Annotated in this window: 34 protein-coding genes, 1 tRNA gene and 1 pseudogene; 23 read left to right on the top strand and 13 right to left on the bottom strand. The window is 55.2% G+C overall.

Translation table 11 applies throughout. The annotated features are described in order from the left end of the window. Window positions 1–146: 146 nt before the first annotated feature. From cirA to yieE, 3 genes are all read right to left on the bottom strand, one after another. Window positions 147–2108, bottom strand: coding sequence for a catecholate siderophore receptor CirA (gene cirA / locus KW828_RS20580; protein WP_218338109.1), 1962 nt, complete (start codon window positions 2106–2108; stop codon window positions 147–149). Between the two features lie 281 nt (window positions 2109–2389). Further along, the gene (locus KW828_RS20575; RefSeq protein WP_218338108.1) at window positions 2390–3859 is read right to left on the bottom strand and encodes an amino acid permease; all 1470 of its coding nucleotides are present in this window, start codon (window positions 3857–3859) and stop codon (window positions 2390–2392) included. 159 nt (window positions 3860–4018) lie between these two features. Then, on the bottom strand, window positions 4019–4885 hold the full coding sequence (gene yieE / locus KW828_RS20570; RefSeq protein ID WP_218338107.1) for a DNA-binding transcriptional regulator YeiE: 867 nt from the start codon (window positions 4883–4885) through the stop codon (window positions 4019–4021). Between the two features lie 119 nt (window positions 4886–5004). Between yieE and KW828_RS20565 the strand changes: the two genes are divergently transcribed. From KW828_RS20565 to KW828_RS20540, 6 genes are all read left to right on the top strand, one after another. After that, entirely contained in the window at window positions 5005–6069 is a 1065-nt protein-coding gene (locus KW828_RS20565; protein WP_218338106.1) for a YeiH family protein, read from the top strand. A gap of 59 nt (window positions 6070–6128) precedes the next feature. After that, window positions 6129–6986, top strand: coding sequence for a deoxyribonuclease IV (gene nfo / locus KW828_RS20560; protein ID WP_218338105.1), 858 nt, complete (start codon window positions 6129–6131; stop codon window positions 6984–6986). 244 nt (window positions 6987–7230) lie between these two features. Continuing rightward, window positions 7231–8064 (top strand): PRD domain-containing protein, encoded by an 834-nt coding sequence (locus KW828_RS20555; RefSeq protein ID WP_218338104.1) that lies wholly within the window; start codon window positions 7231–7233, stop codon window positions 8062–8064. Between the two features lie 25 nt (window positions 8065–8089). Then, the gene (locus KW828_RS20550; RefSeq protein WP_218338103.1) at window positions 8090–9634 is read left to right on the top strand and encodes a PTS transporter subunit EIIC; all 1545 of its coding nucleotides are present in this window, start codon (window positions 8090–8092) and stop codon (window positions 9632–9634) included. Continuing rightward, window positions 9621–10820 carry a MalY/PatB family protein gene (locus KW828_RS20545; RefSeq protein WP_218338102.1) on the top strand — a complete coding sequence of 400 codons (1200 nt, stop codon included), beginning with the start codon at window positions 9621–9623 and terminating at the stop codon, window positions 10818–10820. The genes KW828_RS20550 and KW828_RS20545 overlap by 14 nt, the downstream gene beginning before the upstream one ends. Continuing rightward, a complete protein-coding gene (locus KW828_RS20540) occupies window positions 10813–11403 on the top strand; it encodes an SIS domain-containing protein (RefSeq protein WP_218338101.1) in 591 nt (196 codons plus the stop codon). The genes KW828_RS20545 and KW828_RS20540 overlap by 8 nt, the downstream gene beginning before the upstream one ends. 54 nt (window positions 11404–11457) lie before the next feature. On the opposite strand, the gene fruA is transcribed toward KW828_RS20540, so the two are convergent. The 4 genes from fruA to KW828_RS22005 all read right to left on the bottom strand — a co-directional run bounded on the left by fruA (window position 11458) and on the right by KW828_RS22005 (window position 15469). Next, entirely contained in the window at window positions 11458–13146 is a 1689-nt protein-coding gene (gene fruA / locus KW828_RS20535) for a PTS fructose transporter subunit IIBC (protein WP_218338100.1), read from the bottom strand. Between the two features lie 15 nt (window positions 13147–13161). Then, window positions 13162–14100 (bottom strand): 1-phosphofructokinase, encoded by a 939-nt coding sequence (fruK, locus tag KW828_RS20530; RefSeq protein ID WP_218338099.1) that lies wholly within the window; start codon window positions 14098–14100, stop codon window positions 13162–13164. Continuing rightward, window positions 14100–15230, bottom strand: coding sequence for a fused PTS fructose transporter subunit IIA/HPr protein (fruB, locus tag KW828_RS20525; protein ID WP_218338098.1), 1131 nt, complete (start codon window positions 15228–15230; stop codon window positions 14100–14102). The genes fruK and fruB overlap by 1 nt, the downstream gene beginning before the upstream one ends. A gap of 113 nt (window positions 15231–15343) precedes the next feature. After that, a complete protein-coding gene (locus KW828_RS22005) occupies window positions 15344–15469 on the bottom strand; it encodes a hypothetical protein (protein WP_256350316.1) in 126 nt (41 codons plus the stop codon). Between the two features lie 128 nt (window positions 15470–15597). Here KW828_RS22005 and setB point away from each other — a divergent pair, with 128 nt between their 5' ends. Next, window positions 15598–16779, top strand: a complete 1182-nt coding sequence (setB, locus tag KW828_RS20520; protein ID WP_218338097.1) for a sugar efflux transporter SetB — start codon at window positions 15598–15600, stop codon at window positions 16777–16779. Here setB and KW828_RS20515 read toward each other — a convergent pair. Next, a pseudogene (locus KW828_RS20515) lies at window positions 16776–17032 on the bottom strand (YkgJ family cysteine cluster protein). The gene setB and the pseudogene KW828_RS20515 overlap by 4 nt on opposite strands. A gap of 167 nt (window positions 17033–17199) precedes the next feature. Here KW828_RS20515 and yeiP point away from each other — a divergent pair. Next, window positions 17200–17772: an elongation factor P-like protein YeiP gene (yeiP, locus tag KW828_RS20510; RefSeq protein WP_218338096.1), complete on the top strand. Its 573-nt coding sequence runs from the start codon at window positions 17200–17202 to the stop codon at window positions 17770–17772. 96 nt (window positions 17773–17868) lie between these two features. Here the strand turns inward: yeiP and uxuA are convergent, their stop codons facing one another. Beyond that, window positions 17869–19059, bottom strand: coding sequence for a mannonate dehydratase (gene uxuA / locus KW828_RS20505; RefSeq protein WP_218338095.1), 1191 nt, complete (start codon window positions 19057–19059; stop codon window positions 17869–17871). 206 nt (window positions 19060–19265) lie between these two features. On the opposite strand from uxuA, the gene KW828_RS20500 reads away from it, so the two are divergent. The 9 genes from KW828_RS20500 to yejF all read left to right on the top strand — a co-directional run bounded on the left by KW828_RS20500 (window position 19266) and on the right by yejF (window position 30904). After that, window positions 19266–20732: a mannitol dehydrogenase family protein gene (locus KW828_RS20500; RefSeq protein WP_218338094.1), complete on the top strand. Its 1467-nt coding sequence runs from the start codon at window positions 19266–19268 to the stop codon at window positions 20730–20732. A gap of 130 nt (window positions 20733–20862) precedes the next feature. Further along, on the top strand, window positions 20863–21849 hold the full coding sequence (locus KW828_RS20495) for a GTP-binding protein (protein WP_218338093.1): 987 nt from the start codon (window positions 20863–20865) through the stop codon (window positions 21847–21849). Between the two features lie 34 nt (window positions 21850–21883). Then, window positions 21884–22600, top strand: a complete 717-nt coding sequence (locus KW828_RS20490) for a phosphatase PAP2 family protein (protein ID WP_218338092.1) — start codon at window positions 21884–21886, stop codon at window positions 22598–22600. A gap of 417 nt (window positions 22601–23017) precedes the next feature. Next, a complete protein-coding gene (gene mepS, locus KW828_RS20485) occupies window positions 23018–23584 on the top strand; it encodes a bifunctional murein DD-endopeptidase/murein LD-carboxypeptidase (RefSeq protein ID WP_218338091.1) in 567 nt (188 codons plus the stop codon). Between the two features lie 158 nt (window positions 23585–23742). Further along, window positions 23743–25305, top strand: a complete 1563-nt coding sequence (locus KW828_RS20480; RefSeq protein ID WP_218338090.1) for a cyclic di-GMP phosphodiesterase — start codon at window positions 23743–23745, stop codon at window positions 25303–25305. A gap of 79 nt (window positions 25306–25384) precedes the next feature. After that, window positions 25385–27184 (top strand): extracellular solute-binding protein, encoded by a 1800-nt coding sequence (locus tag KW828_RS20475; protein ID WP_218338110.1) that lies wholly within the window; start codon window positions 25385–25387, stop codon window positions 27182–27184. A 9-nt stretch (window positions 27185–27193) separates the two neighbouring features. Next, window positions 27194–28288 carry a microcin C ABC transporter permease YejB gene (locus KW828_RS20470; RefSeq protein ID WP_218338089.1) on the top strand — a complete coding sequence of 365 codons (1095 nt, stop codon included), beginning with the start codon at window positions 27194–27196 and terminating at the stop codon, window positions 28286–28288. After that, window positions 28288–29313 (top strand): microcin C ABC transporter permease, encoded by a 1026-nt coding sequence (locus tag KW828_RS20465; protein ID WP_218338088.1) that lies wholly within the window; start codon window positions 28288–28290, stop codon window positions 29311–29313. Before KW828_RS20470 ends, KW828_RS20465 begins: the two co-directional genes overlap by 1 nt. 1 nt (window position 29314) lies before the next feature. Continuing rightward, the gene (yejF, locus tag KW828_RS20460) at window positions 29315–30904 is read left to right on the top strand and encodes a microcin C ABC transporter ATP-binding protein YejF (RefSeq protein WP_218338087.1); all 1590 of its coding nucleotides are present in this window, start codon (window positions 29315–29317) and stop codon (window positions 30902–30904) included. Between the two features lie 3 nt (window positions 30905–30907). Here yejF and KW828_RS20455 read toward each other — a convergent pair whose 3' ends face one another. The 3 genes from KW828_RS20455 to rsuA form a co-directional block, all read right to left on the bottom strand. Further along, window positions 30908–31252, bottom strand: coding sequence for a YejG family protein (locus tag KW828_RS20455; protein WP_218338086.1), 345 nt, complete (start codon window positions 31250–31252; stop codon window positions 30908–30910). A 220-nt stretch (window positions 31253–31472) separates the two neighbouring features. Continuing rightward, window positions 31473–32666 (bottom strand): Bcr/CflA family multidrug efflux MFS transporter, encoded by a 1194-nt coding sequence (locus KW828_RS20450; protein ID WP_218338085.1) that lies wholly within the window; start codon window positions 32664–32666, stop codon window positions 31473–31475. After that, window positions 32667–33389, bottom strand: a complete 723-nt coding sequence (gene rsuA, locus KW828_RS20445) for a 16S rRNA pseudouridine(516) synthase RsuA (protein WP_218338084.1) — start codon at window positions 33387–33389, stop codon at window positions 32667–32669. 156 nt (window positions 33390–33545) lie between these two features. On the opposite strand from rsuA, the gene KW828_RS20440 reads away from it, so the two are divergent. Further along, complete coding sequence (locus KW828_RS20440) at window positions 33546–35306, top strand: DEAD/DEAH box helicase (RefSeq protein WP_218338083.1); 1761 nt, start codon at window positions 33546–33548, stop codon at window positions 35304–35306. Window positions 35307–35429: 123 nt separating this feature from the next. Further along, a complete protein-coding gene (rplY, locus tag KW828_RS20435; protein WP_218338082.1) occupies window positions 35430–35714 on the top strand; it encodes a 50S ribosomal protein L25 in 285 nt (94 codons plus the stop codon). A 51-nt stretch (window positions 35715–35765) separates the two neighbouring features. Here rplY and yejK read toward each other — a convergent pair whose 3' ends face one another. Beyond that, window positions 35766–36773, bottom strand: coding sequence for a nucleoid-associated protein YejK (gene yejK, locus KW828_RS20430; protein WP_218338081.1), 1008 nt, complete (start codon window positions 36771–36773; stop codon window positions 35766–35768). A 135-nt stretch (window positions 36774–36908) separates the two neighbouring features. Here yejK and KW828_RS20425 point away from each other — a divergent pair, with 135 nt between their 5' ends. From KW828_RS20425 to KW828_RS20410, 4 genes are all read left to right on the top strand, one after another. Continuing rightward, on the top strand, window positions 36909–37136 hold the full coding sequence (locus tag KW828_RS20425) for a YejL family protein (protein WP_088219526.1): 228 nt from the start codon (window positions 36909–36911) through the stop codon (window positions 37134–37136). A gap of 18 nt (window positions 37137–37154) precedes the next feature. Then, window positions 37155–38915: an LPS biosynthesis-modulating metalloenzyme YejM gene (gene yejM / locus KW828_RS20420; protein WP_218338080.1), complete on the top strand. Its 1761-nt coding sequence runs from the start codon at window positions 37155–37157 to the stop codon at window positions 38913–38915. Window positions 38916–38990: 75 nt separating this feature from the next. Continuing rightward, window positions 38991–39067 (top strand) — tRNA-Pro (locus tag KW828_RS20415). A gap of 206 nt (window positions 39068–39273) precedes the next feature. Then, window positions 39274–40428 carry an integrase domain-containing protein gene (locus tag KW828_RS20410; protein ID WP_256350315.1) on the top strand — a complete coding sequence of 385 codons (1155 nt, stop codon included), beginning with the start codon at window positions 39274–39276 and terminating at the stop codon, window positions 40426–40428. Window positions 40429–40520 lie beyond the last annotated feature (92 nt).

Here is a 40520-nt window from a genome sequence, read left to right as displayed (position 1 = left end):
CCACTGCATAAATCTACGTCACAGGCTGCAAGCCTGAGGCCGGGTACGGCATGTGGACTGCATGGCAGAAAGAACCGGCCGGTTCTTTGTGCACGGGAAGCATAATACAAGGCCGGGTAAGGCGCAGTCGCCACCCGGCAAACCCATCAGAACCGGTAATCCACCGCCATAAAGTAACGCCGTCCGTCTTCGTTATAGCTGTAATCATCGCGGCTGAGATCTTTATCCGTCAGGTTCAGCACACCGGCACGCAGCTTGACGTTTTTCGTTGCCTGCCACGCACCGCCAGCATTCCAGATCACATAGCCGCCCGGCGTGGAACTGGTGGCGCTGATGCGGCGTTGTTCACCCCGGTAATTTCCGGACACATAGAAGGACCAGTCCTGAACCGGTTGCCAGTCCACGGTGCCGTTGGCGGTATGGAACGGTAATTCCTGCAACGGCTTGTTGCCGCCGTTACTCAGATCGCGTCCGTCGTTGTAGGTGTAGTTCAGTGTTAACTTCCACTGATCGTCAAACGGCACTTTCAGCTCGGTTTCTACGCCGCGAATACGCGCTTTGTTGACGTTGTAGTAGCGGAAAATAGGTTCGCCATCGGCATTCACACCGACATAGTTCGGATAGCCCTTCGCCGCTTCTGCATCAGGTGTACGATTGATGCTGATGCGATCTTTAACATCATTCTGGAAGGTGGTGATGCTCGCCTGCACACCCTCAAGCCAGCCCTCTTCCCCGGCGTAATACAGACCCATTTCGTAGCTTTCGCTGGTTTCCGGCTTCAAATCCGGGTTGCCGACGACTTCACATCTGCCACGACAAGAACCGGAAATCCAGTCCGGACTGAGCTGTAACAGTGAAGGCGCTTTGAAGGCTGTCGCCCAGCCGCCTTTTACCGTCAACGTATCGGTGGCGTTGTACACCAAATAGGCTCGGGGACTCCAGTGATCGCCGTAGGTATCGTGATCGTCCATACGCACACCGGTGGTCAGCGCCAGCGGCTCGAAGATGCGCCATTCGTCTTCGATAAACAGCGCATATTGGCTGGTTGAAGTTGCGCTGCTGTTGCCGCCGGTGATGTTAACCGGATCTTTCAGCTTGTCGTGACGCCATTCACCGCCGAGGGTCACGAACTGGTTAATCGCCTCCACAGGGAGCACGTATTTACCGTCGATGGTATTGCTTTCCGAGGTGATAACACCGCGGTTGCCGGGATTTTTATTGTCGACTTTTTCGCCGTAGTATTTCAGTTCGCTGTTACCCAGATCCCAGCGACCATTATGAGTAAGCGAGACGTTCTGGCGTTCAAGGCGGTTCTTATCGAGGGAATCGGAGCTGCGATCCTGGCGGTCGAAGCCATAACCGGCGGTGAAATCGTGATTTTCATTTGGCGTCCATGCGAACTCCACGTTCGCATCGCGGCTGGTAAAGCCTTCGATACGCGGCGTTTCGCCCGTGGCGGCGATGTTCGACGGTTCCGCTTTGTCTTTTTCGCGTTTTGCCACGCTGCCGAATGCTTTCATGCCGAGCACGCCGTCAATCAGCGGGCCGCTGGTGAAGAACTGGCCGTTCCAGGTATCACCGCGATCGCGTTTTTCCTGGATAGTGCTGTCGGCGGTGAGGCTGCCGGTCCACTGCTGGCCAATTTTTTTGGTAATGATGTTAACCACCCCGCCGAGAGCGTCAGAACCATAGAGCGACGACATCGGGCCACGCACCACTTCGATACGCTCGATGGCGTCCACCGGGATCCAGTTCAGATCGAAGTCATTGTGACGGAATACGGCGTTGCGCGAGTTAACGCGTTTGCCGTCGACGAGGATCAGCGTATAGCTGCTGTCGAGGCCGCGAATGCTGACGCCTTTGCGGTTATCGCCTTCGTTGGTGAGCTGTACGCCGGGCACCTCCTGCAGTACATCTTTGAGGTTCTGTACCGGCTTGCGTTGCAGATCCTGCTGCGTGATCACGCTGATACTTGCCGGCGCGTCCTTCACATTCTGCTCGGTGGCAGCGGCGGTAACCACCATCGTTTCATTGGCAAACGCTGGCAGTGCAAGTGAAATGGCGGACGCGCACAGTCCTCCCCGCACGACGGGATTCAGGGTAAACATTCCAAATTCTCCATGAACTAAAGACAACAAATAAGAAAGATGTTGCTCACAATGCGCAGATCCCGCCCGCTACGGTGGCGAAGGCGGTGATAATAATGTCGTTGACCCGGCGCGACACGCGGCGGTTTTATCGTTTTGAAATTGCTGGCAACGATAATGCAAATAATAACAATTATCAATTGAATTGTTAAAAGTTATGTCAAGACGGGAAGATAAATGAGAAGGGAAAGCAAAAGAAGCTGACCGGGTGACGCGTGCGCCACGCGGTCAGATAACAGAGATTACTGCTTAATGCGGTCCGGGAATTCCATATCGCGATAGCTGACAAACTTCGAGCCGCGGCTGAGTTTGTAGCCAAACCAGATGATCAGGAACAGCGGAATACCGATATAGGTGGCTGCCACGCCGCCCCAGTCAATGGTATCTGACAGGAAGGCTTCGTAGTTCTGGCCAAGCGTAATGAGCAGGCACAGCACAAAGGCAAAGATCGGCCCCAGCGGGAAGAAACCGGAACGATACGGCAGTTCGCTCAGATCGCGTCCTTGCATCACATATCCGCGACGGAAGCGATAATGGCTGATGGCGATCCCCAGCCAGGCGATAAAGCCCGTCATGCCCGAGGTATTCAACAGCCACAGGTACACGGTCTGGTTGCCAAACATCGAGGTCAGGAAGCACAGACCTGCGATCACCGTCGTCGCGTAAAGCGCGTTACGCGGCACCCCGCCCTTCGACAGCTTGCTGAAAATACGTGGCGCTTTACCGTCACAGGCCAGCGTGTAGAGCATACGCGTTGAGGCGTACATGCCGGAGTTACCCGCCGACAGCACCGCCGTCAGGATCACTGCATTCATGATCGCCGCCGCAGACAGCAGACCCGCATGCTGGAATACCAGCGTGAACGGGCTGACGCTGATGTCTTTCACATCGTTGCGCAGCAGGCTCGGATCGGTGTACGGAATAATCAGGCTGATCACCAGGATAGCGAACACATAGAACAGCAGGATACGCCAGAACACCTGACGCACCGCACGCGGAATGTTCTTCTCAGGATCTTCAGATTCGCCCGCCGCAATGCCAATCAGTTCGGTACCCTGGAATGAGAAGCCGACGATCATCGCCACGCCAATCATGGCAGCAAAACCGCCCGCAAACGGCGCCTCGCCGATGCCCCAGTTGCTCCAGCCCGCAGGCTCTGCGCCCTGGAAAATACCCAAAATCATCATCACGCCGACGATAATAAAGACGATAACCGTGACGACCTTAATTAAGGAGAACCAGTATTCGGCTTCGCCGAAGCCTTTTACCGAGATCCAGTTGAGCAGGAAAATGACGCACAGGAACAGCGCGCTCCAGATCCAGCCGGGTGTATCCGGGAACCACCAGCTCATCACCAGTTGTGCCGCCACCAGATCCACCGCGATGGTCACCGCCCAGTTGTACCAGTAGTTCCAGCCCAGCGCGAAGCCAAAGCCTTCTTCGACATATTTCTGACCGTAAGTGGCAAAAGAGCCGGAAACCGGCATATAAGCCGCCAGTTCGCCCAGACTGGTCATCAGGAAATAGACCATCAGGCCGATCAAAATATAGGAGAACAGTGCGCCGCCCGGCCCTGCCTGAGAGATGGTTGCGCCTGATGCAACAAACAACCCTGTGCCGATGGAGCCACCAATAGCGATCATCGTCAGGTGACGCGCCTTGAGTTCACGACGCAGCGTGGGCGCTTGTGTGGTTTTAGATTCGGAAACCATGGGAAAATGCTGTCCTTCCAAAAAATGAGGCCGGATTGTAGCAGACCAGACGGCATCCTTCCGGCACAAATGCGCAGTTATAAGAGAGCTTCATGACTGGCCGCGGATTATAAGTAAAGCAGTGGATGCGTGGCTTTACGATAATAAAATGCGCTGGCCTCATTCACCGCAATAGCGCAAAAACCGCTTCAGGGCGCTGGAAAGATGCTTTTGCCGGTGATGAATACGCCACAGCGTCCTTACCAGGCGCGGCAGCGGAATGGGCACTTCCACCAGCGAGCCGGACTCCAGCTGTTCGGCGATCACCCGCCGGGACAGACAACTGATGCCCAGCCCATGGCGCACCGCATGTTTAATGGCTTCGGAATTCCCCAGCTCCATGCCCAACTGAAACTGCGGCAGATGCGACAGCAGCAGGTAATCCACCAGTTCACGCGTGCCGGAACCGCGTTCGCGCAGGATCCAGGGCGCTGCCGCCAGCTGTTCCAGCGTAACCTCATGCTGTAGCAGCGGCGATGACGGTGAGGCAAATACCACCAGTTCATCTTCCAGCCAGGGTTCCGCGATAATTTCCGCCGTATGGCAAGGCCCTTCGATAAGCCCAATATCCACGCGGAAATCCGCTACCGCGTTGATCACGTCCTGGCTGTTGCCGACGCTCATCTCCAGCGGCAGGTCGGGGAAATCCCGGCGATAACGGGCGATCACTTCCGGGAGAATGTAGTTGCCGATGGTGCTGCTGGCAGAGACGCGGATCGCGCCGTTATCCTCGCGGAACAGCTGCTCGATCTCCGTCGCCTGCTCCAGCAACGCCAGCGCGCGCGGATACAACAGCCTACCGTGTTCATTGACCACCAGCCGTTTGCCGACGCGATCGAACAACTGCACGCCGAGTTGCCCTTCCAGATCGCTTAACGCCGCGCTGACCGCCGACTGTGACAAGGCCAGCATTTGCGAGGCCTGGGTTGTCGAGCCACTTTTCAGCACTTCCACAAAAACGGCCAGTTGCCGCAACGTAATATGCATGGTTAACCCCATCCGGTAAGGCGCCGCTTACCACTTATAAAGATTAATTATAAATATATAATCAATTTTATTTTTAAGCCAGCAACCCTTACGCTTTGTCCACACAAAGGAGAAAGGTTATGACTGAACTTACCTTACACGCACACTCTTCATTTCACCGTTACGCGCCCGGCCTTGCGCTTAGCGCGCTGGTGGCAGGGTTTGCCCTGTGGACAGGCAGCATTCCGGCCATTGCCGGTGCCGGATTCAGCGCCCTGACGCTGGCGATCCTCGCCGGCATGATTATCGGTAATACGCTCTATCCGCATGCTGCGCCCCATTGTGATACCGGCGTACTGTTCGCCAAACAGCATCTATTACGCCTGGGGATCATTTTGTACGGTTTCCGGCTGACCTTCTCGCAGATTGCCGATGTCGGCATCAGCGGGATCGTTATTGACGCCCTCACCCTGACCAGCACCTTTGCGCTGGCCTGCTTCCTCGGGCAAAAAGTCTTCGGGCTGGATAAACAAACCAGCTGGCTGATTGGCGCAGGCAGCAGCATCTGCGGCGCGGCGGCGGTGCTGGCAACCGAGCCGGTGGTAAAAGCGCAGGCGAGTAAAGTGACGGTAGCCGTGGCGACGGTGGTGATCTTCGGCACGCTGGCGATCTTCCTTTATCCGGCAGTGTATCCGCTACTGAGCACGTTTTTCAGCCCGGAAGCCTACGGCGTCTATATGGGTTCGACCATGCATGAAGTGGCGCAGGTGGTCGCAGCCGGTCATGCCGTTGGGCCGGATGCCGAAAATGCCGCAGTGATCGCCAAAATGCTGCGTGTGATGATGCTGGCCCCCTTCCTGATCCTGCTGGCAATGCGCGTCAAACGGCTGGCTCCGCAAGATAATACGCAGCACAGCAAGATCACCATTCCGTGGTTCGCCGTGCTGTTCATCGTGGTCGCGGGTTTCAACACCTTTAACCTGCTGCCCGCCGCGCTGGTGCAGACGCTGGTCACGCTGGATACCGTTCTGCTGGCGATGGCGATGGCGGCGCTCGGACTGACCACTCACGTCAGCGCCCTGAAAAACGCCGGTGTGAAACCCCTGCTAATGGCGCTGGTGCTGTTCGTCTGGCTGATTGTCGGCGGCGGGCTGATTAACCTGGGAGTGGAGGCCGCTTTATCCACAGCCATAACCCCCCTGTAAAATTCCTGTTAACCCGGTATCATGGCGACTTTGCCCGGCCGGGTTTGCCAGGAGTGTTTATGAAATACATTGGAGCGCACGTCAGCGCCGCGGGGGGTGTCGCTAATGCCGCGATGCGCGCCGCGGAAATCGGCGCAACCGCGTTTGCCCTGTTCACTAAAAATCAGCGTCAATGGCGCGCCGCACCGCTGACAAGCGAAACGATTGATGACTTTAAAGCCGCCTGCGAAAAATACGGCTACACGTCAGCGCAGATCCTGCCACACGATAGCTACCTGATAAATCTGGGTCACCCGGTGGCCGACGCGCTGGAAAAATCCCGCGAAGCGTTTCTCGATGAAGTGACGCGCTGCCAGCAACTCGGGCTGAGCCTGCTGAACTTCCACCCTGGCAGCCACCTGATGCAGATCCCGGAAGAGGCGTGCCTGGCGCGTATCGCTGAGTCGATCAATATCGTGCTGGATAAAACCGAAGGCGTCACCGCGGTGATCGAAAACACCGCCGGACAGGGCAGTAATCTGGGCTTTAAGTTTGAGCATCTGGCGGCAATTATCGACGGCGTGGAAGACAAATCCCGCGTCGGCGTCTGCATTGATACCTGCCATGCTTTTGCCGCGGGTTACGATCTGCGCAGCGCCGCGGAATGTGAAAAAACCTTTGCGGAGTTTGAGCGCATTGTCGGTTTTAAGTATCTGCGCGGGATGCACCTCAACGATGCGAAAAGCGCGTTTGGCAGCCGCGTTGACCGCCATCACAGTCTCGGTGAGGGCAATATCGGGCATGATGCGTTTCGCTGGATCATGCAGGACGCGCGTTTTGACGGTATTCCGATGGTACTGGAAACCGTTAACCCGGATATTTGGGCGGAAGAGATCGCCTGGCTAAAAGCACAGCAACACAGCGAAGTGACGGCATAATAGTATTACGGGTGCCTTTAATGATGAATAGAATTAAAGGCACAATTAACCCCACTCACTCAAAATTATTTATGTGACGGCACTCAAATTATATTAATCTGATCGTATTCACGATTATCGGCTTTCTCTACACTGCTGCTATTAAAGAAAACATCACTGGCACTTGTAACTATTAAATTAGGCAAGGGCAATACCTGAAGGGCCTCCCCCTTTATGTATTGCCCTTTTTTTATGGGGAGAGGTCATGATTATTGCGAAAATTCTCAACAATAATGCGGTTATCGCTACTAACCGGGAAGGCGAAGAGATCGTCGTCTCCGGTGCCGGAGTGGGTTACAACCAAAAAGCAGGTACCCGACTTGATCAGCGCCTGATCAACAAAGTCTATTACATTAAAGAGGAACACAAAGATCAGATTTACGATCTCATCAAAAAGGTCAGTATTGAATATATTCATATCGCGGAAAAAATCATTGTACTGGCGGAAAAAGAACTGGGGCAAAAATTGTCTGCATCCATCATTTTTTCGCTGGTTGATCATATCGCTAACGCGACCCTGCGCCAGCAGCAATTCGTTCACTTACCGAATTTGTTCCTTGATGAGATCGCCCTGCTCTATCCGCAGGAATACGCCGTCGCAGAACAGGCGCTCGCGATCATCGCCCGCGAAACCGGTATCCAGCTTGCGGCGGATGAAACCGGCTATATCGCGCTACACCTCATCAATAACTATCAGCGGACGGATATTTCCGTTTCCATTCTGGCGCTGGTCAAAGAGATTATTGCCATCGTGGAAACAAGTTATCATTGTGTCCTTCCAAAAGATTCGTTCGATCACTCCCGCTTTATGATGCATCTGAAATTTTTTGCTTACCGTATTATTCATAAAGAGGAGATTAACGAGTGTGATTTTCGCATTATCTACGAATACTTTACCGAGACGGACGCGCAGCTTAAAAAATGCGTCACGCGGATTAGTCAGTATATTAACGACAACTATCAACGCAGTATCAAAATGAGCGAGAAACTCTACCTTTCCATTCATATTAAAAATGTAATGAGCCGCCGGATTAATTAATTCCGGGAAAACAATGGAGTGTTAAATGAAATCCTCAACTATTTGGCATTATTTCCAGAGTCTTGGAAAGGCTTTTATGTACCCTATTGCCCTGCTCAGCGTCTGCGGCATGATGCTTGGTCTGGGCAGCGGATTATCCGACGCCAGCGTGGCGCACTATTTACCTTTTATGGCCTGGCCACCGGTAAAAACCACCCTGTTATTTATTGTCGAACTGGGATTATATGCTTTCGCTAATCTGCCGGTATTGTTTGCCATCGCCATTCCGCTCGGTTTATTAAAAGACAAAGAGGACAAAGCCTACGGCGCATTTTCCGGGCTGATCGGGTTTATGGCCATGCACCTGGGCACACATTTTTATCTGCAACAAAACAACCTGCTGGTGGCCAGCGATCAAATGTCTACCCACGGTCAGACGATCATTCTTGGCATCCAGACCTATAACACCAGCGTGTTAGGCGGCATTGTCAGTGGTTTGCTGGTCAATGCGCTGTATCGGCACATCGTCGCACTTAACATCCCGGCATCGTTGGGTTTTTACAGCGGCCCGCGATTAGTGCCTATTGTGACGCTGATCCTGATGAGTCTGGTAGGACTGGTCATTCCCTTCGTCTGGCCACCGTTTTTCAATATGTTTATGGCTATTGGACGCTGGATCTCCACCTCCGGCCCGGTGGGCTATTTCTTCTATGCCGTGGCGGAGCGCGTCACCATACCTTTTGGCCTGAATCATCTGGTCACGTCGGTATTCCGCTTCACGCCCATCGGCGGCTCGGCCATTATCAATCAGCAGGAATACTTCGGAACGCTGAATATGTTTATGGCGTACGTGAAAGAGAATGCCGTTATTCCTCTCGATCTCGCCGGCAAAATGGAACAGGGCAAACTGATGATCCAGTACGGGCTGGCGGGGGCGGCGCTGGCGATGTATCAGACGGCCAAAAACCGCATGGCGGTGAAAGCACTGCTGATTTCCGGCGTGCTGACGGTGATCGTCGGCGGTGTCAGCGAACCCATCGAATTCCTGTTTTTGTTCGTCAGCCCGGCGCTGTTTGCTTTCCACGCGTTTATGAACGGTTTTGCCAATATGATCCTGCCCTATATGGGCGTGAAAATGGGCTTCACCGGCGACTTGATCCAGTTTATCAGTTTCGGCGTTCTGCGCGGCGTGCGTACCGGCTGGCCGATCGCCATCATGGTGGAGGTGGTGTACTTCGTTATTTACTACCTCGTCTTTCGCTGGGCGATCCTCAAATTTAATCTGCTCACCGTCGGTCGCGAAGAGGACGGGGATAGCACCCTGCCCGATGCCACACCTGATAAGGGCGAGGAGATGGTCAGCGCGCTTGGCGGCCGGGAAAACATTGTCTCGCTGGATAACTGCGTCACCCGACTGCGCCTGGTGGTCAAGGACATCTCGCTGATTGATGAGGCCAGGATCAAACGTGCCGGCGGCGTCGCCATCGTTAAACTTGATGCCACCACCCTGCAAATTATCATTGGCACGAAAGTCTTCGCCATGCGTCGCGAGATGGATGCTTACATGGGGGTGCGTCATGACGGATTTTAATACCCCGATTTCGCGCTATCACACTTATTGTACGCAGTGGGATTTTGCCGCTGACCGCTTTGGTGAAGCAGACGTATTACCGTTTTCCATTTCGGATATGGATCTTGCGGTGCCGCCGGCGATTATGAGTGCCCTGACCGCGCGCCTGAGCCATCCGGTGCTGGGTTACAGCCGCTGGCAACATGCGGATTACCTTGAGGCGATTGTGCACTGGTATGACAAACAGTTCGCCTGCCCGATAAAGCCGGAGTGGATCGCCTACAGCCCAAGCGTCATGTACTCCCTGAGTAAGCTTATTGAACTGTTAAGCGGCACGGCAGACGGCATTTGCCTGTTCACGCCCGCGTATAATGCGTTCTTTGATGTCATCCGCCAGAACCGCCGCCAGCTGCTGACGTCTGAGCTGAAGCGGAGCGGCGGCCGCTACCATATCGACTGGCAGGATTTTGAATGCCAGGCGATGCGCGCCAGCATTATCCTGTTATGCAACCCGCACAATCCAGTCGGTCGCTGCTGGACGCCCCATGAAATCACCCGCATCCTCGATATTGCGCAAAAACACCAGTGCTGGGTGATCTCTGACGACATTCATATGGACATCACTTTTACGCAGAACACCTTTCCGCTGCTCAAAGCGCAGCATCCTCATCATGAAAAGCTGGTGGTGCTGTCATCGGTGTCGAAAACCTTCAATCTTCCGGCACTGACCGGCTCCTATGCGCTGATCCCCGATCCGCAACTGCACCAGAAATTTGTCACCCTCACCCGCTACCGGGATTTCGTTAACTCCCCGGCGATCCTCAACGTCATCGCCACCATTGTTGCGTACCGGGAATGCGACGACTGGCTTGCGGCGCTGCGGGGGCACCTGCAACAAAATCTTGCCTTTGTGGCGTCATTTCTGGCGACGTTTTTACCGGAAATCACCCTCGTGCAACCCGACGGCTGCTACTTTGCCTGGCTGGATTGCCAGCGGTTGACCGTCTCAGACGCGGTGCTTCAGCACTATCTGGTGCAGGCGGGCAAAGTGGGCATCATGTCTGGCAGTCATTACGGACGCGGCGGCGAGCATTTCCTGCGGCTTAACTGCGCCTGTTCCCGCGCCAAACTGGAAGACGGATTACACCGGCTGCATAAAGCCGTGAGCGCGCTCAATAACGCGCGACAAGGAGATCATCATGAATAACAGTACGCTGCCCCTGCTTAAAAACTATATGCGCAAAGAACACCAGGCTATTGGGGAGTTACTCACCGCGCCTTTCCCCGGTATGGAGATGTTGATCGACATTATTCTTGGCGCTAAGGGACGAGTGGTGTTCGTCGGCATTGGCAAATCTGGCCACATTGGTAAGAAGCTTGCCGCCACTTTTGCCAGCACGGGAACACCGGCGATTTTTGTACACGGCACCGAAGCGTTACACGGTGATTTGGGGATGATCCACAGGGATGATATTGCCATTCTGCTGTCAAACAGCGGTGAAACGCAGGAGATGCTGGCCCTGCTGCCCAGCCTGAAAAAAATGGCTGTTCGGCGGGTGGCTTTTACCGGCAACCGGCATTCATCGCTGGCAATGGCCTGCGATCTGGCCATTGAGATCCGCGTGGAAACTGAGGCGGATGATTTAGGGCTGGCACCGTCAAGTTCCTCGACGGCGGTCCTGGTGGTAGGGGATGCGCTGGCGCTGACGCTCTCGCATTTAAAGCAGTTTACCCGGCAAAATTTTGGCCTCTACCATCCCGGCGGCACGCTCGGGAAACGGGCCGTGTAAGCAATAAAAAAGGACAGCATCTGCTGTCCTTTTTGCGTGCCCGGCAACTTACTCTTACGCGATTTTCTCAGCCACGACCGTTTCCGGACGTTTCAGGAAAGCGTAAGCCAGACCTGCCAGCAGCGTACCGGCAACAATCGCCAGCAGATAACCCACGACCGGCGTGATTGCGCCTGGGATCAGCAGGACGAACAGGCCACCGTGCGGTGCCATCAGCTTCGCGCCAATCGCCATGGAGATCGCCCCGGTCACCGCGCCGCCCACGATACAGCAAGGGATGACACGCATCGGGTCACGGGCTGCGAACGGGATCGCGCCTTCAGAGATAAAGCACAGACCGAGAACCAGTGCGGCTTTCCCCCCTTCCTGCTGACCTTTGTCGAACTTTTTACGCGCAACCAGCGTGGCGATACCCATCGCCAGCGGCGGTACCATCCCGGCAGCCATAATGGCGGCCATCGGTGCATAAGTCTGGGTACTCAGCAGACCGACGCCAAAGGCGTAAGCGGCTTTGTTCACCGGACCACCCATATCGGTACACATCATGCCACCGAGGATCGCACCCAGCAGAACCGCGTTCGCGGTGCCCATGGTTTGCAGCCAGTGAGTCAGACCCGTCAGGATACCGGCGACCGGTTTGCCGATCAGGTAGATCATCGCCAGACCGACAATCAGGCTTGAGAACAGCGGAATGATCAGGATCGGTTTCAGCGCTTCCATGCTCGGCGGCAGCTTCACTTTCTGGCTGATGGCTTTCGCCACGTAACCGGCAATAAAGCCAGCAATGATACCGCCAATAAAGCCGGAACCCGTGCTCACCGCCAGCATGCCGCCGATAAGACCCGGCGTCAGACCCGGACGGTCAGCGATAGAGAACGCAATATAACCCGCCAGTACCGGCACCATCAGCGCGAAGGCTGAACCACCACCGATTTGCATCAGTGCGGCGGCGAGGGTATCCGGTGTTTTGAAGGCTTCAATACCAAACGCAAAGGACAGCGCGATACACAGACCGCCCGCTACCACCATCGGCAGCATGTAAGACACGCCGGTCAGCAGGTGACGATAAGCACCGCCGCCCTCTTTCTTCCCTTCGCTTGCCGCCTGCGGTTTACCCGACGGCTGATACGGCTTCGCTTCTGCCTGCGCTTTATCCAACTCCTGCGCGGTTTTCTTCAGCGCCAGACCAGTGGAGGTGCGGTACATCGGCTTACCGGCGAATTTCGCCAGATCCACTTCGATGTCTGCCGCCACAATCACCAGATCCGCTTCCGCCACTTCTTCCGGAGTGATGGCATTGCCCGCGCCCACAGAGCCGCGGGTTTCCACTTTCACCCACCAGCCGCGTTTTTTGGCTTCGGTTTCAATCGCTTCCGCCGCCATAAACGTGTGCGCCACGCCGGTCGGACAGGCGGTAACCGCTACCACACGCTTCACGCCGCCGGTTGCGGCAGGTGCAGCCGCAGCCACTGGCGCGCTGTAAGGCGCCGCGTGATTTTTCGCTTCACTTAAAAACAGCTCCGGGTGCGCCACGGCGCGATTAATATCGCCCAGCCACACTTTTTTGCCGTTCAGCGCGCTGTCGTTCGGCACGCTGGTTCCTAATACGATTGCCAGTTCAGCTTCATGCGGATTGTCGATGATTTCCACATTGGCTTTTTGCGCCGCCACTCCCAACAAGGTTTTCGCCATATAAGCGCGGGCCTGGCCGAGACTGGAGTCAATTATCAGCAGCGTTTTCATTATGCTCTCCTGCTGTTAGTTAAAGGGTTTTAAGTCAACGCGCGCCATCATCGCGGCCAACTGGGTACGGTCGGTAATGCCGACGTTGCTCTGGCTGACAGCCAGGGCGGCGACGGCGGTAGCAAGACGTAATGTATGCTCACTGGATTCACGCATCAGCAGGCCATAAATCAGGCCGCCAACCATCGAATCCCCTGCGCCAACGGTGCTTACCACTTCCATTGACGGCGGTTTGGCGATCCATTCGCCAGAAGCGTTAACCCACAACGCCCCTTCAGCTCCCAGAGAAATCACCACATGGGCAATTCCTTGTTCACGAAGCGCATGTGCGGCTTCGATAACATCTTTCAGTTCCGGTAATTTACGACCGGCCCAGATTTCCAGCTCGCGACGGTTGGGTTTTACCAGCCACGGTGCGGCTTTCAGACCGGCCACCAGCGCTTCGCGGCTGCTGTCAAAGATGATGCACGGACACTGGCTGCGCAGGCGCGTCATCCAGTCGGTGAAAGCTTCCGGGCTGACGCCCGTCGGCAGGCTGCCGCTGACGCACACCATGTCGAACTGACCCAACCAGCTCAGGGAATCGGCAACAAAACGCTCCCAGTCGGCGGGGGTAACATCAAAGCCGGAGAAGTTAAAATCGGTGACTTCGCCGTCTTTTTCGGTCAGCTTGACGTTGATACGGGTACGGCCCTGCACCACCTGAAAACGGTTGGCGATGCCGAGTTCGCTGAACAGCTGCTGAAAGCCATCCTGGTTATCTTTCCCCAGGAAACCGCCAACGGTGACATCGATACCCAGATCTTTCAGCACTTTGGCAACGTTAATGCCTTTACCTGCCGCATGCAGACCGGTAGTGCGCACCAGGTTAACTTCCCCGCGTTCCACTTCCGGGGTATACCCCACCAGATCGTAAGCCGGGTTAAGGGTGATTGTGGCAACACGTCTGCTCATTATGCGCCCTCCCCAAGACCGGCCGCGATGGCGTCGCCAATCGCTTTCAGCGCGGCTTCAGCATCTGCACCTTGCGCGGTAAAGCGCAGGCGATGGCCTTTCTTCACGCCCAGCGCCACCACTTTCATCAGGCTGCGGCCATTAGCCGGCTTGCCGCTGCCGTCGAGGTTGGTGACGGTCACGTCGCAATCAAATTGTTTGATGGTGTTCACCAGCATGGTGCCCGGACGGGCATGCAGGCCGTGTTCATTACGCACCACGAATTCTGCGCTCAACACGTCTTCCGACAGCGCGTCGTCGCTGGTCAGCAGCGCCAGCAGCGTGGCGGCATCCGCCGTCAGCAGGCGGTCAGCTTTATTGTTCAGCAGCAGATCGGTCAGGCGCTTAAGCACGGCAACCGGCTGGTCGTCGGCCATCGCCACGCTGATCAACAGCTGGGCGTTTTCACCTTCAACCGTAAAGGCGCTGGCGGCGCGGCTTACCGCAATGGCGCTGCCGAGGTTACCTTCGGCGCTGTCGTTCAGCCACACACCCTGACCCAGGTTCAGCGGTTTTTCATTAATGGCGCGCGTCACGAAGGCGGTGTCTACTGCACCGGCTTCTTTCAGACGACCGGCGTTCACCGCCTGCAGGGTGACAATATCGCTGGCGATGATGTCGAGCGTCAGCAAATCGTTGTCCAGCTTCAGCACGTCACTCTGTTTTTCGCCCATCAGCAGCGCGCGCAGCTCTTCCGCCGTGGTGGCAGACTGCAACTGCGCGGCGACTGCATCGTCGCTTAACACATGCGTCAGCTGACGCAGCAGGCCGAGGTGTTCATCCGAACTGGCGGCAATGCCGATCGCCACGTAGGCCACCTGCCCTTCGCCCCACAATACGCCCTGCGGGAACTGATAAACCTGAACGCCGGTTTTCAGCACCTGATCGCGGGTGTCGGTGGTGCCGTGGGGAATGGCAATGCCGTTGCCAAGGAACGTGGAGGTCTGCTGCTCGCGGGCCAGCATACCGTCAACATAGCCATCAGCCACGTTGCCTGCCTGCACAAGGGCGGCGGCGATCTGACGAATAGCGTCTTCTTTATTAGTGGCCTGCTGGCCGGGATGAATATCCTGAACGGATAACTGGAACATAAATTTCCACTCCTGCTGAAGTTGAATCGTTTCAGCCTTCTGGTGAATTAACGCGCCAACCGGTAACGGGGAAGTTAAAGGATAGCGCTGAAACGTTTCAAGAAGTCTTGCTCTTAATCGTTCAGCACGCAAGAAATCTCGTCTTTCAGGGTAAAGAATTTAGATGTACAGCACATTTTTGCGGCGGTGACGTTATTTTGCTGATACTGCTGATGCTGCCGCTGCGTCTGTTTCAGCAACTTCAGCCAGAATGAGAATTATTTTGAAATGCTATTTTGATTTTTCGTGGCACTTTTTTGTTAGCGACTGTTCATTTTCTGAGTAGCGGCGTAAACTCCGCGTCTTCATTAAACAGCAGAACTTAAAGATGCACATTAGCCCCGCAGCCGCCTCCCCGAAACCTTTTGACGTCACCTCCACCGCGTTTTTAATCGTTGCCTTTTTAACCGGTATTGCCGGTGCCTTGCAGACGCCGACGCTGAGCTTATTTCTGACTAACGAAGTACATACCCGCCCGGCAATGGTGGGATTTTTCTTCACCGGCAGCGCGGTGATCGGCATTCTGGTCAGCCAGTTTCTCGCCGGACGTTCCGACCGGAAAGGCGACCGTAAAAATCTCATCGTCTTCTGCTGCCTGTTCGGGGTGCTGGCCTGTACGCTGTTCGCCTTTAACCGTAACTATTTCATTTTGCTGTTTATCGGCGTGTTCCTCAGCAGCTTCGGCTCGACGGCCAACCCGCAGATGTTCGCCCTTGCCCGTGAACATGCGGATCGTACCGGCCGTGAAGCGGTCATGTTCAGCTCGATCCTGCGCGCGCAGGTGTCGCTGGCATGGGTGATCGGCCCGCCGCTGGCCTATGCGCTGGCAATGGGTTTTGGCTTTACGATGATGTACCTGAGCGCGGCGATTGCCTTTGTGGTGTGCGGCATCATGGTGTGGTTTTTTCTGCCGACCATGCGCAAAGAGCCGGTGCTGGCCAGCGGCGTGCTGGAAGCGCCGCGCACCAATCGCCGTGACGCCCTGCTGCTGTTTGCTATCTGCACGCTGATGTGGGGCACCAACAGCCTCTATATCATTAATATGCCGCTGTTTATCATTAATGAACTGCGTCTGCCGGAAAAGCTGGCGGGTGTGATGATGGGGACCGCTGCCGGGCTTGAGATCCCGACCATGCTGATTGCGGGCTACTATGCTAAACGCTTCGGCAAGCGTTTTCTGATGCGCATTGCGGTGGTTGCCGGGCTGATTTTTTACGCCGGGATGCTGACCGTGCACACCCCGGTCTTGCTGCTGGCTTTACAGCTGCTGAACGCGATTTATATCGGCATTCTCGCGGGGATCGGTATGCTCTATTTCCAGGATTTGATGCCGGGTCAGGCGGGGGCGGCGACCACGCTGTATACCAATACGACCCGCGTCGGCTGGATCATCGCCGGGTCGCTGGCGGGCGTGGTGGCGGAATTCTGGAGCTATCATGCGGTATTCTGGTTTGCGCTGGTGATGATTGTCGTCACCATGGCGTGCCTCGCGCGCATTAAAGATGTTTAAGGCGCGGTCTGCGTTTCCAGATTGATAAGGTAGACCATCGCCTGTGTGCGGGTGCTGCCGCACACATATCGCGGGAAGGTTGCAGTCCGGCGCAGACTTTCGGGCGAAGCGTCGAGCGGAACAGCTTACAGCGCTGCTGCTCATCAAGCTGCACACAGGGCGTATTGGCGGGTTTACCGTCCGGCATACCGGGGATCGGGCTGCTGATGGATGGCGCGGTACAACAGGCTCCGCAATCGCTGCGACACTCCATAAACGGCTCTCTTTTATCAGGGGATGCTGCGGGCTGTCATCCCGCTTTGGCGCACGCTATCACTTTTTGCGGTGAACATGCAAAACATGCTGATTCCCCTTGCCTGAATCGCCCCTCGCGAGTAATTTGTCGCGATATTTTTACCCTTTTCCCAAACAGGATTAATAATGCCAAGAGCGAATGAAATCAAAAAAGGTATGGTGCTGAATTACAACGGCAAACTGCTGATTGTGAAAAATATCGATATTCAGTCACCAAGCGCACGCGGCGCTGCAACACTGTACAAAATGCGTTTTGCTGACGTCCGTAGCGGGATGAAAGTTGAAGAGCGTTTTAAAGGCGACGACATTGTTGATACCGTAACGCTGACCCGCCGTTTCGTTGACTTCTCTTATGTGGATGGCAACGAATACGTGTTTATGGATAAAGAAGATTACACGCCGTACATCTTCACCAAAGAACAGATTGAAGACGAACTGCAGTTTATTCCGGAAGGCGGAATGCCGGACATGCAGGTGTTAACCTGGGATGGTCAGCTGCTGGCGCTGGAGCTACCGCAGACAGTGGATCTGGAAATCGTGGAAACGGCACCGGGCATCAAAGGTGCTTCAGCCAGCTCACGTACCAAGCCTGCCACCATGAGCACAGGTCTTGTGATCCAGGTGCCGGAATACCTGACTACCGGCGAGAAGATCCGCATTCATATCGAAGAAAGCCGTTATATGGGCCGTGCGGATTAAGGCAAATTTTCGCCCGGCGGCGCAAGCTTGCCGGGCCTACGTGTAGGCCGGGTTAGCGCAGCGCCACCCGGCAATTATTTATACTATTTTACCGTTTTACAGCAGTTCCGGGAACAGCGTATGTTTTAGCGCCAGTTCCACGCCGCGTACTTCCGCCATCCCTTTCAGACGACCAATCGCCGAATAGCCGGGGTTCGTTTTCTTACGCAGATCGTCGAGCATCTGATGACCGTGATCCGGACGGAACGGGATCGGACGAACATCCCCCGCCTGCTTACGGCGCAGTTCTTCAGTGAGGATCGCTTTCACCACCGCCACCATATCGACGTCGCCCTGCAAATGCGCAGCTTCGTGGAAGGTTTTCGGGTTCGCTTCGCGGCAGGTGGAACGCAGATGCGTAAAGTGAATGCGGTCGCCAAAGGTTTCCACCATCTTCACCAGATCGTTATCCGCCCGCACGCCGTACGAGCCGGTGCACATGGTGAAGCCGTTGTGGATGCTGTCGACACACGATTTCAGCCACTGCATATCTTCAATGGTAGAGACAATACGCGGCAGGCCGAGGATCGGGCGCGGTGGATCGTCCGGGTGCACGGCCAGACGCACGCCCACTTCTTCCGCCACCGGCACAATGGCTTTCAGGAATACCGCCATGTTTTCACGCAGCTGTTCTTTATTAATGCCATCGTATTCCGCCAGACGGGCGCGGAACTGATCCAGCGTGTAGCCCTCTTCGGCTCCCGGCAGCCCGGCAATAATATTGCGCGTCAGCTTTTCAATTTCAGCCTCGCTTGCGGCGTTGAAGAATTCCAGCGCCTGACGCTGTTCTTCTTCCGTGTAGTCTGCCTGCGCCCCTTCGCGCTTCAGGATATGCAGCTCGAAAGCGGCAAACGCGATTTGGTCAAAACGCAGGGCTTTGGAGCCGTCCGGTAGCGTGTATTCCAGGTCGGTACGCGTCCAGTCGAGGATCGGCATAAAGTTGTAGCAGACGGTATCGATGCCGCAGGTCGCCAGATTACGGATGCTCTGCTGATAATTGGCAATCCAGGTTTTGTATTCTCCGCTGTGCGTTTTGATGTCTTCGTGCACCGGAATACTTTCTACCACCGACCAGGTGAGGCCTTTTTCAGCCAGCAGCGCCTGACGCTGTTTAATTTCGTCCACCGGCCACACCTGGCCGTTAGGAATATGATGCAGTGCGGTAACCACACCGGTTGCGCCCGCCTGACGGACGTCATCAAGAGATACCGGATCGTTCGGTCCATACCAACGCCAGGTTTGTTCCATCGCCTCACCCTCTAAAAGTTGTTATACCAATACCATTAAACACAATGACGACTACCATACATGTTTCTCTTCGGGGATCAAATCCCGCCGCCTGTTAGATTGATCCAGCTCACAATCCCCGCATAATTAAGGCATACCAATTCAATTTGCTGTCATATAACTTTACACTGCATCTTGTTAATTATTGGTTAATCAGGTGTGTATTAATGAAGACAATTGCTTCGCAAACGCTGCCGGAAAACGTCCGTTTACCGCAGTATGATCGCTCCCTGCTCCGCTCGCGCATCGTGCATTTTGGTTTTGGTGCCTTTCATCGCGCGCATCAGGCGCTGTTAACCGACCGGGTGCTGAACGCGCAAGGCGGCGACTGGGGGATCTGCGAAATCAGCCTGTTCAGTGGCGATAAATTAATGGCGCAGCTGCGAGAGCAAGACCACCTGTTTACCGTGCTGGAAAAAGGCGCGATGGGCAACGAGGCGATTATCGTTGGCGCGGTTCATGAATGCCTGAATGCGAAACTGGACTCCCTGCCCGCCATTATCGAAAAATTCTGCGAACCGCAGGTGGCGATTGTCTCGCTGACCATCACGGAAAAAGGCTACTGCATCGATCCGGCGACCGGCAAACTGGATCTCAACCAGCCGCGCATTGTTCATGATCTGCAAAATCCCACAGAGCCGCACTCCGCGCCGGGCATTCTGGTGGAAGCCCTCGCCCGCCGCCGCGATCGCGGCCTGGCCCCTTTTACCGTGCTCTCTTGCGACAATATTCCTGACAACGGGCATGTGGTGAAAAACGCCGTGCTCGGCATGGCGCAGCAGCGCTCTGAAGACCTGGCGCAATGGATCAGTGAAAAGGTGAGTTTCCCCGGCACCATGGTCGATCGCATCGTACCGGCGGCAACGGACGCGTCGCTGGCGGAAATCACCCGCACGCTGGGGGTGGAAGATCCCTGCGCCATCAGCTGCGAGCCTTTTATTCAGTGGGTGGTGGAAGATAATTTTGTCGCCGGTCGCCCGGACTGGGGCGTGGCGGGCGTACAGCTGGTAGAGGATGTGCTGCCGTGGGAGCAAATGAAACTGCGTATGCTGAACGGCAGCCACTCCTTCCTGGCGTATCTGGGGTATCTGGCCGGTTTTGCCCATATCAGCGACTGCATGCAGGATGCGCATTTTCGCCGTGCCGCCCGGCGTCTGATGCTGGACGAACAGGCACCGACGCTGCGCATCACCGATGTGGATCTGACGGCGTACGCCGATAGCCTGATCGACCGTTTTGCCAACCCGGCGCTGCAACACCGGACCTGGCAGATCGCCATGGACGGCAGCCAGAAACTGCCACAGCGCATGCTGGAAGGTATTCGGGTACATTTGCAACGTGGCACACCGTGGCCGCTGCTGGCGCTCGGCGTCGCCGGATGGATGCGCTACGTTAGCGGCGTCGATGACGCCGGACAGGCGATTGATATTCGCGATCCGCTGACGGATAAATTCCGCGCCATTGTCGACACCAGCGAGCCGGGCGAGCGCGTTCCGGCACTGCTCACGCTGACGGAAATCTTTGGCAGCGACCTGCCGTCGGACCCGGTATTTGTCGAGGCGATCCAGTCTGCCTGGTCATTGCTTGCGGCAAAAGGCGCGCATCAGGCGGTGATCGACACGCTCAGTCATTAACATTTTCTGCCCTTAACGCGGACAGTCTCCCCCTCTGTCCGCCGTTTCTCTTCTCTTTTCTCTTTTTTTTCGCCAGGATGAGCACCATTGTTACTTAATAACAGTTAACAGATCTCATCATGGAGCTTATATGACCAGGACCAACTTGATCACCGGTTTTCTGGGGAGCGGTAAAACCACTTCTATTTTGCATCTGCTGGCGCAGAAGGATCCCGCCGAAAAATGGGCCGTACTGGTCAATGAATTTGGTGAAGTGGGTATTGACGGCGCATTGCTGGCAGACAGTGGCGCACTGTTAAAAGAGATCCCCGGCGGTTGTATGTGTTGTGTGAATGGTTTGCCGATGCAGGTGGGGCTGAATACTCTGCTGCGTCAGGGTAAACCGGACCGTTTACTGATTGAACCTACCGGGCTGGGCCATCCGAAGCAGATCCTCGATATGCTTACCGCCCCGGTTTATGAGCCGTGGATCGAACTGCAGGCGACGCTCTGCCTGCTCGATCCGCGCCAGTTGCTGGACGAGAAAACCGTCAATAATGAAAACTTCCGCGATCAGCTGGCGGCGGCAGACATCATCATCGCCAATAAACAGGATCGCCGCACGCCGGAAAGCGAACAGTCGCTGGCGCAGTGGTGGCATCAGTACGGTGGCGACCGGGAACTGGTCAGCGCCACCCAGGGAAATATCGACCCCGCCCTGCTGGATCGCCCGCGCCGCAATCAGCGTGAACTGCCGGTCAGCGCCGCGCATCAGCACAGCCATGACGATAAGAAAGGCCTTGCTGCGCTAAGTCTGCCATCCCACCAGCGCTGGCGGCGCAGCGTCAACAGCGGTCAGGGCCATCAGGCCTGCGGCTGGATCTTTGATGCGGATACCTGTTTTGACACCATCGGCCTGCTGGAGTGGGCGCGCCTGGCGCCGGTGGATCGCGTGAAAGGTGTGATGCGTATTCCTGAAGGTCTGGTGCGCATCAATCGCCAGGGACAAGATCTGCGCATCGAAACGCAAAGCGTGTCACCGCCGGACAGCCGTATTGAGCTGATTACCGCCGATGAAGCAGACTGGAATTCACTTCAGTCCGCTTTGTTGAAGCTCCGTTTAGCCGCAGGGAACTAACGTTACATCTGATACCTAAGGTTTAGATGAACACATGAAGACGCGACTTCCCCTGATTTTATTGTTAAACGCCGCCGGTCTGGCGCTTTTTTTATCCTGGTACTTATCGGTAAACCATGGCATGTGGTTTACCCTGGATTCGGCTATTTTTCATTTCTTTAATGCAAAACTGACCGAAAGCCGTGCCTTTTTGTGGCTGGTGGCGATTACGAATAATCGTGCATTTGATGCCTGTTCGTTACTGGCGATGGGCGCGCTGATGGTGAGCTTCTGGCGTAGCGCCGGGGCGGCAGGCCGTCGCCGCGTAGTAATGATTGGTCTGATGATGTTACTGACGGCGCTGGTGATCAACCAACTGGCGCAGGCGCTGTATCCGGTCAAACGTGCCAGCCCGTCGTTATTCTTCGAGCATAGTCATCGCGTGAGCCATTTGCTAAGTGTTATTCCCACAAAAGACGCTTCGGCAGACAGTTTCCCTGGCGATCACGGCATGATGCTGCTTATTTTTTCAGCCGTTATGTGGCGTTATTTTGGTAAGCGGGCCTGTGCTATTGCCCTGGTGATTGTGGTGTTTTTTGCTTTTCCGCGGGTAATGATTGGCGCGCACTGGTTTACCGATATTGCCGTTGGATCCCTTTCTGCCGTACTCATTGGCTTACCATGGGTACTGTTAACCCCCCTTTGCGATAAAATCATTTCCCTGTTTGACTATTATTTGCCTTATAAAAGCAAACAATATTTAAACAAATAAATAACGTGTATGAATAGCTCGTTGCAGGGAGCGGTAACGTTCCCTGCTAAATAATGAGCATCCCTGCCGCACGTTGTCATACTCCCGGAACAAATTTTCTCCAGCTAAATGAGCAAGATGCATAGTTTTTAAGCTAAATTGCCGACTTCTTGTACAAAGTTATTTTTTCACTTTCGGTATCATAATTTCTTATAAAAAAACACATAAAAAGGCTCGCAATGCCTGGGGTGATCGGGTACTCTCGACTGCGTTTCGCCTCACAGACATAAAATATTCCCGCTGTGAATAAATTTGTGCGTTTATGCACAGATTTGATCAAGAGGAATTGTGTCGTAGTGCGCAGGTAATTAATCTCGTCACGTTTGGCATTTATATAGCGATATTTATCGTTAAGGACTTCAAGGGAAAATAAACAACATGGTCAAATCTCAACCGATTTTGAGATATATCGTGCGGGCGATCCCCGCGTTAGCAGTCGCGGTCCTGCTTTCAGCTTGTTCAACTAATACCGCAAAGAATATGCACCCTGAGACGCATGTTGTGGGCACCGAAGATGCCTCGTCACTGCAAGCCTCTCAGGATGAATTTGAGACGATGGTTCGTAATCTTGATGTTAAATCTCGCCTTATGGATCAATACGCAAGCTGGAAAGGCGTTCGTTATCGTCTTGGCGGCGATACCAAAAAAGGTATTGACTGTTCTGGTTTCGTACAACGTACTTTCCGTGAACAATTTGGTTTAGAACTGCCGCGTTCTACTTATGAGCAGCAGGAAATGGGTAAATCCGTTTCACGCACCAGCTTACGCACCGGCGATCTGGTGCTGTTTAAAGCCGGCTCTACCGGACGTCACGTTGGTATTTATATCGGCAATAATCAGTTTGTCCATGCCTCTACCAGCAGCGGTGTCGTGATTTCAAGTATGGATGAGCCATACTGGAAAAAGCGTTATAACGAAGCGCGTCGCGTCTTAGTCCGCAGTTAAGTTTTGACTTGTTAGTTTCCCTTGACTGACAAGACGATAGAAAAAAAGCGCTGCTCCGGCAGTGCTTTTTTTTTGCCTGCTGACGGCGATGTCCTTTCCAGGCTATAGTCTGACAAATCAAGGCGATCCTCCGTGGCTACTCTGGACAACGTACCCCTATGCCGATCCGCTTCACGCATGCCAATCGAAAAATTCTGACGCTCAGTATTCTGATAGGCGTTATTACGGGCATTATTGCGGGAAGCCTGCAATTTATAATTGCGCATCACCATCGTGAAATTCAGTTAGAACGTTTATTCACCGAAATTAACTCAAATTTTGAACATTATTTTAGCGAACTGCATACCACCACCGATTTACTGCAACCTTTAACCTTAAACAGCTGCGAAGACGTCGCCAGTGAATTAACGTCGCGGGCAGCTTTCAGCGTAAACGTGCGGGCATTTTTACTGGTGCGCGACCAGAATGCCTTTTGCTCATCCGCCACGGGCGCACTGGATGTGCCGCTGGTCGATCTCATTCCCGGCATTGATGTCAGCAAAAAGCTGGATATGGTGATTTTACCCGGCACGCCGATGATGCCTGACACCCCGGCCATTGGCATCTGGTATCAAAACCCGTTTGATGATCAACATGGCGTGTTTGCCTCAATCAACATCAATCTCACCCCTGCGCTTATCACCTCCTCGCTGCAGGATAATTACCAGGGTATCGCGCTGGCGATTGGCGATCGCGGAATTTCTACTTTTTCGAACCGGCTTATTTCCCTGCGTGATTTCGCCGGGCAGTCGGTGCACCATGCTGCGATCGACAGTCTGCCGCTCAGCCTGTGGATGTATGCAGAGCGCTGGACGCCCCAGGATATTCAGCTGGCGCTGTTGCCGGCGTTAATGGCGGGACTGCTGGCAGGCCTGCTCAGCGCCCTGCTGTTGCACCGCCGTCTGCGCCCCGGCAGAGATATTGTGCAGGCGATTAAGCACGATCACTTCTATGTGGTGTATCAACCTGTCGTGGATGCCAGTACGCTGCGGGTCAGCGGCGCGGAAGTGCTGCTGCGCTGGAAACATCCGACCAAGGGCGACATCTCTCCGAATACCTTTATTCCGCGCGCCGAAGCGCAAAAGCTGATGGTGCCGCTGACGCAGCATCTGTTTCGGCTGATCGCCCGTGACGGCGATGCCTTACAGAGTGTGCTGCCTGCGGGGACAAAGCTCGGCATAAATATCGCCACCGGCCATCTGCACGCGGCCAGTTTTACCGAGGATCTCGATTGGCTGGCGGCCTCGCTGCCCGCTCAGCATTTCAGCATTGTGCTGGAAATCACCGAACGTAATATGCTTAAGCATGGCGAAGCCGTCACCTTATTCAACCGTCTGCATGAGAAAGGCTACGAAATTGCCATTGATGATTTTGGCACCGGCCACAGCGCGCTGATTTATCTCGAACGCTTTACCCTGGATTACCTGAAAATCGATCGCGCCTTTGTGAATGCGATCGACATGGATACGATGTCCTCACCGGTGCTGGATACGGTGCTGATGCTGGCAAAGCGGCTGAACATGCGGACGGTTGCGGAAGGCGTGGAAACCGCTGAACAGGCAAAATGGCTACGCGCCAGGGGTGTACACTACCTGCAGGGCTACTATTTTTGCCGTCCGATGACGCTGGCGCAGTTGCTGAACTGGCAGCCACCACCTTTTTTCAGCCAGCTTCAGGGGTGAAACGTTTACCCTTCACCTGCCTGTCCCTTATTATTCACCGGTCCCAGCGCTGGTAAAAGGAAGCCACCCGATGAGTTCTATGCGCGTAATAATGATGCTGTTCGCCCTGCTGAGCTTCGCGACTCAGGCGCAGACGATAAAAGAGAGTTACGCCTTCGCGGTGATTGGCGAGCCGAAATACGCCGCGGATTTTACCCATTTCGATTATGTGAACCCGGCGGCCCCGAAAGGCGGTAACATCACGCTGGCGGTGATTGGCACCTTTGATAACTTCAACCGCTTCGCCCTGCGCGGCAATGCCGCAGTACGCACCGACGCCCTGTATGACACCTTATTCACCACCTCGGACGATGAACCCGGCAGCTACTACCCGCTGATTGCGGAGATGGTGCGCTACGCCGATGATTTTTCCTGGGCGGAAATCGCTATTAATCCGAAAGCAACCTTTCAGGACGGCTCGCCGGTTAAAGCCAGCGACGTGGCGTTTTCCTTTACGAAATTTATGACCGAAGGCGTGCCGCAGTTTCGGCTGATCTATAAAGGCACCACCGTCAAAGCCATCGCGCCGCTGACCGTGCGGATCACCCTTGCCAAACCCAGTAAAGAAGATCTGCTGAGCCTGTTCAGCCTGCCGGTGATGCCGGAGAAATTCTGGAAAAATCACAAGCTCAGCGATCCGCTCTCCGTTCCACCACTGGGCGGTGGGCCGTACCGCATCAGCCAGTGGCGTATGGGGCAATATATTGCGTACACCCGCGTGCGGGATTACTGGGCCGCGGATCTGCCGGTCAATCGCGGACGCTGGAATTTCGATAATATTCGCTATGACTACTATCTGGACGACAACGTGGCCTTCGAAGCCTTCAAAGCGGGCGCGTTTGATTTTCGTCAGGAAGGCGATGCCAAAAACTGGGCGACGCGCTACACCGGCAAAAATTTCGCCAACCACTTTATTGTTAAAGACGAGCAGAAAAACGAATCGGCGCAGGATACGCGCTGGCTGGCGTTTAATAACCAGCGCCCGTTGTTTCAGGATCGTCGCGTGCGGGAAGCGCTGACGCTGGCTTTCGATTTTGAGTGGATGAACAAGGCGCTGTTTTATAACGCTTACTCACGCACCAACAGCTATTTCCAGAATACCGAATATGCCGCGCGTAGCTATCCGGACGCCGCCGAGCTGACGCTGCTTGCGCCAATGAAGGCTGAACTCCCCCCGGAGGTGTTTACCTCCATCTATCAGCCGCCCGTTTCCCAGGGCAACGGCTTTGACCGCAACAACCTGCTGAAGGCGGGCAAGTTGCTGGATGAGGCGGGCTGGGTGCTGAAGGGTAAACAGCGCGTGAATGCGAAAACCGGTAAACCCTTCAGCTTCGAGGTGCTGCTGCCCGCCGGGAGCAATAATCTGTGGGTGATGCCATTCCAGCATAACCTGGCGCGGCTTGGCGTAACCCTCAATGTGCGCCAGGTGGATAACTCGCAGATCACCAATCGTCTGCGCAGCCGGGATTTTGACATGATGCCGCGCACGTTGCAGGCTCGCCCCTGGCCGGACACCCATCTGCAAATCTCCTGGGGCTCGGCCTATATTAATTCCAGTTACAACACGCCGGGCGTGACCAGTCCGATCATCGATACGCTGCTCGACAAAATCATCGCAGCGCAAGGTGATAAAGAGAAACTGCTGCCGCTGGGCCGGGCGCTGGATCGGGTGCTGACGTGGAACTATTACATGCTGCCGATGTGGTTTATGGCATCCGATCGCCTCGCTTACTGGGATAAATTTTCCATGCCCGCGCAGCGCCCGGTTTATTCACTCGGGTTTGATACCTGGTGGTACGACGTTAATAAAGCGGCGAAACTGCCGGCTGCCAGACGCTAAGGAGAGACGATGGGCGCGTATGTACTTCGTCGTTTACTGCTGCTGATCCCTACCCTGTGGGCGATCATCACCATTAACTTTTTCATTGTGCAGATCGCCCCCGGCGGCCCGGTGGATCAGGCGATTGCCGCTATCGAGTTTGGTCAGAAAGGCGCGATGCCCGGCGGCGGCGATGGCGGTATGGGCGCGTCCCATGCCCGTACCGGCGTGGGTAACATCAGCGAAGGCAATTATCGCGGCGGGCGTGGCCTGGATCCGGAAGTGATCGCGGAAATTACCAAACGTTATGGCTTCGACAAACCGCTGCATGAGCGCTACTTCACCATGCTGTGGAATTATCTGCGTTTTGATTTTGGCGACAGCCTGTTTCGCAGCGCCTCGGTGCTGCAACTGATCAAAGAGAGTATGCCGGTATCGATAACGCTCGGGCTGTGGGGCACGCTGATTATCTATCTGGTGTCCATTCCGCTGGGGATCCGCAAAGCGGTGCACAACGGCAGCCGCTTCGACATCTGGAGCAGCGCCTTTATCATCATCGGCTACGCTATTCCGGCGTTCCTGTTTGCGGTACTGCTGATCGTATTATTTGCCGGTGGCAGCTATTACGATATTTTCCCGCTGCGCGGGCTGGTGAGCGCTAACTTTGACACCCTGCCCTGGTATCAGAAAATCACCGACTACCTGTGGCATATCACGCTGCCGGTGCTGGCGACGGTGATCGGCGGCTTCGCGGCGTTAACCATGCTGACCAAAAACTCGTTTCTTGATGAGATCCGTAAGCAGTACGTGGTCACCGCCCGCGCCAAAGGGGTGAGCGAGCGCAATATCCTGCACAAACACGTCTTCCGTAACGCCATGCTGCTGGTGATCGCTGGTTTCCCGGCCACCTTTATCAGCATGTTTTTTACCGGCTCCCTGCTGATCGAAGTGATGTTCTCGCTCAACGGGCTGGGGCTGCTCGGCTATGAAGCCACCGTATCGCGGGATTATCCGGTGATGTTCGGCACGCTGTATATCTTCACCCTGATTGGCCTGCTGCTGAATATCCTCAGCGATGTCAGCTATACGCTGGTGGATCCACGTATTGATTTTGAGGGTCGCTGATGCGTCGATTAAGCCCCGTTAACCAGGCCCGCTGGGCGCGCTTTCGCCAGAATCGCCGTGGCTACTGGTCATTCTGGATTTTCCTTGTGCTGTTTTCCCTCAGCCTGTGCGCAGAACTGATTGCCAACGATAAGCCGCTGCTGGTGCGCTACGAGGGGCAGTGGTACGCGCCGGTGCTGAAGGATTACCGCGAAACGGTATTTGGCGGACAGTTCGCCACCCCGGCAGACTATCAGGATCCGTGGCTGCAAAAGCAGCTGGAGGAGCACGCATGGGTATTATGGGCGCCGGTGCGCTTCGGTGCGCGCAGCATTAATTTCGCCACCGACACCCCGTTCCCGTCGCCGCCATCAGCGCAAAACTGGCTGGGCACCGATGCCAACGGCAGCGACGTGCTGGCGCGTATTCTCTACGGTACGCGTATTTCCGTGCTGTTTGGCCTGATGCTGACCTTATGCTCCAGCGTCATCGGCGTGATGGTCGGAGCGATCCAGGGCTATTACGGCGGGCGCATCGACCTGCTTGGTCAGCGGGTCATCGAAGTCTGGGCAGGCATGCCGACGCTATTTTTGATCATCCTGCTCTCCAGCGTCATTCAGCCAGGCTTCTGGTGGCTGCTGGCGGTGACGGTGCTGTTCGGCTGGATGAGTCTGGTGGGCGTGGTGCGGGCAGAGTTTTTACGCACCCGCAACTTTGATTATATCCGTGCGGCGCAGGCGCTGGGCGTCAGCGATCGCAGCATCATTCTGCGCCATATGCTGCCCAATGCCATGGTCGCCGTACTGACCTTTATCCCCTTTATTCTGTGCAGTTCTATTACCACCCTCACCTCGCTGGATTTCCTTGGCTTCGGCCTGCCGCTTGGTTCGCCGTCGCTGGGTGAGCTGCTGTTACAGGGCAAAAATAATCTCCAGGCCCCCTGGCTTGGCATCGCAGGTTTTTTATCCGTGGCGGTGCTGTTATCGCTGTTAATTTTCATCGGCGAAGCGGTGCGCGACGCCTTTGATCCGAATAAGGCGGTTTAAGATGAGCACTCCTCTGCTGGCGATAAATTCCCTGTCGGTGGCGTTCCGCCATCAGCAACAACTACGCACCGTGGTCAGCGATCTCTCCTTGCAGATCCATGCCGGTGAAACCCTGGCGCTGGTGGGCGAATCCGGCTCTGGCAAAAGTGTGACGGCGCTGTCCGTGCTGCGGCTGCTGCCCTCGCCGCCGGTGGAATACCCTACCGGCGATATTCTGTTCAAGGGCGCTTCGCTGCTTCATGCCAGTGAAAAAACCCTGCGCGGCGTGCGCGGCAACAAAATCGCGATGATTTTCCAGGAGCCGATGGTGTCGCTTAACCCGTTGCATACGCTGGAAAAACAGCTTTACGAAGTGCTCTCCCTGCATCGCGGCATGCGGCGTGAGGCGGCCCGCAGCGAAATGCTTGATTGTCTGGATCGCGTGGGTATCCGCAATGCCCGTTCCCGGCTGAACGATTTCCCGCATCAGCTTTCCGGCGGCGAACGGCAACGGGTCATGATCGCCATGGCGCTGCTGACGCGCCCGGAACTATTGATCGCCGACGAGCCGACCACCGCGCTGGACGTCTCGGTGCAGGCACAGATCCTGCAACTGCTGCGCGAACTGCGTGATGAGCTGAACATGGGGCTGCTGTTTATTACCCATAACCTGAGCATTGTGAAAAAGCTGGCGGATAGCGTGGCGGTGATGCAAAACGGCCGCTGCGTGGAACAAAACCGCGCCGCAGAACTGTTTGCCCGCCCGCAGCATCCTTATACGCAGCGGCTTCTGGATAGTGAACCCGTGGGCGATCCAGTACCGCTCCTCCCTGACCTGCCGCCGCTGTTGCAGGTACAGGATCTGAACGTCGCCTTTCCGCTGCGCAGTGGCCTTTTCCGTCGCGTAACCGGCAAAAAACCGGTGGTTAATCATCTCAGCTTTACCCTGCGCCCCGGCGAAACGCTGGGACTGGTGGGCGAATCGGGATCGGGCAAAAGCACCACCGGGCTTGCGCTGCTGCGGCTAATTCACAGCGAAGGACAGATTGAATTCGACAACCAGCCGCTGCACGCGTGGGATCGGCGGCAGATGCTGCCGGTGCGTCACCGGATGCAGGTGGTGTTTCAGGATCCGAACTCTTCGCTCAATCCCCGTCTGGATGTGCAGCAGATCATCGAAGAGGGGTTGCGGGTGCATCAGCCTGCCCTGTCACGGGCGGAGCGGGAAGAACAGGTGAAAGCGGTAATGCGGGAGGTGGGACTTGATCCGGATACCCGCCATCGCTATCCGGCGGAGTTTTCCGGCGGCCAGCGGCAACGTATCGCCATTGCCCGGGCGCTGATCTTAAAGCCTGAGCTGATCGTGCTGGATGAACCAACGTCATCGCTGGATCGCACCGTGCAGGCGCAGATCCTCGCGCTGTTAAAATCGTTGCAGGAGAAACACCGTCTGGCGTACATCTTCATCAGCCATGATCTGCGCGTAGTGCGATCGCTTTGTCATCAGGTGGTGGTGCTACGGCAGGGAGAGGTGGTCGAACAGGGAGAGTGCGCGCAAGTATTCAGCCAGCCGCAGCAGGCCTATACGCGCCAGCTGCTGTCGCTAAGCTGAGATTCAGAAGGGATTGTTGTTAGAGAACGGCTCGGCGATGGCAACGCCAAAGTTTTTCAGGCGGCAGGTGGCCGCAAACTCGTCCTGACGATTAACAAACAGGCACGGCTCGCCTTCACATTCCAGCACCGAGCAGTCCACTTCAATGTCGCTTAGCGCCTCGCTGAGCTTATGCATCACCGGCCACGCGCTATCGCCATCCGGGCTTAACAGTTTCAACGCAACCAGACAATTATCGCCGCTCTGTCCATTGTGCGGAATCGGTTCAACTTTCGAACCTGCGCTTCCCGCCAGCCAGCGATAGTTCTGCGGCAACCGGTGCACGATAGAGAGGTTTAATGTATTCACGTTATTTCCCTGAGAGCAAAATCTTCACAATTAATTTACATATGTAACTTCACAGGCTATATGTACCCGTTTATGAGATCTAACTCAACCTTTTTAACTACAACGGCGTGACTTTTTACACAAATACATTTTACATAAAATAAACAAATCGGAGAAATGCGATCGCGGGATCGGTTGATATGCATCAACGAAGGGGGCATTTTTTGCCCCCTGGAAAGGATTAGGCGGCGCGTTTTTTCGAGCGACTGGCGTAGAAATAGAAGAGTACTGAACTGGCAGCGCAGAAGGCGATCGACCAGATCATCGGCCAGGCGCTGTTGAAGGTCGCCAGCGACAGTAACGCGCCGACGATGGCCCCAATGCCGAAACGGAAAGTGCCTGCCAGCGATGACGCCGTACCGGCCATGTGCGGAAACTCATCAAGAATGACCGCCATCGCGTTTGAGGCCACCAGCGATACGCAGCCGATAAACGCCGCCACGCCGACGACCAGCGCCCAGAAACCCACGTCCAGCGCGGCACACACGACCATCCATATCGCCATCGCCAGCTGAATGCACAGCCCGGCGCGGAACATGTTCACCGCCCCGACCCGGCGCACAAAACGCCCGTTAATGATGGTCATAATGAACAGGAAGACGATGTTCAGCGCAAAGTAATAGCCGAAATCCTGCGGCGAAACGTGATTGATCTCGATGTAAACAAAAGGTCCGGCGCTGAGGAAGGAGAACATCCCGGCGAAGCTGAAGCCGCTCGCCAGCATATAGCTCAGCACGCTCTTGTGGCGAAACAGCGTCGCGAAATTGCCAATCGTGGTGCGGAAGCGGAATTTCTGTCGCCGCTCCACCGGCAGCGTCTCTTTAATGAAGAAGAAGATCATCAGCGAGGCCAGCAGCGCGGCAATGGCAAGGATCCAGAAAATCATGTGCCAACTGAACCACACCAGCACCGCCCCGCCGATCATCGGTGCCAGCAGCGGCGCCACGGTCGTTACCAGCATGACAAAGGACATCATCCGCGAGAATTCCTCTTTTGGATAAATGTCGCGCATCAGGGCGTTGATCACCACGCTGGCGGCGGCCGCCGCCAGGCCGTGGAAAAAGCGCATGGTGATCAGCTGTTCAATGCTTTGCGCCAGCGCACAGGCGACGGCGGCGGCAGCGAAAATCAGGGTGCCGCCGAGGATCACCGGCTTACGACCAATGCTGTCAGCCATCGGGCCATAGAGTAATTGTCCCACCGCAAAACCCAGAATATAGGTACTGAGCGTCATCTGCGCGCTGCCTGCCGGCACAGCGAACTGCTCGGCGATCACCGGCAGTGCGGGCAGATACATATCGATAGAAAGCGGCATCAGCATGGCCAGCAGGCCAAGAATAAAGACGATACTCAGGGAGTTTTGCCGTGCGGTCACTCAGGACTCCTGGGAAAGTTCAGAAGGCATGCCAACGCTGGCAATTTCTTCATCTGTTAACGGACGGTATTCACCGGGGGCTAAATCATCGTCAAGGGCGATGGCGCCGATACGTTCACGATGCAGGCCGACCACGTGGTTGCCCACGGCGGCAAACATGCGTTTCACCTGATGGTAGCGCCCTTCGCTGATGGTCACGCGCACCTCGGTCGGGGTGATCACCTCCAGCACCGCAGGTTTGGTGAGATCTTTTTCATTATGCAACTGCACGCCGCGGGCGAACTGTTCCGCAGTGTCATCGCTGACCGGGGATTCAAGCGTCACCAGATAGGTTTTTTCGCAGTGGTGACGCGGCGAGGTAATGCGGTGCGACCACTGACCGTCATCGGTCATCAGCACCAGACCCGTGGTATCAATATCCAGACGCCCGGCGGCATGAAGCTTGTGCGCTACCGGCTCGTCGAGGAAATAGAGCACCGTCGGATGATCGGGATCTTCAGTGGAACAGACGTAACCCTGCGGTTTGTTGAGCATAAAATAACGCGGGCCATTCTGCTGCGCCAGCGGGTTGCCGTCGAACGCCACCTCATGGTCGGGCAGCAGTTTAAATGCCGCATTTCGCACAATCTCGCCGTCTACGGTGATACGGCTGCCGCGGATCTCACGCCCGGCAATAGCACGGCTTACGCCAAGCTGCTGAGCGATAAACTTATCAAGTCGCATGAATATTAATTTGCCTGTAAAAGGTGCCGGAGTCGGGCTAAAGGCCCGAAAAAAAAGAAGCATTGTTGAATGGCTAAGTATAACGGGCTGCGCGTATCGCTCAAGGGAAAAAAACCGTGGCATACTATTCGTCTGCTGATGAATATTTAAGAGACCATGACTTTTACACTCCGCCCCTATCAACGTGAAGCCGTCGACGCCACCCTCGCCCACTTTCGCCAGCATCGCCACCCGGCGGTGATCGTCCTGCCCACCGGGGCGGGTAAAAGCCTGGTGATTGCCGAACTGGCCCGCGTGGCGCGCGGACGTGTGCTGGTACTGGCGCACGTCAAAGAACTGGTGGCGCAAAACCACGCCAAATATCTGGCGCTGGGCCTTGAGGCAGACATTTACGCTGCCGGGCTAAAGCGCAAAGAGAGCCACGGCAAAGTGGTGTTCGGCAGCGTGCAGTCGGTGGCGCGTAATCTCGACCATTTCCAGGGGGAGTTTTCGCTGCTGATTGTCGATGAGTGCCACCGCATCAGCGATGACGATGATAGCCAGTACCAGCAAATTCTCAGCCATCTGACGAAAGTGAATCCCCACCTGCGCCTGCTCGGACTGACCGCCACGCCGTTTCGTCTCGGCAAAGGCTGGATCTATCAATTTCACTATCACGGCATGGTGCGCGGCAATGAAAAAGCGCTGTTCCGCGACTGCATTTATGAGCTGCCGCTGCGCTATATGATCAAGCACGGCTACCTGACGCCACCTGAACGACTGGATATGCCGGTGGTGCAGTATGATTTCAGCCGCTTACAGGCGCAGCGCAATGGCCTGTTCAGCGAAGCGGATCTTAATGGTGAGCTGAAAAAACAGCAGCGTATCACGCCGCATATCATCAGCCAGATCGAGGAGTTCGCCGCCACCCGTAAAGGCGTGATGATTTTCGCCGCCACCGTCGAGCACGCCAGGGAGATAACCGGCCTGCTGCCGGCGAAGGATGCCCGGCTTATCACCGGTGAAACGCCGGGCAGCGAACGCGATGCCCTGATCGACGCGTTTAAAGCGCAGCAGTTTCGCTATCTGGTGAACGTCTCCGTGCTGACCACCGGCTTTGATGCGCCGCATGTGGATTTAATCGCCATCCTGCGCCCGACCGAATCCGTCAGTCTTTATCAGCAGATCGTGGGTCGCGGCCTGCGGCTGGCACCCGGCAAGACCGACTGCCTGATCCTGGATTATGCCGGTAACCCGCACGATCTCTATACCCCGGAAGTGGGCACGCCAAAAGGCAAGAGCGACAACGTGCCGGTACAGGTCTTCTGCCCCGATTGCGGTTTCGCCAATACCTTCTGGGGAAAAACCACCGCCGACGGGACGCTGATTGAACATTTTGGTCGTCGCTGTCAGGGCTGGTTTGAAGATGACGACGGTCACCGGGCACAATGTGACTACCGCTTCCGCTTTAAAAACTGCCCGCAGTGCAATGCGGAAAACGATATTGCCGCCCGCCGCTGCCGCGAGTGCGACACGGTGCTGGTGGATCCGGACGATATGCTGAAGGCCGCGCTGAAACTCAAAGACGCGCTGGTGCTGCGCTGTAGCGGTATGGATTTACAGCACTGCGCGGATGAAAAAGGCCCGTGGCTGAAAATTACCTATTACGATGAAGACGGCGCGGATGTCAGTGAGCGCTTCCGTCTGCAGACTCCCGCCCAGCGCACCGCGTTTGAACAGCTGTTTATTCGGCCCCATACCCGCACGCCGGGCGTGCCGCTGCGATGGATCGTGGCGGCGGATATTGTCGCGTCCCGCGCGTTGCTCCGGCACCCGGATTTTGTCGTCGCGCGTAAAAAAGGCCAGTTCTGGCAGGTACGCGAAAAAGTATTCGATTATGAAGGGCGCTTCCGGCGCGCCAATGAATTACGCGGCTAACGGCGCTTTTCGTTGAAGTAACGCGTTTAGAAGTATAGAATACCGCCCGCTTTACAACCGTAAAGCCGATCATCTGCCTGTTGCTGGGTCGCCTGTAACAGGACTCATTGAAGAGAGATTCAAATGGTTACTATCGAAGTACAAGCACGTAAAGAGCAGGGTAAGGGTGCGAGCCGCCGCCTGCGTACCGCTAACAAGTTCCCGGCAATCATCTATGGTGGCTCTGAAGCACCGATTGCTATCGAACTGGACCACGACAAAGTGATGAACATCCAGGCCAAAGACGGTTTTTATGGCGAAGTTCTGACTCTGGTTGTTGACGGTAAAGAAGTAAAAGTTAAAGTTCAGGCTGTACAGCGTCACCCGTTCAAGCCAAAACTGACTCACATCGACTTCGTTCGCGCGTAATCGCCAGCAAGTTGAAAAAAACCCCGCTTCGGCGGGGTTTTTTTATGGCTTTTATTTACCGCCGCTCAGGCGACGCTGTAACTGGTCGCGCAGATTTGGCGGCGTACCTTTGATGGTCAGCGTGTCGGTCGCCGGATCCCAGAAAATGCGCTCGCCCAGCAGCATGGCGTCAAAATTAATGGTTAACCCGCCGCCGCTGCCCGCGTATTTGGTCAACTGACGCAGCGTACTGCGATCCGCCGGGAAGCTCTCTTCCAGTTCGTAGCCTTTCTCGGCAGTGAACGCATGGAAGCTGACTTCACTGACGCCCGCCAGCTCTTTCGACAAGGACTCCAGTTCGATCTCCTCGCCAGCCTGTAACTGCTCGTTGCAGTAGCTGTACACCTGCTGACGGACGCTCTGCCGTTCGGCTTTATCCAGATCCGCTTCTGCCGTAAAGTCATCCACCGCCTGTAACAAGCCGCGGTTCTGCGCTTTGGCGTTCAGGCCTTCGCTGGCACCCAGAAAATCCATAAAGAAATCGGCAACCTTGCGCCCTACCCGCCCTTTCAGGAACGTCAGGTAGCGAGTCGATTCCGGGTTGGTTTCCCACTCGGTTACGTCGATGCGCGCCACGATGTCGGCATGGTTGATGTCGAGGTAGTGGGTGGAGCTGATGTCCAGCTCCTCATTGACGCGCATACTGCTTAAATTATTCAACACGGCAATGAGAAGGTACTCCACCGCCAGGTAACGGTAATGGCAGAACAGCACGATACCGCCGTCCGCGAAGGGGTATTTTGACAGCTCATCGCGCAGACGGCCGGTTGCCGCACGGCTGAAAGCGAGAAAATCTTCGTCGCCCTTGCGTTGCAGGCGCAGCGCTTGCGCCAGTTCGCTCTCTTCATTAAACAGGCCGTAGGCTTTATTTTTGGCACTGTAGACCCGGTGCAGTTCTGCCACCATGTCGTTGACGGTAGCCGTCGGTTCCAGCAATGAATCGCGTAACACCAGTTCAAGGGTTTGCTCATCACGCTTGATAAGCTGGTGCAGGGCAATCTGGTTGATGTCCAGACTCATGATAAACTCTCCTTTTAGACCGGGCGGTATTCAACCACCACCCGCACATCTGTGCAATAGCGGATAAAAATGCAGAAAAAAAGCTGTTGCTACGGTAATATGTTGCCCTTTCATGAACAAACTGATTCCGAATTTATGCCACAAATTTCCCGCTATAGTGATGAACACGTTGAACAACTGCTGAGTGAACTGGCAAATGTGCTGGAAAAACATAAGACGCCAACCGATCTTTCCCTGATGGTTCTGGGAAATATGGTGACCAATCTTATCAACACCAGCGTCGCGCCTGCCCAGCGTCAGGCCATCGCCCGCTCTTTTGCTCAGGCGTTGCAGTCGTCCATTAACGACGATAACGCGCACTAAGGAACACGACGACATTTTATGGTGACTCATCGTCAGCGCTACCGTGAAAAAGTCTCCCAGATGGTCAGCTGGGGGCACTGGTTTGCCTTGTTCAACATTCTGTTGTCCATGGTTTTCGGCAGCCGCTATCTTTTTGTCGCCGACTGGCCGACCACGCTTGCCGGGCGGTTTTACTCGTACCTGAGCGTTGTCGGGCATTTCAGCTTTCTGGTGTTCGCCACCTATCTGCTGATCCTCTTTCCGCTGACCTTTATTATCATGTCGCAGCGGCTGATGCGGCTGTTCTCCGCGATCCTTGCCACCGCTGGCATGACGCTATTGCTGATCGACAGCGAAGTCTTCACCCGCTTCCACCTGCATTTAAATCCCATCGTCTGGGAGCTGGTGATCAACCCCGATCAAAACGAGATGGCCCGCGACTGGCAGCTGATGTTTATTAGCGTCCCGGTCATCTTGCTGATTGAAATGCTGTTCGCCACCTGGAGCTGGCAGAAACTGCGTAGCCTGACGCGTCGTCGCCACTACGCCAGACCGGTTGCCGCCTTTTTCTTCGTGTCATTTATTGCCACGCACCTGATGTATATCTGGGCGGATGCGAACTTCTATCGCCCGATCACCATGCAGCGCGCTAACCTGCCCCTCTCTTATCCGATGACGGCCCGCCGTTTTCTGGAAAAACACGGGCTGCTGGATGCGCAGGAGTATCAGCGTCGCCTGGTGGAGCAAGGTAATCCGGAAGCGGTGTCGGTGCAGTATCCGTTAAGCGATCTGCGCTATCGCAGCATGGGTGGCGGTCAGAACGTCCTGCTGATCACCGTCGATGGGCTTAACTATTCGCGCTATGAAAAGCAGATGCCGGCGCTGGCAGACTTCGCCCAGCAGAACGTCACCTTCACGCAGCATATGAGTACCGGCAACGGTACAGATAGCGGAATGTTTGGCCTGTTCTACGGCATTTCGCCTGCCTATATGGACGGCGTGCTGTCTTCGCGCACGCCTGCGGCGCTGATCACCGCGCTGAATCAGCAGGGGTATCAGCTCGGCCTGTTCTCTTCCGATGGGTTTAACAGCGCGCTGTATCGCCAGGCGCTGTTGTCGGACTTCTCGCTGCCGCCTGCTAAATCACAGTCAGATAAACAGACTGCCGATCAGTGGATCGACTGGCTGGATCGCTATGCCGCCGAAGATAACCGCTGGTTCTCGTGGGTGGCGCTCAACGGTACAACGCTGGACGACACGCAGCAGCAGGGCTTTGCCCGCCGTTATGCCCGCGCGGCCAGTGATGTGGATGCGCAGATTGAGCGGGTACTTAACGCCCTGCGCGATGCCGGCAAGCTGGATAATACCGTGGTGATCATTACTGCCGGTCACGGCCAGCCGGTGGATAAAGCCGGACAGACCTTTGACTGGTCGCGCGCGAATCTGCACGTGCCGCTGGTGATCCACTGGCCTGGTACACCTGCGCAGCGCATTAATCTGCTGACCGATCATAAAGATGTGATGACCACGCTGATGCAGCGGTTGTTACAGGTGACCACGCCGGCAAATGAGTACTCGCAAGGACAGGATCTGTTCACCGCCACCCGCCGCCATAACTGGGTGACGGCGGCGGATGCCACGACGCTGGCCATCACCACAGCGTCGATGACGCTGGTGCTAAATCATAACGGCACCTATGAAACCTATAATCTGCGCGGCGAGAAGATCCGTGACCAGAAACCGCAGCTCAGTTTGCTGCTTCAGGTACTGACGGATGAAAAAAGGTTTATCGCTAACTGATTGATTAATTATAAATCACTCAGCGCTGCCCGGCTTGCAATCAGCCGCAAAACGGGTACTATTATCGCCACAGTTCGGCACGTAGCGCAGCCTGGTAGCGCACCGTCATGGGGTGTCGGGGGTCGGAGGTTCAAATCCTCTCGTGCCGACCAAATTATCCCCAACGTTTTGTCTACTGAAGTCCAGACAAGACTATAAAAAACAGAATTAACAGTGGGTTGCGTAGACCTGCTGTTTTTCTGTTGTCTAGTAAAGTCCACGCTGATACAGTGAAATCCAACATTTTTAGGCATATCTTTAGGCATACAATCCATCGTATCGTCTGAGCCATATGCCTAACCAGTGATTGGAGAATAATATGGCGCGTCAGACAAAGCCCCTTAACAACACCGAAGTCAAAAATGCCAAAGCGACTGAACGTGCCACTATCCTGTATGACGGGGATGGCTTAGAGCTACTGGTTAAGCCCGGAGGCTCAAAACTCTGGCGATTCCGCTATTACAAACCTTTCACTCGCAAACGCGCAATGATTAGCTTTGGTGCTTACCCTGCTGTATCTCTCTCTGAGGCTCGTCAACTTCGTGAAGATGCCCGTCTTCTATTGAGCAAAGATATTGATCCGCAGGAGCATAAAAAAACCGAGCAGTTGCGGCAAAAAAGTGCCACAGAAAGTACCTTTGAAAAGGTTGCAGGAGACTGGTTTAAAACCAAAGAATCAGCGGGGCTGGCAACTCATACGTTAAACGATATCTGGCGTTCTATGAGTAAATATGTATTCCCACATATTGGCTCTATGCCCATTGCTAACATTACGGCTCAGCAGTTCATCGGAGCATTAGAGCCAACACACGCTGCCGGAAGACTCGAAACGGTTAAACGTCTAAGTCAGCGTATCAATGAAGTTATGGATTACGCCCTTAATTCGGGGCTGGTATCTGTAAACCCCGCAGCACGAATCGGGCGAACATTCCATAAACCAAAGGTAAAGCACCGCCCTGCCCTACCTCCAGAGCAACTTCCCCTTTTGATGAAAACTCTGGCATTTGCCAGTATCGGACGACAAACTCGCTGTCTTATCGAATGGCAATTACTAACGATGATCCGACCTGCCGAAGCGTCAACGACTCGCTGGGATGAGATCGACTTTGCCGCAAAACAATGGCGTATCCCTGCTGGTCGCATGAAGATGAAACGTGAGCATATCGTTCCACTTTCTGAGCAAGCTTTGGCTATTCTGGAAGTGATGAAGCCCATCAGTAAGCACAGAGATTATGTTTTCCCCGGCTACCGGAATCCACTAGAACCTATGAATAGTCAGACAGCAAACATGGCGCTTAAACGGATGGGCTTCAAAGATCTGTTGGTGGCTCATGGAATGAGAGCGATTGCCTCAACAGTGCTTAACGAGAAAGGTTTTCCACCAGACGTGATTGAAGCTGCTTTAGCTCATATCGATACTAACGAAGTCAGGAGAGCCTATGAAGTGGTCAACAAAAACTGGCCACCGCGTTAGAGTTTTTCCAGTATCGTTTTTCCGATTCGTTTGGGGGTAAGCCACCGTTATATTCATGCGGCCTGAGCGTGCTGTAATATCCAACGATATAG

The organism is Enterobacter sp. ENT03 (assembly GCF_019218745.1).
Lineage (GTDB): Bacteria > Pseudomonadota > Gammaproteobacteria > Enterobacterales > Enterobacteriaceae > Enterobacter_D.
The sequence above is the reverse complement of the archived record's forward strand: the minus strand, read 5'-3'. Positions and strand labels throughout refer to the sequence as shown.

Bases quoted from the DNA above. Each gene is read 5' to 3' on its own strand.
- KW828_RS20410 (WP_256350315.1), top strand. From the start codon at position 39,274: ATGGCGCGTCAGACAAAGCCCCTTAACAACACCGAAGTCAAAAATGCC.
- KW828_RS20565 (WP_218338106.1), top strand. From the start codon at position 5,005: ATGACTGAACTTACCTTACACGCACACTCTTCATTTCACCGTTACGCG.
- nfo (WP_218338105.1), top strand. From the start codon at position 6,129: ATGAAATACATTGGAGCGCACGTCAGCGCCGCGGGGGGTGTCGCTAAT.
- yeiP (WP_218338096.1), top strand. From the start codon at position 17,200: ATGCCAAGAGCGAATGAAATCAAAAAAGGTATGGTGCTGAATTACAAC.
- setB (WP_218338097.1), top strand. From the start codon at position 15,598: ATGCACATTAGCCCCGCAGCCGCCTCCCCGAAACCTTTTGACGTCACC.
- KW828_RS20540 (WP_218338101.1), top strand. From the start codon at position 10,813: ATGAATAACAGTACGCTGCCCCTGCTTAAAAACTATATGCGCAAAGAA.
- KW828_RS20470 (WP_218338089.1), top strand. From the start codon at position 27,194: ATGGGCGCGTATGTACTTCGTCGTTTACTGCTGCTGATCCCTACCCTG.
- yejM (WP_218338080.1), top strand. From the start codon at position 37,155: ATGGTGACTCATCGTCAGCGCTACCGTGAAAAAGTCTCCCAGATGGTC.
- rplY (WP_218338082.1), top strand. From the start codon at position 35,430: ATGGTTACTATCGAAGTACAAGCACGTAAAGAGCAGGGTAAGGGTGCG.
- KW828_RS20550 (WP_218338103.1), top strand. From the start codon at position 8,090: ATGAAATCCTCAACTATTTGGCATTATTTCCAGAGTCTTGGAAAGGCT.
- fruK (WP_218338099.1), bottom strand. From the start codon at position 14,100: ATGAGCAGACGTGTTGCCACAATCACCCTTAACCCGGCTTACGATCTG.
- KW828_RS20475 (WP_218338110.1), top strand. From the start codon at position 25,385: ATGCGCGTAATAATGATGCTGTTCGCCCTGCTGAGCTTCGCGACTCAG.
- rsuA (WP_218338084.1), bottom strand. From the start codon at position 33,389: ATGCGACTTGATAAGTTTATCGCTCAGCAGCTTGGCGTAAGCCGTGCT.
- KW828_RS20545 (WP_218338102.1), top strand. From the start codon at position 9,621: ATGACGGATTTTAATACCCCGATTTCGCGCTATCACACTTATTGTACG.
- yejK (WP_218338081.1), bottom strand. From the start codon at position 36,773: ATGAGTCTGGACATCAACCAGATTGCCCTGCACCAGCTTATCAAGCGT.
- KW828_RS20480 (WP_218338090.1), top strand. From the start codon at position 23,743: ATGCCGATCCGCTTCACGCATGCCAATCGAAAAATTCTGACGCTCAGT.
- uxuA (WP_218338095.1), bottom strand. From the start codon at position 19,059: ATGGAACAAACCTGGCGTTGGTATGGACCGAACGATCCGGTATCTCTT.
- KW828_RS20425 (WP_088219526.1), top strand. From the start codon at position 36,909: ATGCCACAAATTTCCCGCTATAGTGATGAACACGTTGAACAACTGCTG.
- fruA (WP_218338100.1), bottom strand. From the start codon at position 13,146: ATGAAAACGCTGCTGATAATTGACTCCAGTCTCGGCCAGGCCCGCGCT.
- yieE (WP_218338107.1), bottom strand. From the start codon at position 4,885: ATGCATATTACGTTGCGGCAACTGGCCGTTTTTGTGGAAGTGCTGAAA.
- fruB (WP_218338098.1), bottom strand. From the start codon at position 15,230: ATGTTCCAGTTATCCGTTCAGGATATTCATCCCGGCCAGCAGGCCACT.
- KW828_RS20500 (WP_218338094.1), top strand. From the start codon at position 19,266: ATGAAGACAATTGCTTCGCAAACGCTGCCGGAAAACGTCCGTTTACCG.
- KW828_RS20465 (WP_218338088.1), top strand. From the start codon at position 28,288: ATGCGTCGATTAAGCCCCGTTAACCAGGCCCGCTGGGCGCGCTTTCGC.
- KW828_RS20490 (WP_218338092.1), top strand. From the start codon at position 21,884: ATGAAGACGCGACTTCCCCTGATTTTATTGTTAAACGCCGCCGGTCTG.
- mepS (WP_218338091.1), top strand. From the start codon at position 23,018: ATGGTCAAATCTCAACCGATTTTGAGATATATCGTGCGGGCGATCCCC.
- yejF (WP_218338087.1), top strand. From the start codon at position 29,315: ATGAGCACTCCTCTGCTGGCGATAAATTCCCTGTCGGTGGCGTTCCGC.
- cirA (WP_218338109.1), bottom strand. From the start codon at position 2,108: ATGTTTACCCTGAATCCCGTCGTGCGGGGAGGACTGTGCGCGTCCGCC.
- KW828_RS20495 (WP_218338093.1), top strand. From the start codon at position 20,863: ATGACCAGGACCAACTTGATCACCGGTTTTCTGGGGAGCGGTAAAACC.
- KW828_RS20440 (WP_218338083.1), top strand. From the start codon at position 33,546: ATGACTTTTACACTCCGCCCCTATCAACGTGAAGCCGTCGACGCCACC.
- KW828_RS20555 (WP_218338104.1), top strand. From the start codon at position 7,231: ATGATTATTGCGAAAATTCTCAACAATAATGCGGTTATCGCTACTAAC.
- KW828_RS20575 (WP_218338108.1), bottom strand. From the start codon at position 3,859: ATGGTTTCCGAATCTAAAACCACACAAGCGCCCACGCTGCGTCGTGAA.